Genomic DNA, 57,671 nt, shown 5'->3' on the forward strand with positions numbered 1-57,671 from the left:
CTCGATCCGCGCCCACGCCCTGTCGGTCAACTCACCGCGTCGCACCACGACAACCATTCAACCGTGCACGTAGATCATTTGTCAGACACTCTCTAAGGGCTGGAACCAACTCTGGCCGTCCCCGGACAACGCCATCAACCACACATCCTCTCCATCGCTCGCATGAAGGGCTTTCGTATGCTTCGGCCGTACGGGGATCAGCGCCATCAGCTCGCCGTCAGCGCCGAGCACGCTGTCGCAGAGGCGGGCGAAGTCGCGACTGGGGCTCTTCAAATCTCGTTCGACCTTGCTGAGCTGGGCCTTGCTGTAGTGGACCCGGTTGGAGAGAGCCGTGAGCGTGAGGCCAGCGGCCAGACGTCGCCTACGCAGCTCCTGACCGAAGCAAGTTGCTTTTTGGACCACCTGACCGCCCTCTCGGCCCGCTGAGCAGTTGAAGTCACTGCCTGCAAGGATGCGCCAGTTGAGCGGCATGGACAAGGGAGGCTGGTCGTTTCCCGTTTCCACTTGTTCCGCGGTCCTCGCGGCTCGTCGAGCGGCCATTCTGAGTCGGCCAGACGGTGGCCCACCTGCCCGCGAGCTCAATCATCAGCGCACTTCTTCTGCGACGAACCACGTCCCCACACCCGCAGCTGAAGAGCGGGAACGCCTTGCAAGATTCCGGCCGCGAGTATCATTTTGACCAGGCCAAACACCCGTCGAGCGATGGACAATGAGAGGTCGTTGCCGAGGCGCCATGCACGTTGGACAGAAACCGCATATCGCGCATCAGTAGATAAGTAGAACTCGAAATGACTCGAGCTCTCCTAAAGCGGGTGCCGCAGGTTCGAATCCTGCCGGGGGCACTCATCTCCACCAGGTATTTGGGCCTCTGACCTGCGGTTTCTCAACCGCAGGTCTTTTGCTTGTAAGCCCCAGTTAGGTCACCAAGGGCAGCCTTATGCAGCCGTAGGACAGAGCTTTGGGGACATACGGGGGATGATCTTGGAAGCGTTTTCCGAGGTCAACAGCGGAATCGGTGACGGTCTGTTGGGACGAACTCGTCGTATCTATGATCGGAATCGTGCAGCGCCTCGCCCTCTTCGATCTAGACAGGACGCTCATAGATCTCGGTGACGCGTTCACGCGGTGGGCGGAGGAGTTCGCCGAGCAGCATCACCTGAGCGGCGAGGACGTCGCCTGGCTCGTCTCCCTGGATCAGGGCGTGCATCCCCATCGAGAGGTGTTCTTCAACGAGGTCCGGCAGCACTTCGCGCTGAGGGAATCAGTCGAGGAGCTTTGGGCCGGCTACCGGCGGCGGATGCCGTACCTCGTGCAGTGCTATCCCGGCGTCCTGTCCGAGCTGGCTGACCTGCGGGCGGCAGGGTGGCGCGTCGGGATCGTCACCAACGGCACGGCGGACAACCAGCTTGGCAAGCTCCAACGAACGGGCCTGGCTGACGCGGTCGATGGCTATGCCGTGTCGGGAGTCGAGGGCGTCAGGAAGCCCGAGACCGGGCTGTTCGAGATCGCCGCGCAGCGGTGCGGAACCGGCCTGGCCCAGGGCGGCTGGATGGTCGGCGACAATCTCATCGCCGACGTCGAAGGAGGCCAGACAGCCGGCCTCCACACGATCTGGATCGATCGCGGGACGTGGCCAGGTCACAAGCATCGGGCCGACCACGTGGTGGCCGGTATCGCCGAGGCATTTGCCGTCATCCGCAACCAGCATCACTGATAGCTCGGCTGAGCGGGTCCGGGGTAGATGACGCCGTCGAGTCCATCCTGAGCTGACCGACGTTACGCTGCGTCCATTTCGAGGAATTGGGCAACTACAACCCTTCGTACATGTACGCAAGGAACCTGCCGTTTGGATCGATTTTTCGGCAAGGATCGCAAATCGGTTGGTTGCCGAGGCAATCGGCACGGGCCGGGTTATCGTCGGTTGGGGGTCCTTAAGGAGCCATACGAGGAGAGATCGGCATGCCTGGTCTTGATCGCGAGGCGATGCAGGCTGCGATGTCCCGCATCCAGAAGCTGTCCGATGACAACTGGTGGGTCCTGCACGCTTCCTGCACCTTGATGGAAGCCCAAGCATGGGTCGGGCCGAGCGGGACCCGTTTCAGCGACACCGTCCACAAGAGCCAGCAGGAGCTGCGCGCGATGCTGGCCAAGGCCGTCTCCTTAGCCCAGGACGAGCTGGCGAGGGCGAAATGAGCTTCAGCGGAGTGAAACTGCCGGAGTTCGACACCCTGGTCACCCGCCACACCGCGGCCGCCATGCAGATCGAAGAACTGGCCTCGTTGCTGTACGGCGAACTCAATGGCGCAGGATTGGATACCGCGCCGGCGGAACGGATCAGGCGACTAGCGACGCAGGTCGGCCAGGAAGCCGAGGACTTGCGCAAACGGCAGAGCATCGTCCGGGAGATGGAACGTGTGAAGGTCCCCCTCGGACCGGCCGCAGCAACGGGAGCCCTCATCGCGATGCCGGACTCTCTCCAACAGGCTCAGGGGCAACTCGACGGCACCTCCGCAGCCAGAGCGGCCAAGGCCGCGGCAGCAGGCGATAAGAACGCGTTGAAGCAACTGCAGGCGTACGTGTCGAAGACGCGCGACGCCACATTCGTCAAGGCGTTCCTCTCCCAACTCGGCGCCAAGGGAGTGACGGAACTGCCCGCCGCGATCGCCGGTCAGCTCAAGGCGGCAGCCTCAGCAGGTGGCACCGGGCAGGCGTCCAAGGAAGCCCGGGAGGCGATGCGACTGCTCGCTACCGCGCTCGCCAAGGGGACCAATCCCAGCGATCCCGCGTACATGGGCGACGCCTTCCTCACCGATCTGGTGAAGCACGGCCGCAGCGAGTTCAAGCTGAACGGCATCTCCTACTTTGGATACCAAGCACAGGCGATGATCTGGCAGGCAAGCGAGGGCAATCCGCCGTTCTCCGAGAAGTTCATGCAGGTTGTCGGACGAGATGCCATCGTCTTCGAGAAGGAGAAGTTCGAAGATCGCTGGAAGGCATCCAAGGACGCGATCGGGAGCGCCCTGGGCAGCCAACAGGTCCCGATGGCGGACCTCGCCACCACGCTCGGCGTGACCCAGTGGATGATTCCCAGGACCCCTACTATCGGCCCGGCAAAACAGCCCATCGACGAGTCGCGGAAGCATCCTGGCTCAGCGGTCATCGACGACCTGTTCCATGCGGCGGCCAGCGATGCGAAGGCTTCACAAGCCCTCCTCAATCACACGCCGGCCGGATGGAAGCAGTCGGTCCTGTCCTACATGCTGACCGACCGCCTCGCCGCATTCCAGTTCCACGGCAACACCGACCCGTTCGCGCAAGCAATGCGGAAGGCGATGACAGGCAAGGACGACACGTCACTGAAACTAACCGGAGAGGCGCTGAACACCCTCAAGGAGCACGCCAAAAGGGTATTCGGGCCAGACGACAACAACCGCCTCTCAATCACCTACCGAAAGCTGTTCGATCAGTTGACCTTCCTCAGGTATCCCGTAGGCAGTGCTTTAGCCGCACATATCGACCAGCTTTACGGCACGTTCGAAACCAAGACCCATGGCTTTTCAGGCATCGACAAGCCTGACATGGATCGACTACTCGTTCTAGTGAGCGGCGACAAGGACGCCGCAACGCAACTTCAAGCTGCCGAAGCTGGCAGGGTGGGCGATCGGGTCAACGATGCCTTCAAGGTAGACGGCGGAAAGCATGTAAAGGACCAGCTCATTCCAGAAGCGAGGGTATTCGGACACCTGGTGGAAGCCCGCAGGCAAGCCTTGCTCGCCAACGCCTGGAGCGACGAGCAGGCCAGAAAGGATCTGAAGGAAACGCTCAACTCCGCATTCTCCGAACTGACTGGGCCGACTGGGAGACTCGGCACCAAGGTGGCGGGAGAGATCGGCGGGAAGATTGGGGAAAAGGGCGCCGAATTGTCGCTGGACACACTCGCCTCATTCATCGCCAAACAGGTGATCGAGGTGGGCGTTACCTCAGGCGACGCGTTGAAGACCTCCGAAAACCAAACCGAGATGGTGGGGTGGCTGATGAAGAGGGCCATCATCAGCGCAAAGATTGCCGCAGGCGATTGGTCCAAGAACGCCATGGAAGCAGTCAAAGGCAAGGGCTTCGCCACCCGCGATCAGCCGCCCCAGATCAGACCCCTTGAGGAGATACTGGCAGAGCCGACGACTTTCGACGACTTCATTGAATGGGCACAACGTTTCACTAATACTGAGAGCACAGCGAACGACTTGCAAACCACCATGGGAAATACCGCCACGACCACTGTCCCCGGAAACCTCAATGTCAGCAGGTACTGACATGCCGCTTCGAGTCGTTCGCGTCCGCCGCAACATTACTGTTGGCCTGGCATTCCTCTTCGCTATGACTACCAGTTGCACCGGTACCCCCACGCAAGTGCCGCCGAGTCCCACCGGAAAGGCTCCCATTAGTCCGGTTACCGACTCTCCACCCTACTGGTGCGACTTTCTTCCACAACAGGCCATCCGTACAATCACCGGGCTCACCATTCCACTCGAGGAGCGCAAGAGCGGAGTACCGGCATCTCATGGGCAATGCTCGCTTCGCAATGAATATGACCGACTCTCGGTGGTGTGGGCCACATTCGGCGGCAAGGAGGCGACGGACCTCGCACAGGAGAACTTCGGAGCCCATCAACTGGCAGGCCTGCCGGCAAATCTCGGTAGCGGGCTCATTTCCTACACCGGTCGCCTGCCTCGCACCAACCCGTACTACACCCATATGCTGTTCCGGTGCGGTGACAAGCATCCGTGGATCAGCGTCGATCTTTCCGAGGTCGCCAAGGGCCGCGACCCAGTCAGCGACCTGACGCAGCTGCTCAGCATCGCCCGGAAGCGGTACGGCGAACTGCATAGATGCACCCCTAAGCCGAGCTGACATGCGTTGACGCTATCCGTAGATCAGATGGCATGCACGGTTACGGATGCGGAACTCGGGACGGGAAGGTGGGAACAGTCCGTCGCATGTTGCGGCGATCAAGGAATCCACTCTCCCCCTACCGCGGTTCTCAGGAACGACGGGCTTTGTCTTCCTTTGACGGCGGGGCGGCGTCGTAATCGTCGTGTGTGGCGTTTCAGGGGCATCGTCGTAACGTTGAAGGGACGCAGTCCCGCGTCGTGCTTCATGACGGTTCCTCTCTCGTCTCACCTTGTTCTTCGACTGCTCGTGATCTGTCTGCGGCACCGCCGAAGGTGAAGGCTTATGGGGAGCAGGCGTGTGCGTCGCCGGTGAGGTGAGCACAGTTGGGCGTGCGGTTGGGCTTTCGCGAGGCCTCGGCATCGAAACGGCTTTCACCTGAGGTGAGGCGTTGTCATTGCCCCACGCGCTTGACCAAATGCCGATGCTGGCGCAGGCCAGGAGGCTGGCGATGTGCACCGAACGGGTCAGACGATCCTGCATTCGCAGAGATGATCTCCCGGGTGGGGCGGGAGTTGAATACGTTCGCCAGTCGAGGGAGTCGGACGCGTTGAGAAGCCGAGGCCGGTTCCGGAGTGGGAGGCCGTAGGGCGGTCGCCGCAATGGGCGGTGCTCTTCTGGGGACGACGCGGAGTGGGCGTGATCGGGGTTCATGGTCCTCCTCTCGTTGCGTGCATGACAGGGTCGCGCAGCGTGACGGGCTTCGGCGGGAACGACGCGCATGGGTGACACCGTGAAACGAAATGGCCCCGGCAGATCCAGGGCCGAAGGTGGGCAAGGGAGGCTATGTGTCGAGGGCGTTGTTGATTTTGCTGTTGATGTGTTCTTGCTGGCCGTCGATGCATTTGGCGTAGACCCGAAGGAGCACGTCCACACTGTGACCAGCGCATTTGGCTACCTCGGGGGCCGGGACGCCCGCGTTCAGCCAGAGGGACACCGCCGCGTGGCGGAGGTCGTACGGTCGTGCTGCCAGTGAGGAGGCGGCCTGTTCTGGGGTGAGAGCCAGCTTGCGGGCTTCCTGCCAGACGTAGGAGTGCGCTGAACTGGAGTAGGTGCCGCCTGTGCCCGTGCTGAAGATCCTGCCGTCCTTGGCCGTGCCGTACTCGGCGACGTGGTCGCGGAGCAAGGTGACCAGGGTGGGCGGAATGGGGATCTCTCGTGTCTCCTTGTCCGCGCGGTGCTTCAGGCTGCGGGACTCGTGGGTCTCGCCGGAGTTGGTCCAGCGTTTTGTGCCTTGGGGACGGGCCTTCTCCAGGACGATCAGGCCCCAGCCTTCCTCAGGAAGGGTGCAGTTCCTCAGCCGGAGGTCGGCCGCCTCCTCTGGCCGGAGAGCGGCGTAATAGATGCAGGCGAACAAGGCTTGGAGTCGAGCGCCCCGCTTGCGGCCCACCTTGGGCAGGGCGTTGAGGAGTTGCCGTGCTTGGGCGGGATTGACCACCGTACGAGGGTCGATGACTGTGACGGCCCTCGGCGCCGTCCATTTGATTTCGTCCAGCGGGTTGGTGTTGAACACCTTCTGCTCTACTGCGTGTTCCAGCAGGTGATGCAGGGTGGCGCGCTTGCGCCGTACCGTGTTCGCCCCCGCTGGAGTGCCGGCGAAGGTGACCGAGATGGCATCGAGGGCCGTACGGAGAACGTGTGCCTCTCCCAGTGCCGAGAGCGGGAGGGACGCCCTCTCCAGCCAGGCCAATGCCGCTGCTTGGGCCGTCGTCAGAGGGGCACGTCTGCCCTCCGGGAGTAGTGCGTGAACCCTGAGTACCTCCCGCAGTTCCTCAGGGGCGGGCCGGCGGGGTGCATCGGACACGAGGGCCGGAATCAGGGTCAGGAGCGCGTACGCGTCCGTCTCGCGGGTCCGGGCCGCCGAGGTGTTCCAGCGCCGGAGAACGTACGCCTGAGCGAACTCCAGGATGGACGGCCCGGAGGATCCGGCGGCGAGCATCGACACCGGCAGGCCGGTGGCGATGTCGAACTCCTCCCCCGCCTTGGCAGCCTGGCGCAGGTCAGAGACGAAGGCGTTGGCCAGGCCCTTGGTCCTGAAGCTCTTGGACTTGGGCTTGCCCGCGACCCGCCAGCGGGCGATGAACGTAGGGGTCTCGCGGTCCGTACGGTGCTGGATTTCGCCGAGCTTCACGTCGTAAGTGGTGTTCATACGGCCCCCCGTCGCGAGTCGAGCCAGGCTGTGAGGTCGCTCCGCCAGACACGGAGTTCGAGGTTGGGCAGTTGGATGCAGACCGGCGCGCGGCCGAGCTCGCGCCAGCGGTAGAAGGTGCGCCGGGAGACGCCGCCCAGTTCGGCAAGAACCTGCGGGACGGTCAGCAGTTCGTCGCGCCTACTCATCTGCGGTCACCAACTGCGTTGCGAGTGGTGTGCCGGTGAGTGCAGCCGCAAGGAGTTGATCTCCGAGGGAGAGTCCTTGTCCGGCGTACTCCCAGTGGGCGACGACGAGGACGGTGTCCTCGTCGAAGAGCGGCAGCCGCCCGTGGCTGATCTCTTCTGTGCGCATGTGTTCTTCGCGGGCGGTGCGGAGTTCGCCGAGGGTGGTGGAGTAGTGGCGGCTCTTGGTGGAGAAGTGGCCGCGGAAGCCGAGCATGTGGGCCCAGTGGGTGAGCCGTAGGTCGGCCAGGTCGGCGTTCTCGCCAAGGCGCATGCAGGAGGCGATCAGCTGGCGGGCGTGGTCGCGGACGGGTAGGGCGTCGAGGTTGTCGAGGGGTTGGATGCGGCGGTCCAGGGTGCCGACGCATTCAGCGGCCTTGGTGGCGTACTTGGCGATGTAGGCGGCGACGGCTTGTTCGGTGAGGTCGCCGTTCATGGTGATGCGGCGGACGTTGAGCTGTGTGCCCCATCGGAACGTTCGGCCCAGCGGCTTGATCTCGGCGGTCACGACGGTTACCGCGTGCTGGACGGCGTCGGCCAGGGCGTCGGCGGTGGCCCAGGCCGGTGGTGGCGAGTTGGGGCCGTCGGGTCCGTCGAGGCGGATGACGGCGTGGAAGTGGACGACGCCGCGACGCTGGTATTCGGCGACTTTGGCGAAGGCGATGGTGACGTGCTGGCGGAGAGCCTTCACAGTGAGGCCGTTGAGGCGGGCGAAGCGGCGGCGTAGGGCGAGGGTGAAGCGGCGCCAGAGTTCGGGGCTGATGGCGTTGAACAGGACTGAGCCGTCGTAGTCGTAGCAGTCGGGGCAGAGCGGTTCGCCGAGACGCGGGTCGTCGGCGTGGTGCCGGTCGGTGCAGGACATGAGCTGTCCGTGCGGGCAGGTCTGGGCGTTGCGGCGGGCGTGGCAGGGCTGGACCTTGCCGTTCTTCTCCCGCCGGGTGTGGACGGCCCCGAAGGAGGGGGCGGTGAGGGTGATGAACAGGCACGGGTGCGAGCTGACGGTTTCGGGGACGCCTTTGCCGCCGATGAGGCCGGCGCGGACGAGTTGGTAGGTGTCGGCGCGGTAGACCTCGGCGCAGGCCGGGCAGCGGGAGGCGCGGCGGGTCTTGCACGGGACGCGCAGGACGCCGCCCGGTTCGCGGTTGGTGCTGTAGCGGTGGAGCAGTTGGCCGGTGGCCTGGTCGTAGTGCTCGACCTTGCCACGCAGGTGGATGGGCTGTCGGCAGCCGCCGGTGCGCTTGATCTGGCAGGCCCAGCGGTCGTAGTCGGGTTGGTGGAGCCGGTCGATCATCCCGGCCACCGCATGAGAGCGAGCAAGGTGGGGCAAGATGGGTTCCGTCCTATCCAGTGACGCTGGTGTGGATGGCCCCCGGCCTGGCGCGGATCTTGGTGGATGTGTGGCCAGGCGGGGGGCGCTACGCGTTATGCGCCGTGGTTGTCGATGCCGCTGCCGTGGCAGTCGGCGCAGGTCTGGTCGTCGGTGATGCCGGTGCCGTTGCAGGTGCAGCAGCAGTAGCGCGGGATCGGGATGGTCACCGGTTGTCCCGAGGGACGATGCGGACGTACACGCGGTACTTGCGCGGGTGAGCGCGGTCCGGGTACGCCCGGGACATCGCGGTGACCGTGAAGACCTCACGCAGGTGGATCAGACCGAGGGTGATCTCTGCGCGGTTACCTTCGAGGCGGATACGCATGTTAATGAGCTCCTAGGTCTCGTCGTGCTGGATGGAGTCGCGGTAGCTGTTCACCGCGTCGTGGCGGGCTTGTGCGGCGGCGAGGATGGCCACGGCCCGGTATTCGACCGGCCCGAAGTGCACGGAGGTCGCGTAGTGGCCATACGGCGAGTTGTCGAATTCGATGGGTGATCCGATCCGGGCGGCGATCTGGTCGATCTCAGCGCGCATGTCCTCGTCGGCTTCGTGGGCGGAGAAGTAGTGGAGGGTCGGGTCGGGCGGAGCCGGTACGTCGGGGTGGGTCTCCAGGAAGATGGCCAGGTTGAGCAGGCCGTTGATCAGTTCTCGGCGGTGGTCGCGCATGACGTTCCTCTCAAGGGATCTCTGGTGTGGTCTCGCAGGGCACGGAGCAGGGTTGAGGCGAGTTGGTCGGACACGCCCAGGCGGGCGCGCAGCAGGTCGCAGGTGATGGGCTTGCCGTGCTTGGTCTGGTGTTCGGCGGCCACGCGGCGGGCGTAGTCGACCAGGGCAGGTGCGGGAGCGGGACCGTCGTCGTCAGCAGGGACGAGCGCGGGACGGTCCTCGTACGCGACGGCTTGGGACGTCTCAGGGACGGACGAGGACGCTTCTGCCCAGGATGAGGACGGCTGTAGGACGTCCCGGGACGGTTCGGTACGGGCAGTGGTGGCACGGCGTTCGAGCATGGAGACCGCGACGAGGAAGGCGGCGGCCGGAGTGGCCGCGGTGATCCAGCCCCAGACGGTCGGGGTGGCTTGTTGCAGGTTCGCGGCCAGGGACAGAACGACGCCTCCGGATAGGACGAGGACGGGCCAGGAGACGAGACCGCGCCGAGCTTTGCCTGTCTTCTTGTCGCGCTGGCGTTCCCGGGCAGCCATGACGCAAGTCAGATCGACACAGACGGCGATGGCCCACGCCATCCAGCCCTGCTGGCCGTTCTCGGTGGCGGTGTCGCGGATGTGGGTGAAGGATCCAGCTCCGGCGATGAGGGCCAGGACGACGACAGGGCCGGTGTCGAGCAGCCAGGCGGCGAAGCGTCGCATCTTGCTCCTCCTCTCCGGCGAGTCAGGCGGTCTGGGAGTCGGGTGTCTGGTGAGGTTGTGCGGCCATGACATCCGCCCACTTCGGCGCTCTGTCGGCGTAGGTGTGGGCGGCGTGTTCGGCGACTTGCTCGCTGACGTAGAAGGATCGGGCCCGGTACCACTGGCCGTCCTGACCGGCGACGATGGCGACACCCGGCGTCTCTGCGGCGATGGCGCGAGCCGAGTCGAGCGCCGCCGGGTCGAGATCGCCGAGGGTCATAGTGGCGGTCTCGGGATCGTTCACCCGGTGGCAGATCCGTCCGGAGCACTGAGCCCGAAGGGCGGTGACACCGGGACCGAGGTCAGAGCCGATGCGCTGACCACAGCAGAACAGGTAGATGCCGAACGCGCGCCCGAGCTGCGCCACCCGAAGCAGCGCGGTCGAGGTTTTGGCGATCTCGTCCTTCTCCGACTTGTCGGCCATCAGATAGAGCTCGGCCAGCTCGTCGACCAGGACCACGACCGGGACCGGACGCATGCCCGGCGGGAGCTGCCAGATGTTGCGGGCCGAGGCCATCCGGCACAAGCCCATCCGATCGGCCATGAGCTCCACCAGGTCGTCGAGCAGTCCCCCGCACTCGGCGCGGCTCGTGGCCAGCGCGGACAACCGCGGCGCGTACGGCGTGAACTCGACTCCGCCCTTGAGGTCGAAGCCGACCAGGGCGACGGGTTGCGGGGCCAGGCCGACGATGAGCGCGTTGGCCAGGTTGGACTTGCCGGACTGGGTGGCGCCGGCGTTCAGCCAGTGCGGGACCGTCCGGAAGTCGACGGTCCAGGGCTTGCCGGTTTCCAGCCGACCGACGGTGACCTTGAGCAATTCCGTCGAGGGTGGCAGGTCATCGACCTGGACCAGCGGATCGCGCAGGGTGACGGCGATCCGTACCCGACCAGGCTTGTCAGAGGAGACACGCACGGCATGCACGCCCCAGGAGTGCGCCAGCCGTTCGGCGGCGTCGGAGTAGTCCGCGGGAATCTGACCTTCAAGGGTGTGCAGCGTGACCCGCCAGCCGTAACGGGTCGGCAGCGGCAGCCACATGAACGGCTTGGTGTCCACGGCGACGCGCTGGAACTTGCGCCGGACGCGGACGACGCCCGTCGAGGCCACCATGCCCGGAACGGTGGTGAACCAGAACCGCTGACGCTTCTTGGTCAGCCCACAGCCGAGGGCAACCTTGCGCCAGGACGCCCGCACGCTGATCGCAGTCAGTGGATAGCCGACGACGAGCCAGAACGACGGGTGATGCCAGCGGCGCCAGGCCCAGAGCCCGGCCGCGACAGCGGCCAGGACTCCGAGCAGGGTATAGAGCTGATCAGACACTGGCTGCCTCCTGCTGCGGGAGCAGGGCGGCGGCCCGGTAGGCGATCCCCCAACGGCCGGCGATCTCCCAGACGTAACCGAGAAGGCCGACCGCGTTGACGGCGTCGCCGGCCTTGATGGGCGGTTCTCCGCTGATACCGATCTTCACGAGCTCGATCCGGCCGAACTCGTCCTCTACCGACACCGTCACCTCGTAGACGGTGTTGCCGTTCTTGTCGGTCTTGATCTCTCCGGTGTCCTTGTTGAGCAACCGCGGGCGCGGCGCCTTCACGCAGGTGATCGCGAGCTTGCTGGTGTCCACAGGGATGGGGACGGTGCGCATGGCGTGAGTTCCTTACGTAGTGACGTTGTGACTCTTAGTACTCATGGAACACTTGGCATTCTAAGTTGTCAAGGGATTCCACGAAGACTTGGTTGGCATGTCGTGCGGGGTGTGCTGAAGTAGAGGCCAGACGACCTCACGGAAGGCGCGGCATGGTCGAGAAGAGCGGTCGCCCCGGCTACCTCCAGATAGCGGACGACCTTCGTACGCAGATCAGAACGGGCTCACTCGCACCCGGCGCTGCGCTGCCCTCGACCGCCCAGCTCGGCCAGCGCTATGACGTGTCCGCCAGCGTGGTCAAGGCCGCGATCAGCGTGCTCCGCACCGAGGGGCTGATCGTCGGCCAGCAGGGCAAGGGCGTGTTCGTACGGGAGGGCGCGGCGGAGTCGCTCCAAGAGCCGGCCTCGTCGGACGTCATGGACCAGCTCTCTCAGATGCGGAGCACTCTGGCGACTCTCGGCGAGCGGATCGCCGACCTGGAGAAGGCCGTGTTCCAAGAGCGGAAGCGATCTCGCTGACCCGACAGGTCAACTCTTCCATCTCCGACCGAATGGCCTGAAGTTCGGCCAGAATTCGCTCGTTTGCGGTCACTCTCGGCACCCCATTTCTGGTGGTTCGTAATCCCCTGCGGGATGCCGTTAGTTCATCGCGTATCGCCGCTGTTGAGTATCACGGAGCGTTAGCTAAGCTTCTGCATTGCTGCCTGCACGGCGGTTACACATGCGCTTACACACGCCCGCCCCTCCAAGCGCGCAAAAGGATGCGATGAAGACAATTCACCGCCCCGGATGGCAACCTCTGCTGCTGCGCCAGTACCGCGAAGCACACGGCCTCACCCTCGAAGCCGCAGGTGACCAGCTACGCCAGGTCGCCGCCCGGCACGGGCTCACCGCGCCGGCCGCGAATTTCCAGACACTCTGGGCACACGAACAGGGATCGGTATATCCCGGGCCTCACTACCGACGAGCCTATTGCCTCCTATACCAGGCAAACGAACCCACACTGGGTTTCCGGCTGCCGCTTCCCGGTGAAATATCCGAAGTGGAAAATTCCATCTCGGATTTGCCCAGCCCACCGACCCCGCCGTGGACAACGCCGCCGCCGAGGTGATCGAACAGGCCCTCGTCAAAGTCTCGGGCGCTCCCACCAACGGCGAGCAGAACGCCCTCCTCAACCGAGTCGTGGACGCCTGGCGACGCCGCCACGGCCAGGGCAGCCCCAAGCCCATCCTCACCCTCGTCGGCGGCTACGCCGGATCCGGCAAGACAGAGTTCTCCCGCTTCCTGTCCGACATCACCGGCTGGGCCTTCCTGGACAAGGACTCCCTGACCCGACCCATGGTCGAGCGCCTGCTGGTCTCCCTCGGCGGCGACCCCCACGACCGGCACACAGAGCTGTACCTGAGCGAGGTCCGCCCACTGGAGTACCGGTGCCTGATGGAGACCGCGTTCGACAACCTCAAGGTCGGCACTTCGGCCATCCTCGCGGCACCGTTCATCGCCGAACTCCAAGACCCCGACTGGATCTCCCGCCTCACCAACCGATGCGCAGCCAAGGGCATCGACGTGGCCGTGATCTGGGTACGCTGCGACGCCGACTCCATGCGCGAGTACATCGAGTTCCGCGGTGCTCCCCGAGACTCCTGGAAGCTCGCCAACTGGCAGACGTACGTCAGCGGCCTCAACTCCGAGACCAGCCCGCCCACCGCCCACATCACCGTCGACAACCGCCTCGGCGCCGCCATCAGCCTTGCCGACCAGACCCGCGAGACCCTGAAGCGGATCCTCACATGAGGGGCATCGTCCTGTACGGACCACCCGCCAGCGGCAAGAGCACCATCACCGCCGCCCTCAGCCGACTCGAACCGCGGTTCGTCCTGGTGCGCAAGCTCAAGGCCGGCAACCAGCGCGGCACCGAGTACGACTTCGTCACCGTCGAGGAACTGGCCAGGCTGCGAGCCGCCGGCCGCCTGCTCCTGGAGACGCGCCGCTACGGCAACACGTACGCCATCGACCGCCACCAGATCGACGAACTGGTCTCATCCGGCCAGGTACCGATCGTCCATCTGGGCACCATCGCCGACATCCGCCGGCTGACCGAGGCAACAGCCTGGCTGGTCATCCTGCTGTGGGTACCGCGGGCGGTCTGCGAGGAGCGCTCGCGACAGCGCCTCGACATAGACACCCCACACCGCTTGGCAGCATGGGACGAGGCATTCGCCGACCTGCACACCCATGGCGAGATCACGTTCCATCACCGATACCGAACGGACCTGATCGTGCCGGAAGAGATAGCGCAGCAAATCGCAAGCGCCTACTACGGCCGCGAAGTGGTGCCGATGGATCAACGCGCGTAGCCGGTGAGGATCTGCATCCATAGCTGCCGAGCAGCCCGAGCAGACATCCATTCGGTCTGAACGACGCGCGGACGGCCGTCCGATGACAAGCGTCGGATGAACGACAACCCGCCGGCCGCGCACAGCTCGTACATCGGAGGCATGCAGGAGCACGTGTGCTCATGGACCCTGATCCGATCGCATCGCCGTACAACGTCTTGCCAGGCCACCTGAAGCACATCCTCCTGAGGAACTGCCAAGTGATGGCTGTGATGGTCGAAGCGCCACGACGGTACGTTCATACCTCGGCCCCCAGCTGCGCCTGCGCGAGAAGCAGCCTGACGAAGGTCTCCAGGTCATCCGCGCTCACCGTCTGCTGCATCCCAGCGTCAACCTCTTTGTCGCTGAGCTGTACACCGCTCCGGCTCCCATAGAAGGCGCCTGCGTCACTCTGGAAGAAGGACCAGCCGGGAAGCAGGCGCGAAGCGCTACAAGACAGTGACTCTTGGTTGCCATGTCATGAGCGTAGAAGTTGCATGCGAAGCCTGTCTACCCCTAGGGATACCGAGGGATATCGATAGATCCCTATAGGCGAGTGACGACCCTTGAAGTCCCCTTTCTACGCTTGGGCCTCATGATCGAATTTGAGCCGGACCGCCCCCGCTGGCAGCAGGTCGCCGACGTCCTCCGCGGACGCATCAGCAGCGGCGAATACCCGCCAAAGTACCTCGTCTCGGAAGTCCGCCTCGTCCAGGAGTTCGGCGTAGCCCGCGACACCATCCGCAAGGCGATCCGCCAGCTGCGCGACGAAGGGCTGATCTACACCGTGCCGAACCTCGGCAGCTTCGTCAGCCCACCCGGCGAAGCCGAATCCACGAAAAGCTAAGCCCCGGCACATTGGCGGAGTACTCTCCCCGAGCATGAGCCGCCGGATCGACTACTACGACGCCCCAGACGCCCCTCTGCCGAACAGCCTCGTGCCCTCGGTCAATGTGGCCGTCACCAACGAGGCCGGCGCCCTGCTCCTGATCCGCCGTAGCGACAACGACAACTGGGCCCTTCCCGGAGGTGCCATCGACCTCGGCGAGTCCATCCCCGCCGCAGCCATCCGTGAGACCTTGGAAGAGACGGGAATCACCTGCGAGATCACCGGGATCGTCGGCACGTACAGCGACCCTAGGCACGTCATCCTCTACACCAGCAACGGGGAGGCGCGACAAGAGTTCTCCATCGTGCTCACGGCACGCCCGACCGGGGGCGAGCCAACTCCGAGCACAGAGTCTCGCGAGGTCCGATGGGTAGCGCGACAGGACATCGAGAGCCACCCGATGGATCGGTCAATGCGCATGCGCATCAACCACTACCTCGAAGCAGCAGACCCGTACATCGGCTGAGACCTGAGACAACCGGCATGGAGCCATAGCCGAGCACGATGGCGATCAGACAGACTCGTTGACAACTCGCAGGTCAGATGCGTGATCCACGATGTCAACCTTCAGTTGATGCTTGACGGTTTGGCATCGGTTGATGCTTCACACCGTGCCTAGATCTCGTAGTCGATATGGCCGCTGGCTCGCAGCCGGTTGACCTCCTTGACGATGGTGCGCGGGTGGACCGACAGCAGCTGGCCCTCGAACAGCACCCGCAACTGCGTCTCCTCCAGGACCACGGTGACGACCTTGCCCCGGTGCACCTGGCCGACCTGGATCTTGCAGCCAGCCACCTTCAGGCTGCCGTTGCTGGACACCACCCGCTCCACCCGCGGGAAGCGGCCAGGGGCGGCTGGAGGTGTGCTGGCCAGCCGTACGCCGTGCAAGCGTCCGCGCTGCGCCGGGGCCAGCGGGGACGGCTTGGTGCGCACCAGCACCCCATCGGCGATCACCTGAACGGTTCGCGCATCGATCCGCAAGGTCACCCGCTTGCCGGCCAACGGCAGGCCGACGCTCAGCAACTGGCCGGCCAGGCCCACGCACCCGGCGTTGTTGACCTGCCGGTCGACCTCCACCACCACATCGGCCGGCAACGGGCCCACAGGCAGCGCGTTCGCCGGCAAGGCCCGCCCCGCCCGTCCGCCGCCGGCCATCAACCCGCCCAGGTCGGCGCTGGTCAGCGTCACCGGATGCGTCTTGAGCCGCTCATCGCCGGCAAAGACATGCATGGTGGTGCTGCTGGCCCAGATGGTGACCTGCTGCCCTGCCCGCGCCCGGCCCAGCCAGATCTGGCGCCCGCACGCGCCCAGGTTGCCGCTCGGCGGCACCGTGCGCTCGAACTCCACCGCCACCGGCACCGCTGACGGCACCGCTGCCGTCACCATGTCGCGACCGGCGGGCGCGTCCGGCCCAGCAGCGGGGCGGTCAACCCTGGCCGGCGCGCTGGGCAGTACCGCCAGGTCGGTCGGCAGGCGCAAGGAAGGCTCTTCGTCGCTGCGTTTGTCGGCTTGTGCTGTCGGGCCGGTGAAGCAACTGGCCGGGGTGGCCATGTCGAGCGCCTGATGCGGCCGCACCGTGTTGTAGTCGGCCACCCAGGCATCCAGCGCCAGCTGCGCCTGCTCCAGACTGTCGAACGGCCCGCACGCGGCCAGAAACTCCTCCCGCACGGTCCGGTGCCAGCGCTCCACCTTGCCCGTCGTGGTCGGCGAGCGCGGCCGGGTCGTGCGCGCCGTGATGCCGTTCTCCCGGCAGATCCGCTCGAACAACACCTCGCTCGGCCGCGGCTGAGTGAACCGGCCGGTGAACTGCTTGCCGTTGTCGGTGAGCACCTCCTCCGGCACCCCGAAGGCCCGCATCGCCTCGGCGAAGGCCCGGCACACCGCCCGCGCAGAAGGGCGCGCCACCAACCGCGCGATCACCACGAACCGGGAATGGTCGTCGATCCCGGAGATCAGCTTCAGCTCCCGGCCGTCGAGGAGCATCACCCCGCCCATGATGTCCAGCTGCCATAACTCCATCGGCCGCTCACGCTGCCAGCGCACATACGACGACCGCGGCCGCCGCCGCGCGCCAGGCACGACCAGCCCGTTCCGCACCAGAATCCGATACAGGGTGACCAGCGACGGCACCGGCACCACATCGCGCCGCTCCAGCTCGTAAGCCAGCCGCTGCGGACCCCACCGAGGATGCGAACGTCGCAGCTCACACACCAAAGCCTCCACCGAAACGGCCGTCTGATGCGGACACTGCTCTGGCCGATGGGATCGATCGGCCAGCCCTGCCAGCCCGCCGGCACGATAGCGACGCAGCCACGCGTGCACCGACTGCCGCGACACCCCATGCCGTTCGGCGACCTCGACCACCGGACAGCCCGCCTCTACTTCCAACACAGCGCGATACCGCTGCTCCATGACGCTCAACTCCACCAGCGCCAACCCGACCTCCCAGATGATCGTCACCGATCACCAGGAACGCAGGTCAGCCGAAGGGGTGTAAAGCATCAACCGAAGCTCAGGTGTCAAGCATCAACCGGAGCAGGACAATGCGTGATCCACGATTGGATGAGGACTTTCTCCACGGCTTCAAGGCAGCCCGCCTGCGGCGGGCTGCCGCGCGCTCGGGCGGTCGCTGGCCGCGCTGCGGCTCTCCGGCCGATCACGGCCAGCGCCGCCAGCGCGCACAGCCGAGCCGATGAAGGAAGCAGATCCAGCTGCTATCAATGAGCCGTTTTCATCCCCGTGCGGCGGGCTGCTGATCACAGCATGATCGCAAGGTCGATATTCGCCTGATGACATGGCGAAACCCCTGGTAGACGGGGTGATCACCACAATCACATCCGTCACAACCAGGGGCCTCGGATGCTGTTCTATCGTGCTGCCGTCGATTTGTCGCGCTCAACCCTGAACTACGTCGCCGGCCTCATCCGCCGGCACCGCAAGGCCATCGGCTCCACCTGGCGGCTGCTCAACCCAGGACAGCAGGCCCTGCTCGTGCTGGTCTACCTGCGCAAGGGAGAGACGTTCCCCGAACTCGGAGGCGGATTCGGGATCTCCACGACGACGGCGTGGCGGTATGTCGAAGAGACGATCAAGCTGCTGTCGGCGCGCTCACCCAAACTCGGACAAGCACTGCGCCGGGCCAAGCGCGATGGCCCGCACTACCTGGTGCTGGACGGCACGCTGATCCCCATTGACCGGGTCGCCGCCGACCGGCCGTACTTCTCCGGCAAGCATCGCGTGCACGGCATGAACATCCAGGTCATCGCCACACCGGACGGCACCATCCTGTGGGCCTCGGGTGCGCTGCCGGGCAAGACCCACGACCTCAGCGCCGCCCGCATCTGGGGCATCCTGCGCGCCCTGGAACAGGCCGGGATCATCACCCTGGCCGACAAGGCCCATCAGGGGGCCGAAGGGCCGGTCCGCACCCCGTACAAGGGCAAGAACAAACCCGAGTCCCAGAAGCGAGCCAACCGCTCCCACGCCAGGCTCCGCGGCCCCGGCGAGCGCGCGAACGCCCAGCTGAAGAGCTGGAAGATTCTGCGGAAGCTACGGTGCTGTCCTTCCAAGGCCGGGCACCTGTGCAAGGCCATCGCCGTCCTCAGAACCACCGCGTTGCGCAGGCGGCATGAGGATGAAAAGCGTTCACTGTAGAGGTGGGCTTGCTGCCGCGCCGCTTCCGGTGCTCGGGCCTGGCGGCCCTGCGCTCCGGGTCGGCTTGCCACCGGATACGAGGGTTGCTGTGGTCTGCTGTACAGCAGAGGGGTACAGCAACACCGCCTCACGCAGCCTGATGGTCCCGTACGCCGTCGCACGGTTGAACAGCAGCGTCGGTCCTCGACCACGGTCCTCCGCTTCACTCGCAATGAAGTGTTCCGCCGAGGCCCCAACGATCGCCGGCTCCGGTCCTCACCGTAGGTGGTGGGGTGATCGTCTTGATAAGAGATGATAAGTGGGCAGCCCATGGAAGGGCTGTCGCCTCTCGGCCCGGCGAGTGCATGGCCTGCGATCGGATCACCGCTCGATGGGGCGCTTGCAGCGGCGCCGGCTCTGCCGGGACGAGGGCGTCAAAATGGGCAGCAGGACATCGCCAATCCCGAGAGCCGCCGCACCGGCGACGAGCATCCCCCAACGCGGGTCGATCGAGTTAGCGGATACGCCTCCTTCGACGAGGTGCTCGCCCACGAAGACCCCATAGCCGTAGGCCGAACCTCAGCAAGGACCGGCCCGACCTGCTCAAGAGCTCCGCATCATCTACCCAAGCGAAGAAGGAACGTCTTGTACCTTCGCTATCGGCATCGAGATGACGGGGCGACTGCTGACTGCTTCCCACGTCATCGATCAGATTTTCCATCAATGGCAACTAGAATAGTCGCCGCAATCATTTCCAGAGTCTCCACAGCGTCCATCGCCTCCTGCGCGGTGATAGGGCGCCTACGGTTACCCACCGGGTCACGATCGGTTTCGTGAGCGATCTTGTTGCGCCGCCAGACGATGGCGCCGATCAGTCGCCGCACCGCCTTGACGGTCACCTTCCCATCATGCGAGGAACGCTCACTGTTTATGATATTAACGACCCTGTCCCACAAAGATATGTCGCTGACGATCGCGAAGCCGTCCCTGATGTCGTCGGGCCCCTGGTAGGTCTTGCGGCCGACGACCCGCCTGAGATGGCGACGGAGAGCTTCGTCAAGCGGCACGGAGCCGTGGTGGACGCCCTCGAAGAGCTCCATAGGGATGGCGAATTCGCGGAATTTGCGTGGCTTGTGAACCCCCGGCTGCTGGGCGAGCAGGATGGCGCGGTGGTAGACCTCTTGGTGGACCCAGTGGTCCAGGGCAGCGACCGCCTGCACCCAAGCCGCCCGGTAGAGGTCTCCTACGTCGAAGCTAGATACGCCGACTCCGGTCAGATCTCTGCCAGCTTGAACGAGTTGCTTGGCGTAGTCCAGGTTCCGTTCGAAGTCGAGGAACGCCTGAGTCTTTGGCGGGTAGTCCGGCACGCACGCTCCTTGCGAGGGGTGACTTCGAAAGCCATAGGGTACGCCGCGGAGGCGACAATTCTGTGATCAAATCGTTCCAGAAATCATGGGCCTGAGATGTCCCAATAGTCCTGAAACCGGCCCTGATGATCGTGCACACTGAGTCGTGGAGCGTGCAAGAGAACAGTGACGGAGGGGCAAAGGGTGGCCATAGACCCTCAGCTGCGCGATCTGGCAGCCCGTTCTCCCAACTTCGGCCGACTTCTCAGCTACGAGAAGCTGCTGCTGATCTACGGCGCCGGTGCCGAGTCGGTCGTCTTCACCGATCCCAACATGGCGCTGATCAAGTGCCGACAATTCATCGAAGTGCTGGTCGTTGTGATGCTCCGTAGGGCCGGCATCGCGGTGAGCAGCGACAAGCTCATCGACCGGATCAAGGCACTGCGCTACAACGACGTGATCACTTCGAGTGTCGAGGACGTCTTTCACCAGGTCCGCCTAGCGGGCAACCGCGCGGTGCATGGTCATGCCGACGATGTCGGTACGGCACTGCTCTCGGTGGAAAAGTGTTTCCAGCTTGGACTGCGGCTGCATCGAGCGGCTAGCGGCGAACGTGAGCTCATCGCGTTCGTCGCACCAGCGCCATCTGGAGCGCTAGCGGGAATAGGTATCGCAGCCGAGCTGGCGCGATTCAAGAAGGAGCTATCCGAGGCCAAGCTTGTACTCGACGGCACCCGTACTCGCGAGCAGGCAGAGGCCGAAGCGCGCCTTGCCGCCGAGCAGGAACTACAGCAGGCGCAGGCCGAGAGGGACACGGTCGCGGCCCAAGTCCAGGCCTTGGAGACGCAACTGGCGGTACTGAACGCCGACTTCGAGCGCCGCATCGCCGTGCCTGCGAGGGTTCGCGCGAGCGAGCGGGAAGTGTTCGCACAGCGAGCCCGCCAGGCCGCTCCGCTCACCGAAGCGCAGACCCGTCGCCACATCGACGAGATGCTGAAGGAAGCAGGCTGGATCGTCCAGGACGAAGCTCAGCTCAATGTGGGCGCTGGACGGGGCGTTGTGGTCCGCGAGTTCTCCATCGGTCGCAAGCGCGCAGATTACGTGCTGTACGTGGATGGGAAGATCATCGGTGTCATCGAGGCCAAGCGAGAAGGCACACCTTTGACCGGCGTTGAGTGGCAGTCGGCCGACTATGCCACCGAATTGCCGAGAGAGTTCCGGATGGCGGTCTGGCGGCGGCGCGAGCCGCTCCCCTTCCGGTATGAAAGCACCGGCATCGAGACCCGGTTTACATGCACACTTGACCCCGAGCCCAAATCCCGTCCCATCTTCTCCTTTCACCGCCCAGAGACGATCGCCCGATGGATGGCCGAGGCTGACGCTACTCCTAGCGCACCCACCTTCCGGGCCAGAGTCAGGGCCATGCCCGCGCTAGATGAGGAAGGCCTTCGTACTGCGCAGGCGGACGCGATCAAGGCGGTGGAAACACGTCTAGGCGAAAGCCACCAGCGCGCCCTCGTTCAGATGGCCACTGGCGCCGGAAAGACCTACACAGCGGTAACGCTGTCATACCGACTTCTGAGGTACAGCCGGGCAGCGCGGGTCCTATTTCTGGTCGATCGCAACCACTTGGGGGATCAGGCCAAGGGCGAGTTCGATCGTTACATCTCCACCGATGGCAACCAGACCCTCAGCGAGGACTACAACGTGCAGCGTCTCTCCGGCGGCACAGTGTGGGATTCAGCGAGCGTAGTGGTCACCACCATCCAGAGACTGTATCGGGTGCTCAGTGGTCAGCCGCTTCCACCTGGAGACGCTGACGACAGCGAAATCGACGACTTCGAGCCCCCCAAGCCGATGGACGCGGTTTACAACGCGAAACTGCCCCCGGAGTCCTTCGACTTGATCATCGTGGACGAGTGCCACCGGTCGATCTTTGGTCGATGGCGGGCTGTGCTGGAGTACTTCGACGCTCCGGTCGTGGGTCTAACAGCGACTCCCAGCGCGCAGGCTCTGGCCTTTTTTGGCCATCCGGCCAGCGAGTACACCTACGATCAGTCGGTCGCCGACGCAGTCAACGTCGACTTCGCGGTCTTTCGCGTCAAGACCAAGATTAGCGAGGAAGGATCGACCATCGCCGCTTTGGATGAGGAGGGGACCAAGACGGTCGTGCCCAAACGCGACCGACGCACTCGGATCCAGTGGTACGAGGAATTGGAGGAGGACTACAGCTACGGGGCGCGTGAGATCGGACGTTCGGTGGTTGCTAAGGACCAGATCCATACGGTGATCGCCGCGTACAAGGACTTGGTCGTCCCGCAAATGTTCCCGCTCTATACCCAGACGATTCCCAAAACGCTGATTTTCGCTCAGGACGACACGCACGCCGACGACATCGTGCAGATCGCCCGGGATGTGTTCGGCAAGGGCAACGACTTCTGCGCGAAGATCACTTACAAGTCGAAGCTCGCAGGTGAGGATCCCAAGGACCTTTTGGCCCGGCTGCGCACCAGCCCCGAGCTGCGCATCGCGGTCACGGTTGACATGGTCGCAACGGGCACAGATGTCAAGCCACTGGAATGCGTGTTCTTCATGCGCAGCGTCAAGAGTGCTATCTACTTCGAGCAGATGAAGGGACGCGGCTGCAGAACGATTGACGCCGATGAACTCCAGGCGGTAACTCCCGACCCGAAGGTCCTGTCCAAGGACCGCTTCGTCATCGTGGACGCCGTCGGTGTCACCGACCACCCACTCTGCGATGCCACCCCGCTAAATCGCGACCCGAACCGCAACCTTAGCCTCAAACAGCTCCTCTCCCGGGCGGCCCGACTCTCGCTTGATGAACAGCAGACTGCGACCCTGGCCTCCCGCCTGGACGCGTTGGAGCGTCAGATCGGCGACGCCGAGCGAGAGGAGCTGACACAGGTCGGGCTAGGTACCAGTCTTCGCGACCTCGTACGGCGACTCGCCACCGCAGTCGACGCCCAGGGTTTGGAGGAGACCTTCATCGCCGGCGGAGAGGATGCCGTGGCCGTTCGACTACGCGAGGCCGCGAGTCCGCTGGCCAACAACCCCGAGCTCCGCAACCGGATCACCGAGATCCGTGACCGGCGCGACCAGACGATCGACGAGATCAGTCAGGATCGGGTCACATACGCTGGCGCCGTACCCCGAGAGCAGGTGGCCCGTAACACGGTGGCGTCATTTCGCGCCTACCTGAACGAGCACAAGGACTCGATCGCATTGATCCAGGCCGTCCGCGGTGAGGGTGGGGCGCACCTGTCATGGGCCGAGGTGCGCGAGCTTGCCAACCGTATCAACCGGGTGTCTCTGGTCGGCAACGTCGTTCACCTCTGGGAGTCCTACGTGGACTGCGGCGTGCAGGTGCAGCAGCCCGGGCACAGAGCCAAACTCACCGACCTGGTGGCGATCCTCCGGTTCGAACTCGGGCTCGATACGGAACTGCGCCCGTTCCGCAGCCTCATCGAGGAACGCTATGCCGCCTGGATCGCCCGCAACGAAGCGGCGCAGGGGCCGTTCTCCCCGATGCAGCGGTGGTTCCTCGACAAGCTCTGCGACACCGTCGTGCACAGCGCCGAAATTCCCGATGACGCCCTTGAGTTGGCGCCGTTCGATGTGCACGGCGGGGAGAGCGGCTTCTATGCTGCCTTCGGCGACCGTGCCCAGACCGTTCTCGACGACCTCGCAAGGGATCTCACTGCATGAAGCCTCTGCTTCTGACACCTCCTTCGTGGACATGGGCAACGTTGGGAGAGATCGCTGATGTGGTCGGTGGGGTGACCAAGGACGCGAAGAAGCAGTCTGACCCCGCACTGCCGCTGGTGCCGTATCTGCGCGTCGCCAACGTACAGCGCGGCCACCTCAACGTGACATCGGTAGCCCAGATTCGCGTCCCGCAAGCAACAGCTGAGCGGCTCCGACTCCAACACGGCGACGTACTCCTGAACGAGGGAGGAGATCGTGACAAGCTCGGCAGAGGCTGGGTGTGGGAAAACCAGATCCCTAACTGCATCCATCAGAACCATGTCTTCCGCGCTCGAATCCTAGAAGGAATCCTTCATCCCAAACTTCTTGCCTGGTTCGCCAACGAGTGCGCACAAAGTTGGTTTGAGACGAACGGTACGCAGACGACCAACCTCGCCTCCATCAGCTTGTCCAAGATCAAACAGCTACCCGTTCCTGTCCCGCCTCTGGCCGAACAGGCTCAACTGGTGTCGGCGTTGGAACGTCACTTCTCCTGGCTGGATATCGCTGATGGAGCGATCGACTCTGGGGCACGGAAGCTGAAGCTTCTCATCAAGAAGATCCTCATCGAGGCGGTACCCATCCCCAGCCCACAGCACTGGAGGACGGCCACTGTGAACGAAGTCGGTGCAGTGGACCTCGGCCGTCAGCGACACCCGAACTGGCACGAGGGCCCCAACATGCGGCCGTACCTACGCGTCGCCAACGTTTTCGAGGATCGCATAGACATCTCAGATCTCATGGAGATGGACTTCCCTCCCGAGATCTTCGAACGCTTCCGCCTGTCCGAGGGAGATATTCTGCTCAATGAAGGGCAGAGTCCAGAGTATCTGGGGCGCCCGGCAATGTATCGAGGGATCCCTGAAGAGGTCGCCTTCACCAACAGCCTCTTGCGATTCCGGGCCGGACCTGAGGTCGACCCCGAATGGGCGCTGCTCGTCTTCCGGCGTCATATGCACGCGGGCCGGTTCATGCAGGAGACCCGCATCACGACGAACATTGCCCACCTGTCAGCCAGCCGATTCAAAGGCGTCGAATTCCCCATCCCCCCGCTTGAGGAACAACGCCAAATTGTGGCCAGGGTGACAAACACGCTAATAGAGCTGGGCCGCCTCTCAACCCAGATCAATCAGGCACAGGCTCAGTCGGCTGTGCTTCGCAGAGCGTTGCTCTCAGACGCCTTCGCCGGCGACTTGGTCCCGCAGGATCCGTCGGAGGAGTCTGTAAAAGTGTTGCTCGAACGAATCTGTGCTGACCGGAAGGCTTCGGACGCGAGATCGCCTCGTCATGCGGCTCGCACCAGCCGTACGACGACAGACGCTCGTGTCAAACCAATCGAACTGATGCCAAGCGGCAGCTATACCGGCACTCAGGAGACGCTGTTCAAGCAGGAGGAGTTGCAGCAGTGAGCACGACCACCGGCGACTCGGCGAAGATGCCGGAAGCCCAGGCCAGCGAGGCAAGACTCACCACCAGGGCGCTGGTCGACAAGCTGTGGAGCTATTGCGATGTGCTCCGCGACGCGGGTGTACCGGCCATCGACTATGTCGAGCAGCTCACTTACCTCTTGTTCCTGAAGATGATGGATGAGCAGGAGAAGCGACGGCAGAGGCGTAAGGACAAGCCCAAGCCAATCCTGCCGACCGGGATCGATTGGGATACCTTGGCCAGCAAGAAGGGCGCCCAGCTCAAGAGCTACTACGAGAACGTCCTGGAAGAACTCGGAAAAAAGAAGGGCACATTCGGCCTGATCTTCTCGGGCGCCCAGAACAAGATCCACGAGACAGCGCTGTTGGAGCGGCTGATCCGTGACCTGATCGGCAAAATCGAGTGGTCCCGGGAGGGCGTGGACGTCAAGGGCGACGCCTACGAGGCGCTACTTGCCCGAAGCGTCAGCGACGGTAAATCAGGGGCCGGGCAGTACTTCACTCCTCGTGACCTGATCCAGGTCATGGTCAAGTGCATGCGCCCTACCCTCCAGGACAGCATCGTGGACCCGGCCTGCGGCACAGGTGGATTCCTCCTCGCTGCCCATGACTATCTGCTGGAGCACTATCCGGCCGAGACGCTCGATCCAGACGAGAAGAACCGCATCGTCAAGGGCCGTGCCTTCCGCGGTGTCGAAATCGTCCGCGGCACCGCCCGGCTCGCGGCTATGAACATGTTCACTCACGGCGTCGCGGCCGACGAAACCCACGAGATTATCAAGGTCGGTGATGCGCTCGCAGAGGAACCCGATATGCGCGCCACCCTAGTCCTCGCCAATCCACCGTTCGGCCAGAAGTCGGCGATCAGCACCATCGGTGAGGACGGCAAGGCAGTCCGGGAGAAAGACACCACCTACTCAGGGCGCAGCTTCTGGGTGACTACGAAGAACAAGCAGCTCAACTTCGTCCAGCACATCGCCAAGCTACTGAAGACCGGTGGCCGGGCTGCCGTCGTACTGCCGGACAACGTGCTGTTCGAGGGAGGGGCCGGCGAAAAGATCCGTCGTAGGCTACTCAAGGAGTACGACGTCCACACGCTGCTTCGTCTACCGCCGGGTATCTTCTACGCTGGTGGAGTAAAGGCCAACGTCCTCTTCTTCGAACATCCACGCCCTACCACAGAGCCAGCCACAACTACCCTATGGGTGTACGACTTCCGCACCGGCCTTCCCAACGGCAGGCGCTTCACGCTTAAGCAAAATCGGCTCGAAGAAAAGCATCTGCAGGACTTCCTGGACTGCTATTTGCCCGACAAAAAACGCACTGAGCGCGTCGAGACCGAACGATTCAAGAAGTTCACCTACAAGGAGTTGCTCGAACGCGACAAGGTCAACCTTGATATCACCTGGTCCCGAGAAAGCGATAACGACAGCGAACATCTATCCTCTGGAAATATCGCCCAATCAATTGTCCAAGATCTCAAGATCGCCCTCACTCAACTTGAGAGTATTTCCAATGCTCTCAACGGCACAGCAGATTGACGACTGGAAGCGTTGATCACAGTGACTACGCCAGATAAAACCGGCATGACTCCGGCTCGGAGGACGAGCGGCATCAGCGACGCACAAGCTCCACGATCAGTAGCACAGGTCGCCGCAGCGATTAGACGAGAATTCGACGGTTTAATCTCGTTGGACGACGTGAAAAATCGTGACGCGCGGAGCATAGATCAAGTGTTCCTGTCCCGAGGGTTGGCTGCCCTGTTCGCCCGAAGCCTCACAGGATGTGACTCAGTAACAGCGAGTTCATTTGTAGTAGATGGATGGGATGACTTCGGAATCGACGCGGTGGCCATCTTGGATGGCGCACCGCGTATCTGGCTGATTCAGTCGAAGTGGAGCGATCAGGCGAAGGCTTCAGCCGATATGAACGCCGCGCTGAAATTGGTTGACGGATTCAAGGCCATCAGTCACCGCGAGTATGACTGGCTGAACGACCGCTACCGACCACTCGCAGACCGGATCAACGAGATACTCAACCATCCTCGGGCACATGTCACACTTCTTCCAGTACTCATGGGCCCTACACGCCTAAACGAGCATGTAGAAAAGGTCTTCAAGGACGCTAAGCGCGATTTCAACGTTCCTGATCCAAATCTCCCGTTGGGTTACACAGTGCTCGGGGAAATGGAGGCCCTTCAGATCATCCAGCGCGACTTCGTCGAACAAATCACGTTGTCAATGCCGATGGAGAAGTGGCATCACATCGCCGATCCCTACGAGGCATTCCACGGAATGGTATCCGCCGGAGAGATTGGCCAGTGGTACGCGGAGCATGGAGGGCGACTGTTCGCCAAGAATGTCCGACAGTCCCTCGGATTAACGCCGGTGAACAGCCAGATTATTTCGACGCTTGTCGAACGTCCCGAGGTGTTCTGGTATTTCAATAACGGCATAACCATCCTGTGCGACGAAGTCGCTTCTGTCCCGCTGAGCAGGGGCGCACCGAACGGACCGCGGACGCTAACCCTGACCAACGCCAGTGTGGTCAATGGGGCACAGACGGTGTCGGCTTGCTATGAGGCCATGACCCGCTACCCGGACGCCGGCCTCGGAGCTCAAGTTGCAGTAAAGATCATTTCGACCCTGGGCGGGTTCGAGGACTTCGGTACATCGATCACTAAGGCCGCGAACACACAGAACAACTTTGAGCCCCGCGACTACGCTGCGCTCGATCCGACTCAGGCGCGCATTCGGGACGACTTTCTGCTGACGATCGAGAAGACCTACGCCTTCCAGCGCAGCGAGCTAGACCCTCCACCCGAGTCAGGTTGCTCAATGGTTGAGGCGGGGATGGCCCTACTATGCGCCCACCGTGATCCCGCACTGGCCGTCTGGGCTAGAGCTGACCAGGATGAGGTGTGGCGCCCTGACGGCAAAATTTATCCGCGGTTGTTCGGCAGGCCTCCGGCGGCGGAGAGTATTTGGCGTTCGGTCCAACTTCACCGGGTAGTCCGTGAGGCACTCCACGAGACCAGAAAGAGCCGCCGCGGCAGAGGGGCTTCTGTCGCTGAGCATGGTGATTTGCTGGTGGCCCACATCATATTCCAGCATGTAGGTCTGGGCCATATGGAGGACGAGAGCGACGAGTGGTCAGATGTCCTGCATGAGGTACCGAGGCTAATCGAAGACGTCGTCGATCGTTTGATCTTCCATATCGATGACTTGTTCACAGAGACGTCTTACATTCGCAGTACGTTTGCGAACGTTGAGCGTGGCAAGCAGCTGGTGAAGTTGACTCTCGACGGACTGGCAAGTGGTACTCCAACACCTGCGGTTAAGATCGACTACACAAGTGCCAAGAAGCCGCAGCCGCCCAAGCCCAAGGCCGTCAGCACCCTAGTACAGGCGGGGCGGATTGCCGAAGGAACAACGCTGTCCTTCGCTGTCATCGGGGAGGCTGAGGAACAAGCAATGAGGGGCTGGCTGAATGCCGACCCCAAGAGAAGCCTTGCGACCTGGGTGAATCATCGCTCCAAGCCGCTCCTTTGGGCTGCAGATGGACGGCGCTACTCTCCGACAGGGCTGGTCCAGCACATGTGGAAGCTTGCCGGATGGGAATCAGCACCTGTGACGGTCCGCGGTACCGCCCGATGGTCCGTTCCGGAAGCGGGAAGCCTCGTCTGGTTGGCTGAGCAGATACTCGCTGCCGCGAAGTCAGAGGACGGTGAGGAGGAGTAGTAGTAGCCATAAATGCTGCCGCTTCCGGTGCTCGGCTTGGCGGCCCTGTGCTCCGGGTCGGTCGGTCTGCCACCAGATAACGTGGCCGCTCTCGCCTCGAGATTGGGGACATCTACGGGATGATCTTGCGCAGACTGCTCGCCGCGCAGGCTATTTGCCCAGCTCAAACAGCCAAAGCAAGCGGAGTAGCTCTCGCACTCCTACCGCGGGTGCCGCAGGTTCTTACCCCCGCCGGGCGGTACCTGAGATGTCTCAGCCCCCGAGGGTCCTCGGACCTACGAGTTCAGGTCTTCTCTTGTTTGAGGCTGACAGCCGCGGAGTCGGAGATCAGTAGCGGGGAAGCTATCCAGTGAAGGCATTGCCGCTCCCTACGTACGGTCGTCGACAACAGGATGACATGGGTCTATGGACGTGAGTACGTCCGATGCAGATGTGGAGCGGCGGCGTCCCACGCCTAAGGTGACCACGCCGGAAGGATCGATCCGGTCGCGCGGCATACGTGTGGGCATCGCGCTCACTCCCGCCAGCATGCAGGGCCAGGTAGACGGCCACGGAGATTGCGCAGTATGGAAGAGATTGGTGGCGGTGGTGGTTGTAGGCGCCCCAAATGAACACCTGTAGTTGGGCGAGAGTGGCTGGCTGGGCTGATGGCGAGCCAGCTCCTGGATCAGGTCGATCAGTCAGGCGTGCCGGATCGTTTCTGGCGAGAGTGACTGGTCGCGCGGGACGCCGCCAGGCATCGAGAGTCTAGGACATGGCATGCGATCTCGGCCAAGATTACTTCGGTGACCATCACGACGATGACTTCGACCTTCTCCTCCCGAACAAGCTTGATCGCTCGTCTGGTGTCCTGTGACATGGTCTTCAGCTCGGAGATGCAGCGCTTGGCGCGGCCAGGCCGCCTTCTCTACTAGTCAGGCCTGGTCCAGACTGCGGTCGATGCAGCCTTTCCCGCGCCATAGGTGGGCCATCTGGGCACCGAAGTCCAGGTCCCCAACCAGGCCAGAGACCGCATTGCCCGCTTCGAGCAGGTCCAGCACCTCGCGCCGAACTCCCGCAGAAAGCCCGTCGTCCCATACCGCTTTCCTCTCATCAGACGGAAAAGAAAGTAGTAATGCCACCTCCAGGCCCGAAGCGTTCTCATGTGACGAGACCGAGTAGCTGAAGAGAGTCGGCAGGATCACTGCGGGTAGTGGACGGGCCAGCCCGACGGCCAGGTTGCGCACGGTAGCTACGAGTCGGGGAGCTGTTCCAGTCCGCGCGCGGCACGCGCCCTCGCGACAGGTGACTTCGCGGATATGGTGTAGGGCCTCGATATCCCATTTGGTCGCGGATCAGCGCGGCGAGGCCCGGCACCGAACGTCCGAATAGGCAGCTTAAGAACCGACGCATTCTGCGCGCGAGCACCGTTACAGCACCATCGGTAGCGTCTTTGTGAGGCATTTGCGTCTTTGGGCACAGCGATGTCACGCAGGCATGAAAGGCTCCGCCACATCAAGGCTCCAGTGACCGAGACTCTACCCGCAAACCCCCACTGACGCTTCTCGATGGCTCGCTCATCACCAAGGAAGTTCTGAAGACAGGCGGCCCATAGGACCCAAACAGCTAACTCGGGACATCTCGGCACATATAGTGCACATCGGGAGTAGTTGCTTGGACAGCTTGACCTCGCGCCAATAGGGTCATGACGCTAACATGACGAGGACCAACGTCTACTTGCAGGAGAGCCATGCACTTCCGCTATCCCGCATGCCTGATGCGGCAAACGCCTGAGGCAAAACCGCTAATCCTCTTCTCAGCTCCAGCAACAGAGATCGAGCAATGGGCAGGCGTACCCCAGCGGCAGCGGCTCCATGGCGAAGAAACGGTCGGCTTCCAGCGCGAAGAGAGTCCATCCAGAGTCACCGAAATATCTGCTTTCTTCGACAATCCACACAACATCGTCCAGAATCCGCTACTTGGCGCCCTCCAAAACGCGCAGTCGGTGACTTTCGAGCAAGTTGACGAAGAGCCGAGTATCGGTCACGTCGTCATCGAGTACGACAGTCTCGATGAGCTTAAGCTCTTGGATCTCCTTAGACGACTCCGCCACCGACTAGAGCAACGTCTACCAGGGCTCCTAAACGCGACGATCCCCCAGGATCGTTATCAGCGGACCCTGGCAGAGGCAGCTAAAGAGCATGGGATGCCTCACGATCCAGACACCGATCTGGATGACCTCGATAGTGACGACGATTTCGATCCATCGACAGATGATTCAGACGACATCTCAGGCATCTTGCTCGCCGAAGAAACCAGGATCGTCGACTTCTATATCGAGATTCGGACTCGCATTGCCGCACTCGAAAAATTCCCCCCGGAAGAAGACCCCGATTCAATAGTAGGGTTTACCAAAGAAGCCGTAAAATCCTATCTCCTTCCGGTGGTCCTAGTCGACGGGCAGCATCGCCTTCGTGGAGCAGTCAGGGCGGCCCGAGCGTCGCTCGAGACACCTGATGGAAAGACGCGGCTGATGGAGGCCCTCTTCGGCGAAGATAGCCCTGATCCTGATGAGATTGATCCCGACTCGCTCGCCAGCAACCTCATCCAACACAACGATCGATGGCTTCCCATGTCGCTTCTTATGGATGAAAGCCCCAGCGAACATGTGTTCCAGTTCGTCGTAGTTAATCAGAAGGCTACCCCAATGGGAAAAGCCCTTCTCGGCACCATCGTCTCAACGAGTTTGAGCAAGGAGGAGCTCGAGCCAGTTGCCCAACGACTTAGGAATGCTAAGATCCAGCTAGACGACTCGCGCGCGGTCGCCTACTTGACTCGCGCCGAGGAAAGCCCTTTTGCGAAGCTGGTCCAGACCGGAATCGCTGGCGACAATCCAGAGCATCTTCAATGGACGGTACTTAAGGGTCTCGTTCAAATTTTCCGTGAACTTACAGGCGGAAAGCTGTATGGCCAGAAGAACGATTATGCCAGAAAATGGCGACGCGAATTGCTTCCTCAAAGCGAGCTGGTATCCGAAGGGGATACAGACGAGGCCAAATTCGAGATATGGAGCAGGGCAGATGGCCCCTGGCGCCCAGTCTTCATACGGTTCTTCTCTCTCGTAAGAGATAAATTCGGTGTGATCGATGACATGCGAGCCCCTAATGCATGGGGAAGCAGTAGAGGAAACCTCTTCAACATGGTCAGCCTCACGATCTTGGCGGCTGATTACTTCGAGTATCTCTGCATGCGCAAAAGGACGCTTAATCACATGGCCGACGTGGATGCAACATTCGAGGACTGGCTCGACGGGGCCAAAGACTCCTATTTTGCGCGCGAATGGCCACTACCCACAGGTATGAAAAAGGATCAGCGGCCCGTGAAGGTGAAGTGGGCATCCCTATGGTCGGAATATAGGCGCGATCCATCCGCTGGCCTTCCCAAGGTCAACGAGTACGTCCCCAAGTAGAAGCCATGCAGTCGAATCAAGTGCGGGGCTTCCTCCGTTCTCTGGAGGAGCTTGATAGGAATCGCTGGGACCGTAAGGCACTTCAAGAACTCGCGAGACTTAAGGTGCCAAACCAGATGCTTGGGCCGAAACAGTTACTCCTAGAAGCTGATGTAACTGTACTTCACGCCTGGTGGTTCATCGAGAGCGTAGCCGATCTGGCTATTTATGTGAACGATGAGAGTAAGCATATCCTTCATCTAGGAATTGAGATCCTCCGCGAGATCCGACGCCGCTATCCAACCCTTCCACTCAACGAGGTCAAGCAGCTCGCCGCAACAATCACTGAGATAGCTTGGGGAGAAATCCTACAGCGCCGTGCGAGGAAGAGACACAGCATCACGCTCGCCGACAGGAGGTTTCTCTGGTCCAATGCGCAACCAGACCCTCGATGCTATCTTTGTGGCTACCGATTCTCTCCCCAGGCTGGTGCGCGTCTTACAAGATCAGGCCTTAACGCCCCCATCGCTGATCCCCTGTTCGTGGACTTCACACGACCGCGTGGCCTGAATCAACGGGACCTTAGGATAGAGGTAGACCATGTACGGCCGGTCACAGCCGGGGGTTTGACTGACATCAGCAATCTGCGGCTAGCTTGCGGCTGGTGCAATCGCGTTAAGAGCAAATATGGCAGCTTGTACGATGTGGGCTCTTGGGCTCTAGGAAAGATCCTAAACCCACACCTGGGATGGGTGACAGTTCCTCAGCCCTTCTGGGTCTTACGCCTGGTTAGCATGACAGGCTATTGCGAAGAACCATCTGGCTGTAGCGCGACCTTGGATACACACGAACTGTTCGCGGGACCACACAATGCTCGTGGCGCCCTAAACCCAGCAAACTTTGCCGTCTACTGTTCCGACCACGATCCATGGGCTTATGAGAGATACGTATCACTTTCAGTTGCAAGGTCACGCACCTGAAGGAAGGTTGACAATAGTGCTCTACTCGCTAACGCAATAGCGCCGTCAATCTACGACTTGCCGTCTCATTTTCCGACACTAGTGATCTCGCTTCCACCAAGTGGTAGGCAACCATGAGCTTGCAGCTAACTTCGAAGAGACTCGGATGGTTATTGGGACTCAGCGATCGAAGGCACAGCTAGAGTTGGCCGGAACTGGTCCCTCACTTTGTGAAGTCACTCTTTCGAGCCGCGAGCGAGACCAAGCTGCATCAGTAGCGGCTTGCCCGGCTACTTCGAGCGGGTCCCGGTGGCGATGCAGGCGCGCAGGGACGTGGGTGACGAGATCGGTAAGACGGCGAGCGCGCCCCCTCGGGCGCACCGGAATAGGACAGGTGTGCGCCGGCCCGACCATGCGCAGAAGGGGCCCACCCGGTGGGCGCAGGGTGCCTCGGTTAACCATGGGTTGGAGATTCCTGCAGCAAGTTGACCACACCAAGACTCATTTAGGTTGTGAACAGGGCAGTAAGCCGCTGATGACGGGTGATAACCGGTCGAAGAGCAGGACAGAATCGCGCTCTGCCGCCTGAGGCTGGATCGGAACCGAGTAGCTCGTCTCGGTAGTGCCGCCCCGACCCGGTGCTGGCCAACGCAGCGGCCACCAACAAGACCAGCCAAGGTTACCTGCGCCGAGCCGGAACAGGATCTTCCAGGTCTTCAAGGTGGCGACGGCGCGTTCCCCGCAGGCGCGGATGCGGGCGTGGGTACGGTTGACCGAGCGCTGGTGGCGTAAAAGTGGCGGACGCAGCCGATGGCCTTTGAACGGGGTACGGATGCTGCCGCCCGCGCCTTGATGGCCCTTGTCGGCGAAGGTCTTCACCCCTGCCGTGGTCAGCGCGTCGATCAGGCCGGTGGCGCGGGCCGCGGTCAGGTCGTGCGTGGCACCGGGCAGCGCGGGCGAGGCCCAGATGAGCCGGCCGGTGGGATCGGCCAGGACCTGCACGTTGACGCCGTGGCGGCGGTGTTTCCCGGAGTAGTACGGGCGCTCGTCGGCCAAGCGGTCGATGGGAATCAAGGTGCCGTCCAGGATGACGTAGGCCAGTCGACCGGCGCGTAAGACGGCGGTATGGACGTCGTCGGCGAGCGTGGCGAGCAGAGCAGATCGGCTGTTTCGCGGACGTAGCGCCAGGCGGTGGTTGGGCCGACACTAAGCCGGCGGCCAGGCGGGCGTAGGTGTCGCGGTTGCGCAGGTGGGCAAGTACGAGCAGAGCCTGCCGGGATGGGTCCAGTCGTCGCCACCGGCAGCGCCGCTCGCCCCGCTGAGCGCGGATCAGTGTCGCCAGGCGGGTCAGGGTGTGATTGGACAGCGGGATCGCGGCACGGAACGAGGCTCTCCGGTAGAGGCATCGGATCTTGGTCGACTGCTGTCTTACCGGGAGCCTCTTCTCATGCCAACCGCCTCAGTGCTGTACCTGCCGACCGGTGCGATCAGGTTGGAGATGCCTCAATGTTGCTGCTCTCAACAAGGAGGCTTTTTCATCCCCTGGCGGCAGGGCGCTGGTCACAGCCTGATCGCGAGCTTGGCGATCGCCTGACGACGTAAGAAACCCCTGGTAGATGGATTGATCACCACAACCAGATCCGTCACAACCAGGGGCCTCGGATGCTGTTTTATCGTGCCGCCGTCGATTTGTCGCGTTCAACGCTGAACTACGTCGCCGGAGTGATCCGCCGGCATCGTAAGGCGATCAAGTCGGCCTGGCGGCTGCTCAACCCGGGGACAGCAGGCCCTGCTGGTGCTGGTTCACCTGCGCAAGGGGGAGACGTTCACCGAGCTGGGGCCGGGTTCGGCGTCTCCACCGCGACCGCCTGGCGGTATGTGGAGGAGACCGTGATGCTGCTGTCGGCGCGTTCGCCCAAGATCGGGCAGGCGCTGCGCAAGGCCCGCCGCGATGGGGTGCACTACCTGGTGCTGGACGGCACGCTGATCCGCACCGACCGGGTCGCCGCCGACCGCCCGTACTTCTCCGGCAAGCACCGCGTGCACGGGATGAACATCCAGGTGATCGCCGCACCGGACGGGGCGATCCTGTGGACCTCAGGGGCACTGCCGGGCAAGGCGCACGATCTCAGCGCTGCCCGGATCTGGGGCATCCTGAGGGAGCTGGAACGGGCCGGGATCGTTGTCTTGGCGGACAAGGGCTACCAGGGTGCCGGTGGTCCGGTTATCACGCCCTACAAGGGCAGAGATAAGCCCGCCTCTCAGAAGCGTGCCAACCGATCACACGCCCGCCTTCGCGGTCCAGGCGAACGTGCCAACGCCCAGCTCAAGACCTGGCGCATCCTGCGGAAGCTCCGCTGCTGCCCACTCAAAGCTGGGCACCTCTGCAAGGCCATCGCTCTTCTGCAGAACTACGAAGTCGCCCGAGGATGAAAAGAGGTCAAGGAATCCTCAGCCAAGCAGCCCTGTTCAGATTGAACGAGAGCTCTGTTACTCAAGCTCTCGGCTCGCCTTCAGCATGGAATCTGAACGCAGTACGGCTCTCCGTTCGCCAGCCTACTCGCAGACGCTGGCAAGGTCTTCGTAGTTTAGGCGAGGTTAAGTCCCGCTTGGTGGGTAGATCAGGCGATGCTTGATCTACCACCATGCCGACCGAAGCGCGTCTATCTAATGACGGTAGCAACGAGGTCTTCGATGGACTTCATATCCGTTCGTCCGGATAGATATCCGATCCCCCGATGCAGATGAATACTCAGCAGCCGGGCAATCACTTCATCACTCGGCTGCTCCCCTTCCGCAACACAGCGCTGCCGCAGCAGCGCCAGGTACAGATCCCTCTGATCTCCCGCGAATGTACGCCACGACATCTCGAGATTTGAATCAGCCACGATATCTCGAACCAGCGGGGTACTCTCATCAGCGAGCGAGGTAGCCAGCGCCCACCGGCATAGCACATTCCACGTCTTGATACCTGTGACCCGCTTCAGCTTGATGAGCTGGTCCTTGGCCGGCTGCGACAACCGGATTGTGTCAAGCGACATAGCGTGTCTTCCCCCACCCGTAACCACGCTCGACGGTGGTAGTGAACGTTGTGTCGTCATGCACAAGCGTGTATGTCTGTGCGATCGACGGGATGAGGCTCTTCAAGAGATCGTCAGTGATCTCTTCATCGGTTGAAAGCAACAAGACTTGGTGGCTTGCTTGCGGGAAGTATCGGGTGACCAAGTTCTGGCGATGGCGACTGTCCAGGCGGCCCAGCGGAGTGTCGATTACACTCGGTAGACGGTTTCCGGCGACTCGTGCCAGTCCCCAGAGCAGAGATACTGCGAGAAGTTGCCGCTCACCCGCGCTCAGGCGTGTGGGATTGAGTTCCTCGCCGTCTTCGTTGATCAGTACCAGCGTGAACTTACTTGTGTCGATGCGGAGGTCCTTGACTAGCCCGTCTTTCCGCATGAGACGGGTGAAGCTATCCAGTACGGCGACCTCAAGACGGTTGATGTGTCTCTTGAGGAGAAGCTCGCCGAACTTCTCGAGCGTGTTGCGTGCGCGCTCGGAATAGGAGACGACGCGCGAGCGATGCTCTATCTTCGCGATGTCGATGGCTCGTTTGCTATATGCGCGATCACGAGCTGTCACGAGCTGTTCATGCTCACGAGTGTGGGCGGCATGTGCCTCTTCTACTGCCCGCAGCTCGCGCTCTAGGTCAGTGACCTTCTGCCGCGCCTTCTCCTGCTGGGCGATCAGGTCCGCGATGGCGTCCTCGGCGGGGACGCCGGCGAGCTGTCGGTCAAGGGTGTCCAGCTGGCGGCGAAGGTCCGCAGACTCGGCCAGCAGTTCGCGCCCTCGGTGCGTCTCGGCCGCGAGAACTGAATCAAGGAGCTGGAGCTGCTTGATTCCGGTGGAGGACATCTGGATCGGCTTAGGAGTCTCGGCCTTAGAGCTCCACGTGGACCTGTCCTTCTCCAGGAACTCCGCCACCTGCTTGAGCGCGGTCGTGTCCTGCGCCTCGCCGAGTAGGGCGAGGAGCTTTGTATCCCTCTCCTGCAAGGCACCGAGCATCTGCTCTGCACGAGTTGCTTCCTGCTCCCTTTCGACCTGCGACTTAAGCGCAGCGAATCGAGACTGAAGGAGAAGGAGAGGCAGTGGGCCTGCGGCCACGGCGCTGGCCAGAGTTTCCCTTACGGCAGCAAGTCGTCTTTCAGCCTGGTCCCTGTGGGCCTGCAGCTCAGCACGACGCTGGAAAAGGTCTCCTCCCTGCTTCGCGAACTTGGTCTCAATGTCCTTGAGCTCCTTCTTCGCATGCAGGAGATCTGCCCTGACCGCCGCTACATGCTGTAGGGCATCAGCTTTGGCCAGCTCGGTCTCTTCTAGCTGAGCTTCGATGGCAGCGATCTGTCCGAGGACCGCCTCGTCCTGCTCGGTGACCTTCTGACGGCGCTGAAGGGCCAGCAGGTCCGTCCGTAGCTGCTCGACCGTGCTCACTCCAAGAAGAGACTGCACAGCTGACTCGATGACGGGGGCCGCGCGCTCCGGATCCGCGAGTGACTCGATCTTTTCACCGTCAAAGAAGAACAGCGACGCGACTTCGAGAGGGAGGAGATCCTCTACGTAGTTCGCCCATGTTTCGCTGATGGCCCTGTCGTATTCGCCGTTCACGAATACTTCGAGTGACTCTGGGACGGTTTTTCCGGAGATTTTCCAGTATCGCTCGATCCGGTAGTGCCGCTGTTCTCCCTCAATGGTTGTCGAGAACCAGAGCTTCACACCAGCTTGCTTAGGGGTTGCCTGGCGGTTCACGCTGTCGCGCAGAAATGCCTCGTAGGAGCGGTTACCTCGCCCACTGCATCGTGCGCGGGCGCCATAGAGCGCCAGCTGGATGGCATCAAGCAGTGTTGTCTTACCGCATCCGTTGAGTCCGCCGATCAGAATGATAGGCCGGCCTGGCTTAGGAGACAGCGACAGGCTTTGCTTACCCTTGTATGCGCCGAAGTTCTCTAGCGTGATTTCATGCAAGAGCATCGGGGCTCACTTCATCCAGTCCGGGCAGTCGTGGGGCGATCTTGTTTTGGTGGTTACGGCGAGCGAGCTCTAGCGCATCTTCTGCATCCACGTAGTATCCGCGCTTGATAGTACTTTCGAGCGCGTCGAAAAGCCCAGAACGGCGGGTCATCGTCCGGAAGTTTCGTTCAACCGACAGCAGCTCGCGCATTGTCTTGAAGTGGAGATCGTCTCCATCGCAGACCTCTAGCAGCAGTTCAACCTCATCGGCCGCCACTGCCAGGTGCTGGTCTAGCGGTTCACCAGGGAAGTCTTCTCCGATCTCCTCTTTGTAGATGCGGGGAAGCGAATCTTCGATCTCGTGCTTCTCGAAGACCCAGATACGCCGGATCTCATGGAGCTCGTCCATGGTGATCAGCTCGATCCCTTGGACGTACTCTGGCGCGTTTTCCCTGATCCAAGCCTGAGCGTTCAGGAGCTTCCGCAGCCAGTCTTCGCGCGCCTTTTGTGTGTAAGGTCCGGGAATATTGCGATCGCCCACCAGCTGGATGGTGCCATTCATCTTGCGGAAGTCGCGCAAGTGACTGTTTTCGGGCACGTCAAGCTCGTCACGAAGCTCCAGGAGCGGGAGCATCCACCCCTTCTCTTCGTCATTCTGGATCATGGCTGACATGGACTTGTCTTTGTCCACGAGAGTGCAGGTCCAGCAACCGAAACGACTATCCCCGCAGGAGGGCGTGGTGTTATCGACCACTAGCGGGCATTCGCCGTCACTTGATGCACCTTGGTACATCGTAAGGAGATCCTTGTTGGGATGACCCCAAGGGTTAGGTTGCTGCATCAGGAAGGTCCACACCTCGTCGTTGCTCCAGGCTTCGACCGGGCTATAGACGAGTGAGTTCGGTAGATTTCCGTTGGGCGAGAGACGCTCACGAACCCGCCGCTTCTCATGGCGTTCCATCACGCGTGCACGTGCTTGACTTTCCGCCTTCCTGATGCCCAAGACCAGAATGGCCTCGCCGTGGTCATGAACCACTCTTCTGATAAAGGAGTTCGAAGGGCGAATCTTTAGGCGTTCGGTGCACCAACGGAACTTTGGGCTAGGAGCTGGGTAGCCCTTTCCGATGAGCCCTACCCAGAACGTGTCCTTAACCTCAGGCGTCAGCCTATTAGGCTGAATGGGCAGTTGCTGCGCTTCCGCAGCTTTGCGCATGGTTTCGAGCGATTGGGTAACCCATGCAGCAACGACAGGGTTTTCCACCAAGGTGTCGGTGCTGATGACATAGACCGGCTTGGTGCGTTGCTCCAGCTCGAGCCCTTGCAAGGCCATCCATACGAGCTGAAGGACGGCTGTGGAGTCTTTGCCTCCGCTGTAACCCACGACCCAGGGAACCTGGTCAGCTAGGTAGAGTTCTCGAATTTCTGCGGTGAGCTCGCTCACAACGGTGGCAAGACCGCCCTGGCCTTCGAACGGAACGGTCCGCCGGGTCGGTGTGTTCAGCATGACGACACTAGGTGTCGGGGTGCTCATCGCTCTCCTCGTTGGTAAGCGGCTTCGGCCTGCTGCTCCTCGATGCTCAGTTCGAGACCAAGTTGCTGTCGAAGATAATTCACTGTGAGTACGACATTTTGGTGATTCTTCGAGACCCGGCCGCCGATGATCGCGCGCCCTTCCCAGTCAGGGTTGGTACGCGACCAGTCGACGTCCTGCAGCGGCGCGAGCCGAGGCTTCCACTCTTCTGGATCAAGCGATTCTCGTAGCAGTGTGTTCCCGAGGAGGCCTAGTGCGTGGAGCGCGATGCCGTGTGTGTGGAGGTACTGCTTGCGCATCTCAGCAGCTGACAGGGCGCGTCCGCGGACCTCGCGCCAGTCTGGAATCAGCTCGTCGACGGCTTCCCAGAAGCTCCATGCAAGGCTCTCCCCCTGCTTACCTTCCACTTCGAGCCCCTGGAGCAGGGCGCTGGTGGCCGAGTACAGTGCGCTCAAGGTGAAGAGCCTGCGCGATCGTGCCGAGAGAGTGCTGCTCTCCATCTCGACATAGTTTCTAAACACTGGGCATTTCAGTGCCAGCAGCCGTGTGAGCTGGGAGAGCTCGTCCCTGTGGTCATAAAGCACGCCGATGGATCGTGCAGGGCGTACCGCATGGCGGTTGAGATCGGCGAACATCTGCTGGCTGCGCTCAAGGCCGGCGTCGTGGAAGAAGACGACAGCGATTGTCTCGTCACCTAGCGGCGGATTTTCTCTGAGTGCGGCTTCGATGGCGGCTCGACGATGCTGTCCGTCGTTGATCAGAAAGCGCGATGCCATGGGGATGTGGAGCTGCCCCACCCTCATCCCAGGGCCTTGATCGGAAACCCCAATAAACCGCATCGATCCATCGACTGATGCGGTAAGCGCGCTAAACACGTAATCGTCTGGATTTTCCAGGATATAGCGTGCAAGTGCTGGGACACGACCTTTATTCAGGACCCGTTGCGCCCTGACCTCGGGCGCGAGCTCGTCCTCATCGAACAGAAAGATCTTGGGGATGAGACGCAGAGGACACATGGAGACGTAGTACTCACGCCCTGCCTGCACGCCCCGGATCGCTGGGAAGATGTACTCGAAGCCCGCAGTCGTCGCGTCTCCATCTTGTCGCCCCAGCCCGTGTGTTCCCACCCGACACAGGCTATCGTACGTTAGCGTTTTAACGTACACACGTTGTCGGAACTCGCAAGATGAGAGCTGGTGAAGACCGTGGTCGCCTACCTCGATGCCGCGGCAACAACGAGGGTACTGCCACAAGTGGCAGAGGTCGTCCTGCACTGGATGTCCGAAGATTTCGGCAATGCCGGCTCGCGCACGCACGAGTACGGTACACGTGCTAAGAAGGCTGTCGCGCGTGCCCGCGAAGGCATCGCCACCCACCTCGGAGTCCGCCCAGATGAGCTGATTTTCACCAGCGGCGCCACCGAGAGCAACAACATCGCCCTGCTTGGTCTGGCTCCCTACGGGGCCGAACATGGCCGCCGGCACATTGTCAGTACTGCCATTGAGCACAAGGCTGTCCTCGAGCCTCTCGAGCACCTGGAGGCTCAAGGGTTCGAGATCGATCTGATCGAGCCCGGCCCGTCTGGACGGGTGAGTGTAGGGGCGGTCCTTGACCGGGTACGGCCCGACACCCTGCTTGTCTCCGTCATGCAGGTCAACAACGAGACCGGCGTGATCCAACCCGTCGCTGAGCTAGCTGAGCATCTTCGCGCCACTGAGACGTACTTCCACGTGGATGCTGCACAGGGCTTCGGCAAACTGCCGGAGAGTCTGCGTGCACCCATCGATCTCATCAGCTTTAGCGGCCACAAGATCGGCGCCCCCAAGGGGATTGGCGGGCTCGTCGTGCGGCGCAGAGGTCGGGTGGCAGCGCCCTTGAAGCCATTGATGTTCGGGGGCGGGCAAGAGCGCGGTCTGCGACCAGGGACGCTTCCCGTCCCGCTCATCGCGGGTCTCTCGACTGCGCTCGAGACCTTCGAAATTGAACGCACAAAGTGGCTGGCCGCTGCTGAGGAGTTCCGTTCACGGCTCCTCGCCGCGCTGCGCAAGACCCGCTTCCATCTGCACGGCGACCAAGAACACGTGATGCCGCATATCCTCAACCTCTCCTTCGAGGGCGTGGATGCTGAAGCATTGATCTTGCAATTGAAGAGCTACGCTGCGGTTGCAACCGGCTCTGCCTGCACGAGTGCCTCCTACACCCCGAGCCATGTGTTGGCCGCGATGCAGTTGCCTCAAGAGCAGATCAGCAACGGTCTTCGGTTGTCCTGGTTCCCCGACCAAGCGAACGAGCTCGATGTCGACGAGTTCGTAGACGTGATCGCCGGCTACCAAGCCGGCGTGCAGACCTCTACGCTCGCTTGATCAAGCGGTGGCCACGAAGCTGGCGCCCGCACCGGGCGAGCTCGGCTTCCCAACCTTGCTCTGTGCCGATGAGATGCGGCTGAGCATAAAGGCCTGCCCGAAGCTCGCTGTCGGTGAGGCGACGGTACTTGGGTACGTCCGGATCATCGGGATGCAGGAACTCATGCTTGCGGTGCAAAAGTGGCCGGTTCGTCGACTGCTCGTATGACATGAACGAGGTTTTCAGCGTGGTGAGATCCACCATGTATGAAGACCTCAGTCTGGGATGCGGGTCGTCGTCGAACTCTGGGTAGTCGAGCCAGCTCACTCCCCTGCCTTGGTGCCGCAGCTTGGCCACCGTCCACTCTGGAGGGCGGCCTGCCGCAAGAGAGGCGCAGTGTTCGTACAGGCGAAGCACGACAGGCATGTGCTCGACAGCCCGACCATGCACATACAGAGCTGTAGGAGTGAGCTTGCCGACCTTTGATCCGTTCATTGCGCCACGGACATAGGCATCGTCGCGGAGCTTGAGCAGCAGCCGATCGGCTCGAAGGCATGCCTCCTTATAGGAGTTGAAGAAGGCTCTGACGTCGAGCTGCACCGATAGCGGAAGGCAGCCGAAGGGCCCACGACCGTTGAAGAGCTCGACTCCGAGGAAGAGAAGCGTGGTGAGCGTCGACTGCCTAGCGGCTTCGGCAATCTTGTCGGCATCAGCCGACGCACGTACGAGTCTGTGGAGCTCGCCTGGACTCAAGTGTGCAAGGAGCTCCACCATGGGGGCCGGCATCTCTTCCACCCGTGGCACGCGGCCGCGCTGTTCGGTGTAATCGATCACCGCGGCGATCGCTGATGCTGCGTCGTCAGACGCTAGCCACGTTGCCGCTGGCGCAATACGACGAGCCAGATAGCTGAGACGCGCCTCGTCTCGCTTGAAGGCGTAGACGACTCCTGGCGTGGCTGAGACACTTCGCACGCCCGTGACGTCTTCGACGTAGCTTCGCAGCTCGTTGGCCCCGAATAGGTGCTGGAAAGTGCGGCGACTCGTGAGAACCCCGTCACCAAAACCCGTTCCTTTGACCTTTGACTTCTCCCAGGTGAGCCGGGTGGAGACGATCAGCGTTTCCTCTGCGAGATCCCATGCTCGCAGGAGGGTTTGGCGTCGTTCTTCGGGGTCCTCAATGATGTTGAGCACGTAGGTCAGGAGCACGACATCTGCGGGGGCGAGGTGACCGTCTGGATGGTAGTGCGGATCCCAACCAGTGACCTGATCGGCCAGATTGTGCAGGGCACGAACGTCGTCACCCCGTCCACATCCGTAATCCAGGACAGAGCGTTCGGGCGTGATCTGTTGATCGACCACGGCCTGACGGGCCGGTACTGAGAGACCGGTTCTGCCGATGGCGGTGAGGCGGCGCTCGGTCTCCCAGGCGCCGCCTGGCTGCTGTGCGAGGCTCACGTGCCCATCATGGGGTTTAGAACTCTGGCGGGCTGAAGAATTGGCCTAGCTCGGGAGGGAGATCTCCGGATGGTTGGTTGCGGCTGGCTTGGCGCACCATCTCTAGGAGCACGTCCATGACGCGTGATTTGCTGGCGTTGATCTCCCCTTGAATGTAGTTGAGGCCGCCGTTGGCGTACTCTTCGAAGATCGTCACCCGCTCTCCAAGTCGTTCCTCGCTCAGGATGGATGGGTCGCCCGGATGCTCGAGCACTCCGAGTGAGTCGATGAATGCTTCGGCGGTTGGGGATCGGCGGAAGACTTCGTACCTGATGGGCTCGTTAGTGTCGCTAAATTCCTTCCGCCGCCCGTGGGCGTATCCGACGGAAGCTGCGAACAGCAGTGTTGAGGCCATGCTGGTGAACGGTCCATCGCCGTCCTTGCTCAGCTGCTGGATCAGCGTCTCGTGGCCCTTGGGTCGGCGGACTCTCTGCTCGATGGGGCTCGTCATGAGTCCGTCACCTCGGTGAACTCTGCGCCGTCAAAGGAAGAACCCAGCACTTGGTAGGGGTAGTCCTTTCCGTTCACACTGATCTTCTCTGTGACGTCGACCAGGTCACTCTTGGTGGTGTGGGTGGTGATGACGTATTGCTGGCCGACGCGCGGGCGCAGGGAGTCTTCCGCGACGCCGTCGGCCTGGGCCTTGCTTGACAGCACGACCACCTGCGAGGTCATTTCGGGGAGGAACTTGGCGATCTGCCGGCGGTAGTCGTCGTCCAGGTTGCCGAAGACGGCGTCCATGACGATGGGGTACTCGCCTCCCACTCCTCCGAAGAAGGGGTTGGGATTATTGGCCGCGTCTCGGCACTCTTGGGCGATGGCACCGACGAAGGACAGGGAGAGCAGCATGTTTTCGCCCGTGGACTTGGGAGCTGGCATCCTCTCACTGCCGGCGGCCTCCCAATACTCGAGCTGGAAGCCAGCCGTCAGTTCCGGTTCGTAGTTCTTCAGCGATGCCTGCCTGAACAAGGAACGAATGCGAGCGTCCAGCCGACGGCGAATGCTGTCGGAGAGTAGCTCCAGGATCTTCCCTAGGGCGGCTTCGGTCTCTCGCACCACGGCGATCCGGCGCTGGATGCGCTGGTTGTTCTCGTCCTTGACCTGGAGCTTGTCGGCCTGTTCTTCCTTCTGCTTTTTCTGGCTCGCCAGGTGATCGAGGTCTTGGTCAATCGTGCCGAGCCGCCTGCTGGTCTCGCTCAGCTTGTCGATCATCTTCCCGCGTCGGACTTCGATCGCGTTGATGTCCTCCCGGGGCAGCTTCTGGAGCTCAAGCGAGACCTCATTGAGCTGCTCCACGAGTACGCGCTCTTTGTCAGATGCTTCTCCGATCAGCCGATCGGTATCGAGCAGACGATCCATCGTGCTGGCGCGTCTCTCCTCCAGCCCTGATACCGCACCCCGTAGTTGGTTCCAGGCTGCTTCGACTTCGGCCAGTCCTGCCCTCGCTCGCCACGTCTCGAGGGCGGCGCGCTCGCTTGATCCGTTGGGCAAGTGAGTGCCACAGATGCACTCGCCTGTCTCCAACAGGTCTTCGATGAACGTCAACTTCAGCGGCGCTGGGAGTTCGCCTCGTTCGCGAAGCGCATCGCAAGCGGCGATGACCTTTTCGGGAAGCTCTGGTAGGAAGGCGAGGTAACCGGTGTCCGCGAGCACGCGAGCTCGATCGTCTTCGAGCTTGCGCAATGACTCGTGAGCGGCCTCACGCTCACGTTCCAGTCGTTCACGCTCGATCTGGAGTTGCTTTGCTCCATCGAGCGACTTCAGCCGTGCAGACAGCAGGTCGATCTCATCCTTGAGGTGCTGAACCTCCGTGTTGAGAGTCTCCTTCTCCTGCTTCTTCTCCTCCATCTCCTTGTAGGTTAAGTCAATCTCAGCAGCCAGCCGCTCGGCTAGTTCGCTATCAGCACCTTCGGATTTCATCTGGTGCCGCAGTTTATTGGCGGCAGTTGGAAGGTGTTTAAGAGCCCGCTCTAGCTGCTCCAGCCCGAGGAGTGTCTTGATCGCATGCTGGATCTCGGCATAGGCCTCTTTGCGGACGAGTTGCTCGATCCGCTCGCCGTTGACGAAGAAGAACTTGCTTAGGCGCTCGGGAAGTATCTTGTCGATGTGCCCTTGAGCGCTCTTCAGTTCCCTGGTGATGCCTCTGTCGTCGCGTTCCAAGAGCGCAAGCTGGGGCTTTGGCAGGCGTTGCTCCGAGCTGTGCTTCTCCGCGGTGAGGGAGCGACGCACCGTGTAGGTACGGCCTTCGTGCTCGAAGACGACGGTCACTGACACCTCGACCTGGGAACCAACCCGGGCTTCGTGCCAGATCCGATTGTTGATCAATCGGTCCTGCTGTTCGACGTCCGCGCTGAGATGTCCGTATAGGGCCCAGGTGAAGGCGTTGAGCAGGGTGGTTTTGCCGCCGCCGTTGGTCCCGTAGACCAGCGTGACATTGTGTCCCGGCTCTCCTGCGAAGGAAAGCCGGTGGCGCCCGCCGTAGGGGCGGAAGTTCTCCAGCTCGATCGACAGCAGCTTCACTTGACGATGCCCTCGACCTTCCGGATGATCTGGTCACTCACGTTCCGGGTTACCGCGGCCGTATCGCCTAGATGCAGGTTCTCCTTTTCCAAGGTCAGAACGTCGACGACGAGCCGCTTGGCCTCGTCGCTCAGCTCGGCATAGATACGACCGACGATCTCGCGTTCGCTCTGGTCGCTCACTGTCTGTTCTCCGTCCTTCACACATCAAGAAGCTGGTAATAGTCGCGCAAGTCCCTCAGTTTGGCCAGTGCCTCGCCGCAGTTCTCTGCGTAGCCGGCGAACTCTACGCATCTGGCCAGCTCTCGTTTGAAGAGGCGGCGTTCGATGTCGAACAGGGCTGGGTCCTGGGGAGGCATCACGACGAAGTCGATCACCTCCGCGAGGTCCTTACCTGGGGCCCGGCGCAGGATTCGACCTCGTCGTTGGATGAATTGCCGCGGGTTGGTGCTGCTGGCCAGCATGTACGCCACGCGAGCATCCGGTAGGTCCACACCCTCGTCCAGGCAGCGCATCGATACGAGAACCTGCAGGTCGCGTCCTGTCGCGAAGGAGCGAAGCAGGTCGATCCGCTGCCGCTTGTTCTCCCTTGCTGTGAAGGTGTGCGCCCTCAAGCCCAGCTCGTTACCTACCAGTTCCAGAACTTGGTCCACCTGCCGGGGACCAGTTCCGCCCTCGGCCAACGGAGCACCACCCTCAGCACAGTAGACGAGCTGGAATGCGCTCTGCCGGTGCTGCTCCACCGCTTGTCTCAGAGCCGGCATCTTGGCTCGCGCGTGGCCTAGCACCTTGGCCCTTTTATTGAGCAGCATCCCCAGGGGGGAGGTGTCATCTTCCCCTCGTGACTCCGGCTCCTTCGACCTGAGGAGAGCACCGATCTTAACGGTCAGCTCGGTGTACTGCTCAGCTTCATCGTCGCTCAACGGGACCAGGACAGGGTGGTATCGATATCTCGTCAACGCTCCGAGATCGATGGCTTCCTTGAGACCAAGCTCAATGAGCGTGTCTCCGAAGTAGTCCTTCAGCGCGTCCGTGCCCTCGGGATCGAACCACCGCTCTGGAGTAGCAGAAAGTGCCAGCCGGAACTGTGCACTGTCTGGCAAGGACGCTCGAAGGTGCTCGGCTCCAAGGTGGTGCGCCTCATCAGCGATGACCAGCAAGGGTGAGTCAATCGTTGCTAGCAGGCGTTGGAAGGTCGCGCCTCGGAAGGTGGCATTGGTGACGACCAGCGTCACGCTGCCCTGGCGACGTGCCTGCAGTGCGGCAATGGCGTTACGGGCGGCCGGTTGCCATGAGGTGGCCGTATCACGGCACTTGATCGGGACAACCCCGAAGCTGCGCAGCTCTCCCGACCACTGCTCAACTAGGTCCAGAAGCGGAACGACGACGACCGTGACCAGGGGCACTTGTCGGGCGTGGAGCTGCCTGCCGACCTGATCGAGCGCCGCCAGGGCGGTGATGGTCTTGCCGGTTCCGGTCGCCATCTGAAAGATGCCGCGCCCGTTGGCACTTAGCCACTGCGCGATGGCAGCTTTTTGATAATCCCGCAGTTCCAGGTCGCGTGGAAGCCGCGCCCATCCAAGGGTCGTAAGATCCGTTGACACAGTCAAGAGTTCGGGAACGTCGGCCGAAGCTGGCGCCTGCGCCGCACGTTTACCGAGGGCGATGAAGTGTTCCCTGGCGACTTTCGGGAACTCGAGGATTTCAACGCGAGGTGTTCGTCCGGCCCATAGTTCCTCGAAGTCGGCTCGAATGCCGTCCACTCGACTGCGATCGTTAGGATTCCATGATTTGAATACGTGGATAGATTCGAAGTTCTCCAGGAACGCCGAGCCGGTCTCGTTCATCGACCCGGTAAAGGCAGCCGTGTCTCCATATTTGTCGGCAATGAGGCCGATCTTTTCGTGATAAAGAGCCAGCCCGTCTCTTCCGTGCACGATCGCGATTTTGACGTCCAGTGTGCCTTGCGCGATCAGTCTGCCCAGGATGCCGAGTCCGGCGAGCTCTTTGGGAGAGCGTTCGGTGTCTGGATTAAGTTCACGGGCCACCGCTTTAGCGATCACGTCGCGATAGGCGTATCCCGCCCGCATCTCTTCGATGTCGCGGTCCGTCAGATGAGGACTCGCGATGAGGCGCAGACGACCACCATTGCGTTCGAAGCTCTCCAATCCACGAGCCACGAGAGCCAACGACGCACTGGTGAAGTATCCGACGGCGCGGTCGTAGCGGTTAGCGGCGGACAAGCAGGGGATATAGAACTCCGCGACCACATTGCTTCTGTCGCTCCTGTAGCTGTCCTCGATGGAGAGATCGCGCAGCATCTCGGACATCACTGTCCACCCAAGGCAGCGAAGAAGTCACCAAGATCGGGAACCGGCTCCAGCTCCCTGTAGGCGTCACTCAAGGTGTAGCCCTCGACGAGCTCAGCCAGGTCAAGGTCTCCTCGAGCACGCAGCGCCATCGTGAGCCCATCCCACGAGGCTTCACCCGGAACGTCCAGAGCACCGGCAAGAGCCGATCGCAATTCATCTCCTTTGAGGCCGCGCTGAACGCCTGCGCGCAGAGCGATCTCGTCGCTGTCGCTCTTGCTCCAAGCGCGAACCAGACGTGCACGAATGGCGCCGTTACCTGCGGGGGCAAGCCAGAGCACGTCTCCGACGTGGGCCTGCAGTTGCATAATAAGCGGTCTGATGCTTCCGATTTGGGGTTGTGGGGCGACCCACGACACGCGAATCTCTTGGGCTAAGGCAGCGAAGCTTCGCTCGGTCCCTTCCGCGACCTGGAACAGTGCCATCGCACCTCGAGGCGCGGTGAATCCAGAGCCGCGGAGCGTTTCCTTGTTGACGTCCACGCGGAACCACCACTGCCTCTTGTGGAAGAAGCATCGGCGGGTTTCTTGGGGGGACGGCATTCTGCGGGAAGTACGGCTCAGTCCATCGTCCCCGCTTCCGGCGAGGCTGATCCAGCCGTCTCTGCGGGCAAACTCTCGGCGTGCTGCGTAGGCGCGGACGCTCGCTGGAGAGACTCCAAACTGCTCGACGAGCTCATCGACAACAGCTGACAACCATGCCTGCCCACCACCGCGTTCGATTCTCTGAACGATCTCCTCGCGGATGCCCTCGTAGGTCTCCAGCTGCCACTCGGGGAGCCCATAGGAGTTGGGGCCTACACGCGCAATACGGTCGTCAGCCTGCAGGCGACCGCGAAGGGCGCGACTGGCCACGACGTCGAGCCGCTCTGCGATCTCCTCTCCACTCAAGGGGTGGCCGACGGCACGCAAAACGGCCACCGCGAGCTCTGGCTGCGAGGCGGACTTGCGGACGACCACGCCGCCGATCTCGCGCAACCCACAGTAGTCGAGCCAGGCATCCCAGATCCGATTATCCAGGTCGAGCTTGCTGCGCAGTCGCCCCAACGCGTTTTCGTCGCCCTCGCCGATACCCCCATGGATGGCTGCATGGAACGTTGCATCCCGAAGATCTGGGAGCGGCCGAATCGCCAGCCAAGGCTCTTTGATATCAAGATCCGGGATAAGGACTTCCAAGAAGCTGTGCAGCAGACAATCAGCTGTCCGGATTTCCTCGCTCAGCTCAGGAATACGCTGGGCGACGGACTCAATGGTCGTCAACATGGGGGTCTCAGCGCGTAGCTGCCGGTAAAGATCTGCAACCCGCTCGGCAACCTGAGAGTTCTCACGCCATTCAGCGAAGTTCTCGAGCAGTCTTTTTTCTAGTTGACGAACGCGCTCTCGGCTAACACCCAGCTCTTTACCCAGGTCGTCCAGGTTGCGGTCACGCCAGAGAACACGATGACGGAGGATGAGCCGCTCCCGATCGCTGAGAGAAGCAGTCCAGCCCTCCAAAAGGTCACACAAAGTTGCATCGACATCTGACACTGGATCTTCGACCGACTCGTTGAAATGATTCTCACTCAACGAGACAAGCAGGGCATTCAGGATGTCCACCAGCGTTCGCTGACCACAGTTCTTCAGGCCTCGGAAGTCGGGAACTGCGACCTGCAACACCTGATGAACGTCACTGAGCGTGTTAGCCAGTAGGACGTTCCGCGCTCGCCGGGTCTCGCAGTGCCGGCTGATATCCACTGGCTCCGGACTCTGGACTTCCAGTAGCTGGCCAAGTGATTCGTCGCCGTCATGATCCGCTAGGCGAACAGCGTAGGCCTCTGCGAGTGCGGCACGCGCCTCACCGGAGGCAGCCCTAAGTGCAGGCAGCACATCGCTGAAGGCCACGGGCCTACCTCCTCGATGAGGATCCGGACAACCTCTCAGGGTCTAGCAGAAGGCACCGACAAACGCCAGGAGTAGGAAGCGCGAAGCAAGCACCGCCCTACAGCCCACACCTGCCCGCTCACCCTACGTCATTGCTTGTAGCCGCGAAGGAGTAGTCCACGTGTTGCAGCGCTACGACCCGCTCGGCCCCTAACGTGATCGCGCAAATGGATGCCGAGAAGATACGTCCTGGTATAGGGAATTGCCGGGTTCCTCATGTATGTCTTACGTATCAATCTGCGACCCGCGACCCAGGAGACTCAGTGGCAGGCGAAGTGGAGACGCGACAGCGAGTAACACGGCTGTACGACTACCTCAGCGCTTTGACACAAGAGGCCCACGCGAAACCCACGAGACACGTCGGGGATCACGAGATCGTGGCAGCCCCCCAGGACATCCCTAGCCATCCAGCCGTCCGGCTAGGAGGCAGTGGCGGTGACGGCTGGTTACGCGTTCGGAAAATCGCCATGCCAGCGGCTCCGGCCCTGCCCGCAGCCCTGGCTTGGGCAGCCAGCAGAGTGGACCGTGACAATCCTTACCGGCGCCCCAGCTTGAGCCTCCGCTCTGGGGAGTTTGGACAGGCGGACAAAGATGCGCTCGAGCAGTGGATCGTCCAGGTTTGGGAGCCGTGGTCTGGTCAGGCCAAGCTTGCCGCCCAAGCACGCAAGCTCTACGAGGCCTTGTTCCGTCTGCGCCAACGCCTTCGCACTGACGAAGCCACTCACGAGCTCGTCTGGGGGCATGTCTTCCTCGGCTGGAAACACAACAGCCACAACATCTGTCACCCCCTCCTGCTCACCCGCGCCCGGATAGATTTCGACGAGGCAAGTGGCGACCTCACCGTTATACCTGAGGGGCTCCCTCGCTTGGAGCTGGAGTGTCTGCAAGGTGTTGGGACGCCCAACATGGCAGAGCTGGCCAAGATCGGAGAAGACCTCCAGCAAGATGCGCTCGAAGTCTGGCCACGCGGCGAGCTTCATGGGATCAGCCAGAAGCTCGTAGCCCCTCTGGGACTCGATGCGCATGTGACGCTCAGTGATAACCTTCCAGACGCGCGCCGAGCACCTGCCATTGCGCCAACCTGGCGGTTGCTCATCCGCAAGCGGCGAGTCATGTTCCTGCAGTTCTTCGAGCGACTGAAGCAGGTCGCTGCATCCGCTGACCATCTTCCGGCGCCCATTGTTGCGCTCGCTGCCGGCGAAGCCGAGGCCAGGCGGGTTCTGCAGCATCATGCCCAAGATTGGGAAGCCGTCGCCGAGCACCTCCTCTTGCCTCTAGCAACTAATGAGCAGCAAGAGCAGATCGCCAGAAAGCTCGCGACGCATAGCGGCGTCACCGTGCAAGGCCCTCCCGGCACAGGTAAGAGCCACACCATCGCGAACCTGATCTCGCATCTCGTGGCACACGGCAAGCGTGTCCTCGTCACCGCACACAAGGACCAAGCTCTGGCCGTGCTTCGTGACAAGATACCCGCTGAGCTACGCGATCTATCGCTTGCCATACTCGGTTCTTCGGCCGCAGACATAGCCGCCCTGCAACGGTCGGTCAATGCGATTACCGAGGCAGCAGACCTAGTCGACGAGCAACGGGAAAGCTTGCTTATCACCTCGTTGCAGGAACAGCTGCACTCCGCGGAAAAGGAAGTCCTACATCTACGCAAACGCCTGCGCGACTCCCTCTCGCAAGAAAGCGCTGAACTGACACTCGGCCCTCATCGTCGCCGTGCAGCAGAGCTCGCCGAGTGGCTGGCGCATCACCAGGCAGAGAAGGCCCGCATCCCTGATGCGATTGAGGCGGATGTCCCCTGCCCTCTTAGCGCTCAGGAGGCCAGTGAGCTGTTCGCCCTGTCACGCCGTGTCGAAGCCGAGGATGCGCTCGCCGCAGCTCAAGTCTTGCCGCATCCTGAGCAGCTCCCCACCGGACAGGAACTCGCCGAGCGTGACCGGGCTCTGGCAGCTACGGGCAAGAAGCTCGCCGACCACAATCGCCACATCACCGCCTGGGCAGCGGTCGACGCCCTAACCGATGAACAGTTGTCGATGCTTATCGACGCCACACTTCAGGCGCGTGACCATCTCGCGCCCCTTGAATCCGGCTGGCTCACGCGCCTGCGTTTCCAGATCACGCAAGCTCATCAATGGCGAGACCTCTGGGCCGGCCATGCCCACCGACTCCAAGCGGACGCGATCCAGTGTGCCCGGCTGCGCAGTGCAGTTGCTGGGGCGCAGGTGAGGATGCCGGACGGCTATTCACCTCGGGAGGCCGTCGAACTTCTCGGCCAGCTACGTCAACGCTTCCAGGAGGGCAAGCGCGTCTCCTCGCTCCTGCAGCGACGCCTGGCTCAGTTCCTGAAGGGCCTTGCGATCGATGGCCATGAACCGGACACCGTGCAGGACGTTGATCGCATTCTCGCGTTCCTTGAGCTGAGCCGTATTCGCAGCTCTGCAGCGCAACTGTGGATGGGCGACATCGTGCCGACCAGCGAGGCACCAGCTCTGCCTGTTGATGCAGCTGCTGTGGAAATGTGGCTGGACGCACGCGCTCAAGAGATCCTGCAGGTGCTGGACTGGGAAGCCCAGTACTGGCCAGCCCTCCGCGCCAAGCTCGGTACGATCATCGCCCCCGACCTGATCCCACCTCGCTGTAGCTCTACGCACCTCCATCAGGTCATCGAGGTGCTTTCTGGCCTGCGTGTGCGCGCTCAACAGCGTCAGCTCGTCGCCGGGCTCGAAGGGCTGGCGGCAACCCTGACGGCTGGCCGGCAGCAACAGGGCGCTTCTCCGCTGTGGGCAGAGCTGGCAACCGCTCTAGCGGGAGCGGACTGGCGGCGCTGGGATGCTGCGCTTGCCACCGCTGCACGCCTGCACACCATCTACCCCGAAGCTATTCGGCTCGCCGACCTTCACCACCGCCTCGCCACCCTCGCTCCACTCTGGGCTCAGCAGATCAAAGAGAACCGCGGCGACGTCGAGCAGTGCGGCAAACCTTCTGAAGTCGACGAGCTTTGGCAGTGGCGACAGGCCGATACCTGGCTATCGAAGCTGCTGAAGGCCAACGACGCGGAAGAGACGCAGCGCCGGCTAACCCACGCGCAGGAGGAACTGCGTCGCATCACCCTGGAACTCACCAGACGCTCGGCATGGCTGGGCGCCAAACGTAACCTCGGAGACAGCCAGCGTCAGGCGCTGATCGGCTGGTTGCAGACGCTACGCAGAATCGGCCGCGGTACCTCCGAGCGTGCGAACAAGTGGCGAGCGGAAGCACAACGTCTCATGCCACAAGCCATGGGAGCCGTTCCTGTATGGATCATGCCCTACTACCGGGTGGCCGAATCCTTCGATCCTTCCGTCGCTCCAGCCTTCGACGTCGTCATCGTCGACGAGAGCAGCCAGTGCGATGTCTTCGCACTTGGCCTCCTGGGACTCGGGCACAGAGTGATCGTGGTTGGCGACGACAAACAGATCAGCCCATCTGCAGTAGGTGTCAACCGAGAACGAGTCGATGAGCTCGTGCATACACACCTAAGAGACTTCCCGAACGCGCTCCTGCTCGACCTCGAGTCCAGTCTCTATGATGCGTCCACCCGCCTCTTTCCAGGTGTGGTACGACTGCGAGAGCACTTCCGCTCCCTGCCGAGCATCATCGAGTTCTCCTCCCAGAGGTACTACGGCGGCGAGATCCAACCTCTACGCGAAGAATCCTCCCATCGCCTCCCAGGCCCCACCGTACGAGCGATCTACGTACCTGGCGGGGTACGACGAAGCACCGACATAGGCGAGGCCAATGAGGCCGAAGCCACGGCAATCGTCGATCAAATAATTCATTGTTGTAACGACCCCGCCTACGCCGGTCGCACCTTTGGCGTGATCTCACTGCTCGGAAGCAGCAAGCAGGCCGAGTACATCGACCAGCGCCTTCTACGCAAGCTTGGCCCTGAAGAGTACGAGAAGCGGCAGCTTCGCTGCGGCGATTCGTACAGCTTCCAGGGAGACGAACGCGACGTCATCTTCATCAGTGTGGTCGCCGACGACAACAGGTCGGCCTTCACAAGCAAACCGTACGAGCAGCGCGTCAACGTAGCCGCGAGCCGAGCCAAGGATCAACTGTGGGTCTTCCACAGTGTCCAACCCGAGCAACTTCACCCTGACGATCAGCGAGCCGCACTCATCAGGTACTGCGCCGAGCAGCAGCCATCGCGCGACGTCGCCGAAGGTCTGGAGGAGCTCTGCGAGTCAGATCTCGAGCGACGTGTGCTTCGCCAGCTCACAGACCGGGGATATCGCGTTTCACCCCAGTATCGCGTCGGAAGCCTCTGCATTGACCTGGTGGTGCACGGTGGTGGGCGCAAGCTAGCCATTGAATGCGACGGGGATAAGTACCACGGCCCCGATCAATGGGAAAGCGACCTGCGCCGGCAAACCATCTTGGAACGATTGGGGTGGCGGTTCTGGCGAGTCCGCGGGAGCGCGTTCTATCGCGACCCCGAAGCAGCGATGGCGCCTCTATGGACGCTTCTGATCGACCTGGGCATCGATCCTGATAGGAGCATCAGCGAACTCAAGCCAGCTTCGATCGCCACACCTGCTGCTGAGCTCGCCCCTGTCGTTCCCCCCCCTCAGCGTCAGGAGTTCGAGCCCAAACTCGACGAGGTCACTGTTGCTGGGCCCCTTCCTCCTTCCAAGGCAGTCAAGGATCCGGAACAGCCGGCACCGCAAGCAAGCCCTGCGGCTGCAGCCTCCAGCGACGAAGTTGCCGCCGGGTATGACACCTCCGAGGAGGCAGACGGCCAGGGCGATACATCTCCTTCATCGCTCGCACTAACGGCCCCTTCCATTCAGCAGGCCAGCGTCGGCCATAGCCAGACGAGCTCAACCGGCCAGCTGGCCGTACAGAGCCAGGAGTCCTCGCCTTCAGAAGCCACCTCGCCGAATGACGCCGAAGACGAACTGGACTGGCACGACGAGCATGGCAAGGCGCGGCTCGATCCAGAGGCTCCAGACCCGACGGACGCCATTGGTCGGACGGCAACCCCATCAAGCCTTGCCATGCTCGAGCCTAGCGAGCCGGCTCCCCGTGATCTTCCCCTGAGCGCCCCAGCGAAGGACGTTCATACCGACCAGCACGCACAGGTGGATGCTGTTCAGGTCCTCGCCAACAGAGCCGCCGAGGAAGAGGACACGGCCCCCAGAGAGTCTCACCACGAACAGAGCCAGGGCCATCGAGCAGATGGACGGCTCGAGAGCACGAGCAGGAACACTCCTGGCTCCGCCCCGTCCTTGGACGATCTCTTCAACGCTCTCTCACGACCCGATGAGACCGCCACCGCCGCCACTTCGCAGTCTGAAGACGGAGACCTTCATACCGCAGCGATCCGCCAGTGGGCACTTGCACAAGGCCACAGCGTGGCTGATCGAGGGCGCCTGCCGGCACACATCGTCGACGCCTACCGCCGCGCCATATCTGCAGCAGCCGATACGAAGACCTCCCCTACCACGGCGAAGGCGCTGTCTGAAGCTCAGGCGTTCAGACATCTACGCGTTCTGCGCGGCATACTCGTCGCCAAGGGTGTCCAGTGCATACTGAGTGCGAAGGCTCCCGAGCTGCTTATCTTGGGTCCACCACATGTCGTGACTGAGACAGCAGGCAAGGTCGCGGTGTCCAGGCCAGACGGTCAATTTATCTGGGGACCGGAGCACTCTCGGGTCACTCACGCAGTCGAGGACCACGAGGACGTAGCGAACAGAATCGTCACCAACCGAACTGCACCGCAGCCGAAAAGCAGTATCCGTCTAGCAGTTACGGAGGCAGACCCCTTCCCTCTTCGGACACAACAGCCCGTATCCGCGTTCGATGACGAGCAGCTGACGACTGCGGCCAAGTGGGCAATACGTCAGGGCGTTGAGCTCAATCCAGAAAAAATCGTTCGCCGGATCATCACGAATCTGGCTCCGCCCCACAAGCCGTCAGTTTGGGATCTCCAACGCCTCTATTCTGCGGCGACTCAGAGCCAGCCCATGGTACGAAAGAAGGCTCCTGCCACAGCCACACCGTCCGCCAGGCAGGCTGATCGGCCCCGGACAGGAAGTGTGCTGCCACCGCTTCAAACGTTGCGTCGCGCCCTGGCACGCCACGGCATAGCTGTGGACCTCATGGCAGACGATTACGCATTGATCGTGAAATCTCCTCCAGATGCGGTCACTCGTACGGCAGGCCAGATCCGACTTTCCGCACCCTACGTCAACTTCACCTGGGGCAGCGGAACGCTTATATCCAGGCACTCAGCCCGAGACCCCGAGGGTGCTGCAAGAAGAATCCTTGGAAGCTCACCACAGGCCTCCATGCCTGCCAGACCGCGGCGCAAGGAACCCCCCGCAGCTTCATCTACAACCCAGCCATCCGACGCCCAGATCCGTAGCCATCTCGGCGAACTTCGAGATGCCCTGACCCGTTATCGCGTCGAAGCAGACCTGCCGCCCACTCTGCCCATCCTGGTCGTGCAATCTCCCGAAGATGTCGCCCAACGAACGAGCGGCCGCGTTAGCGCCTCGCTCAGCACCCGCAATTTCGTTTGGGGCAAGGGCCTACTGCGGGCCACCCACCCACTCAACGACGTTGAAGGCGCGGCGCGGAACATCGCCGGTCGTCTACGCCCCGCTCCTTCCATCTCCGACTCGACCTCTCCGGCGCCTCCCCTAGGCAGCTCACCGGCAAACCCAAGCCGGCCGCCGAGGCTCGGCGGGCGGGCCATCACCACATATCGGCCCGATGAGTTGGTGGCTCTCATTCGGTGGTTGGTGAGTGAAGGCCGAGCGGCAACCTACGACTCACTCATTGACGAGGCTCTCGCGGAGCTTCGATTGCCTGGCAGGTCCCCTCGAAGGGTGGAGGCCATCGAGGAGGCTGCGGTGCTGGCCAGATGGAAGGCCACGCCGACGGAAACACTGCCGTCAGCCCACAACGATCCTCGCTACCTAAATGTCATCACCTGGGCTCGCAAGCACCGCTTCGAGATCGGAACCGACAGGGAGATCCCAGCTCACGTCATAAGCCAGTACAACCTCGCTCATCCAGAGCAACCCTACATACCCCGCTCTAGGAGGTAGCTGAGTGTGCCCATATCCACCTAGTGAGCCGGTTTTGAGATTCGGTCGCAGTAGTGGCAGATGCGGTCGAGGATCTGGTCCGCAGTCTTGGTCCATCGAAAC

General features: G+C 62.1%; 40 protein-coding genes and 2 pseudogenes. 19 read left to right on the forward strand and 23 right to left on the reverse strand.

Annotation, left to right across the window (positions count from 1 at the left end):
• Window positions 1–81: 81 nt before the first annotated feature.
• Window positions 82–471 (reverse strand): helix-turn-helix domain-containing protein, encoded by a 390-nt coding sequence (locus tag ACFYYW_RS47535; RefSeq protein WP_387660788.1) that lies wholly within the window; start codon window positions 469–471, stop codon window positions 82–84.
• 589 nt (window positions 472–1,060) lie between these two features.
• Here ACFYYW_RS47535 and ACFYYW_RS47540 point away from each other — a divergent pair.
• The 4 genes from ACFYYW_RS47540 to ACFYYW_RS47555 all read left to right on the forward strand — a co-directional run bounded on the left by ACFYYW_RS47540 (window position 1,061) and on the right by ACFYYW_RS47555 (window position 4,908).
• Window positions 1,061–1,714, forward strand: a complete 654-nt coding sequence (locus ACFYYW_RS47540; RefSeq protein WP_387660794.1) for an HAD family hydrolase — start codon at window positions 1,061–1,063, stop codon at window positions 1,712–1,714.
• 245 nt (window positions 1,715–1,959) lie between these two features.
• Complete coding sequence (locus ACFYYW_RS47545; protein WP_387660798.1) at window positions 1,960–2,193, forward strand: hypothetical protein; 234 nt, start codon at window positions 1,960–1,962, stop codon at window positions 2,191–2,193.
• Window positions 2,190–4,310 (forward strand): hypothetical protein, encoded by a 2,121-nt coding sequence (locus ACFYYW_RS47550; protein WP_387660800.1) that lies wholly within the window; start codon window positions 2,190–2,192, stop codon window positions 4,308–4,310. The genes ACFYYW_RS47545 and ACFYYW_RS47550 overlap by 4 nt, the downstream gene beginning before the upstream one ends.
• A 292-nt stretch (window positions 4,311–4,602) precedes the next feature.
• A complete protein-coding gene (locus ACFYYW_RS47555) occupies window positions 4,603–4,908 on the forward strand; it encodes a hypothetical protein (RefSeq protein WP_387660803.1) in 306 nt (101 codons plus the stop codon).
• Between the two features lie 823 nt (window positions 4,909–5,731).
• On the opposite strand, the gene ACFYYW_RS47560 is transcribed toward ACFYYW_RS47555, so the two are convergent.
• The 8 genes from ACFYYW_RS47560 to ACFYYW_RS47595 all read right to left on the reverse strand — a co-directional run bounded on the left by ACFYYW_RS47560 (window position 5,732) and on the right by ACFYYW_RS47595 (window position 11,733).
• A complete protein-coding gene (locus ACFYYW_RS47560; protein ID WP_387660806.1) occupies window positions 5,732–7,096 on the reverse strand; it encodes a tyrosine-type recombinase/integrase in 1,365 nt (454 codons plus the stop codon).
• Complete coding sequence (locus tag ACFYYW_RS47565; protein ID WP_387660809.1) at window positions 7,093–7,284, reverse strand: helix-turn-helix transcriptional regulator; 192 nt, start codon at window positions 7,282–7,284, stop codon at window positions 7,093–7,095. The genes ACFYYW_RS47560 and ACFYYW_RS47565 overlap by 4 nt, the downstream gene beginning before the upstream one ends.
• Window positions 7,277–8,611 (reverse strand): replication initiator, encoded by a 1,335-nt coding sequence (locus tag ACFYYW_RS47570; protein WP_387660812.1) that lies wholly within the window; start codon window positions 8,609–8,611, stop codon window positions 7,277–7,279. The genes ACFYYW_RS47565 and ACFYYW_RS47570 overlap by 8 nt, the downstream gene beginning before the upstream one ends.
• Before the next feature lie 241 nt (window positions 8,612–8,852).
• On the reverse strand, window positions 8,853–9,014 hold the full coding sequence (locus ACFYYW_RS47575) for a hypothetical protein (RefSeq protein WP_357696279.1): 162 nt from the start codon (window positions 9,012–9,014) through the stop codon (window positions 8,853–8,855).
• A gap of 12 nt (window positions 9,015–9,026) precedes the next feature.
• Entirely contained in the window at window positions 9,027–9,356 is a 330-nt protein-coding gene (locus ACFYYW_RS47580) for a hypothetical protein (protein WP_357696281.1), read from the reverse strand.
• Window positions 9,332–10,054, reverse strand: coding sequence for a DUF2637 domain-containing protein (locus ACFYYW_RS47585; RefSeq protein ID WP_387660816.1), 723 nt, complete (start codon window positions 10,052–10,054; stop codon window positions 9,332–9,334). The genes ACFYYW_RS47580 and ACFYYW_RS47585 overlap by 25 nt, the downstream gene beginning before the upstream one ends.
• Before the next feature lie 22 nt (window positions 10,055–10,076).
• Window positions 10,077–11,411, reverse strand: a complete 1,335-nt coding sequence (locus tag ACFYYW_RS47590) for an FtsK/SpoIIIE domain-containing protein (protein WP_387660819.1) — start codon at window positions 11,409–11,411, stop codon at window positions 10,077–10,079.
• Window positions 11,404–11,733 carry a hypothetical protein gene (locus ACFYYW_RS47595; protein ID WP_357696286.1) on the reverse strand — a complete coding sequence of 110 codons (330 nt, stop codon included), beginning with the start codon at window positions 11,731–11,733 and terminating at the stop codon, window positions 11,404–11,406. The genes ACFYYW_RS47590 and ACFYYW_RS47595 overlap by 8 nt, the downstream gene beginning before the upstream one ends.
• A gap of 152 nt (window positions 11,734–11,885) precedes the next feature.
• Here ACFYYW_RS47595 and ACFYYW_RS47600 point away from each other — a divergent pair, with 152 nt between their 5' ends.
• The 5 genes from ACFYYW_RS47600 to ACFYYW_RS47620 all read left to right on the forward strand — a co-directional run bounded on the left by ACFYYW_RS47600 (window position 11,886) and on the right by ACFYYW_RS47620 (window position 15,462).
• Window positions 11,886–12,251 carry a winged helix-turn-helix domain-containing protein gene (locus ACFYYW_RS47600; RefSeq protein ID WP_357999276.1) on the forward strand — a complete coding sequence of 122 codons (366 nt, stop codon included), beginning with the start codon at window positions 11,886–11,888 and terminating at the stop codon, window positions 12,249–12,251.
• A gap of 567 nt (window positions 12,252–12,818) precedes the next feature.
• Window positions 12,819–13,526: an AAA family ATPase gene (locus ACFYYW_RS47605; RefSeq protein WP_387660823.1), complete on the forward strand. Its 708-nt coding sequence runs from the start codon at window positions 12,819–12,821 to the stop codon at window positions 13,524–13,526.
• Entirely contained in the window at window positions 13,523–14,089 is a 567-nt protein-coding gene (locus ACFYYW_RS47610) for a guanylate kinase (protein ID WP_387660826.1), read from the forward strand. Before ACFYYW_RS47605 ends, ACFYYW_RS47610 begins: the two co-directional genes overlap by 4 nt.
• A gap of 613 nt (window positions 14,090–14,702) precedes the next feature.
• Window positions 14,703–14,954, forward strand: coding sequence for a winged helix-turn-helix domain-containing protein (locus ACFYYW_RS47615; RefSeq protein WP_357696295.1), 252 nt, complete (start codon window positions 14,703–14,705; stop codon window positions 14,952–14,954).
• Between the two features lie 34 nt (window positions 14,955–14,988).
• Window positions 14,989–15,462: an NUDIX hydrolase gene (locus ACFYYW_RS47620; protein WP_387660829.1), complete on the forward strand. Its 474-nt coding sequence runs from the start codon at window positions 14,989–14,991 to the stop codon at window positions 15,460–15,462.
• A gap of 149 nt (window positions 15,463–15,611) precedes the next feature.
• Here the strand turns inward: ACFYYW_RS47620 and ACFYYW_RS47625 are convergent, their stop codons facing one another.
• A complete protein-coding gene (locus ACFYYW_RS47625) occupies window positions 15,612–17,417 on the reverse strand; it encodes an IS481 family transposase (protein ID WP_387660889.1) in 1,806 nt (601 codons plus the stop codon).
• A 438-nt stretch (window positions 17,418–17,855) separates the two neighbouring features.
• On the opposite strand from ACFYYW_RS47625, the gene ACFYYW_RS47630 reads away from it, so the two are divergent.
• Window positions 17,856–18,650 (forward strand): transposase family protein, encoded by a 795-nt coding sequence (locus ACFYYW_RS47630; RefSeq protein WP_387660832.1) that lies wholly within the window; start codon window positions 17,856–17,858, stop codon window positions 18,648–18,650.
• Window positions 18,651–19,330: 680 nt separating this feature from the next.
• On the opposite strand, the gene ACFYYW_RS47635 is transcribed toward ACFYYW_RS47630, so the two are convergent.
• The gene (locus ACFYYW_RS47635) at window positions 19,331–19,996 is read right to left on the reverse strand and encodes a hypothetical protein (protein WP_387660834.1); all 666 of its coding nucleotides are present in this window, start codon (window positions 19,994–19,996) and stop codon (window positions 19,331–19,333) included.
• Between the two features lie 183 nt (window positions 19,997–20,179).
• Between ACFYYW_RS47635 and ACFYYW_RS47640 the strand changes: the two genes are divergently transcribed.
• The 4 genes from ACFYYW_RS47640 (at window position 20,180) to ACFYYW_RS47655 (ending at window position 28,907) form a co-directional block, all read left to right on the forward strand.
• Window positions 20,180–23,701, forward strand: coding sequence for a DEAD/DEAH box helicase family protein (locus tag ACFYYW_RS47640; RefSeq protein WP_387660837.1), 3,522 nt, complete (start codon window positions 20,180–20,182; stop codon window positions 23,699–23,701).
• A complete protein-coding gene (locus ACFYYW_RS47645) occupies window positions 23,698–25,149 on the forward strand; it encodes a restriction endonuclease subunit S (protein WP_387660840.1) in 1,452 nt (483 codons plus the stop codon). Before ACFYYW_RS47640 ends, ACFYYW_RS47645 begins: the two co-directional genes overlap by 4 nt.
• Window positions 25,146–26,708 carry an N-6 DNA methylase gene (locus ACFYYW_RS47650; RefSeq protein ID WP_387660843.1) on the forward strand — a complete coding sequence of 521 codons (1,563 nt, stop codon included), beginning with the start codon at window positions 25,146–25,148 and terminating at the stop codon, window positions 26,706–26,708. Before ACFYYW_RS47645 ends, ACFYYW_RS47650 begins: the two co-directional genes overlap by 4 nt.
• 306 nt (window positions 26,709–27,014) lie before the next feature.
• On the forward strand, window positions 27,015–28,907 hold the full coding sequence (locus tag ACFYYW_RS47655; protein ID WP_387660846.1) for an AIPR family protein: 1,893 nt from the start codon (window positions 27,015–27,017) through the stop codon (window positions 28,905–28,907).
• Between the two features lie 914 nt (window positions 28,908–29,821).
• Here the strand turns inward: ACFYYW_RS47655 and ACFYYW_RS47660 are convergent.
• Window positions 29,822–30,133, reverse strand: a complete 312-nt coding sequence (locus tag ACFYYW_RS47660) for a hypothetical protein (RefSeq protein WP_387660849.1) — start codon at window positions 30,131–30,133, stop codon at window positions 29,822–29,824.
• A gap of 503 nt (window positions 30,134–30,636) precedes the next feature.
• On the opposite strand from ACFYYW_RS47660, the gene ACFYYW_RS47665 reads away from it, so the two are divergent.
• Window positions 30,637–32,355, forward strand: coding sequence for a hypothetical protein (locus ACFYYW_RS47665; RefSeq protein ID WP_387660852.1), 1,719 nt, complete (start codon window positions 30,637–30,639; stop codon window positions 32,353–32,355).
• 116 nt (window positions 32,356–32,471) lie between these two features.
• Window positions 32,472–33,314 (forward strand): HNH endonuclease, encoded by an 843-nt coding sequence (locus tag ACFYYW_RS47670; RefSeq protein WP_387660892.1) that lies wholly within the window; start codon window positions 32,472–32,474, stop codon window positions 33,312–33,314.
• Window positions 33,315–33,983: 669 nt separating this feature from the next.
• Here ACFYYW_RS47670 and ACFYYW_RS47675 read toward each other — a convergent pair.
• Window positions 33,984–34,704: pseudogene (locus ACFYYW_RS47675) on the reverse strand (transposase family protein); the annotation flags it as partial.
• Between the two features lie 251 nt (window positions 34,705–34,955).
• Here ACFYYW_RS47675 and ACFYYW_RS47680 point away from each other — a divergent pair.
• Window positions 34,956–35,726 (forward strand): annotated as a pseudogene (locus tag ACFYYW_RS47680) (transposase family protein).
• Between the two features lie 230 nt (window positions 35,727–35,956).
• Here ACFYYW_RS47680 and dndE read toward each other — a convergent pair.
• Genes dndE through dndB form a run of 4 tightly spaced genes read right to left on the reverse strand, consistent with a single transcriptional unit; the run spans window position 35,957 to window position 40,949 of the window.
• Window positions 35,957–36,334, reverse strand: coding sequence for a DNA sulfur modification protein DndE (gene dndE, locus ACFYYW_RS47685; protein ID WP_387660855.1), 378 nt, complete (start codon window positions 36,332–36,334; stop codon window positions 35,957–35,959).
• Window positions 36,324–38,312 carry a DNA sulfur modification protein DndD gene (dndD, locus tag ACFYYW_RS47690; RefSeq protein WP_387660858.1) on the reverse strand — a complete coding sequence of 663 codons (1,989 nt, stop codon included), beginning with the start codon at window positions 38,310–38,312 and terminating at the stop codon, window positions 36,324–36,326. The genes dndE and dndD overlap by 11 nt, the downstream gene beginning before the upstream one ends.
• Window positions 38,299–39,822, reverse strand: coding sequence for a DNA phosphorothioation system sulfurtransferase DndC (gene dndC / locus ACFYYW_RS47695; protein ID WP_387660861.1), 1,524 nt, complete (start codon window positions 39,820–39,822; stop codon window positions 38,299–38,301). Before dndC ends, dndD begins: the two co-directional genes overlap by 14 nt.
• Window positions 39,819–40,949 (reverse strand): DNA sulfur modification protein DndB, encoded by a 1,131-nt coding sequence (gene dndB, locus ACFYYW_RS47700; RefSeq protein ID WP_387660864.1) that lies wholly within the window; start codon window positions 40,947–40,949, stop codon window positions 39,819–39,821. The genes dndC and dndB overlap by 4 nt, the downstream gene beginning before the upstream one ends.
• Window positions 40,950–41,018: 69 nt before the next feature.
• Between dndB and dndA the strand changes: the two genes are divergently transcribed.
• Complete coding sequence (gene dndA / locus ACFYYW_RS47705; protein WP_387660867.1) at window positions 41,019–42,185, forward strand: cysteine desulfurase DndA; 1,167 nt, start codon at window positions 41,019–41,021, stop codon at window positions 42,183–42,185.
• Here the strand turns inward: dndA and ACFYYW_RS47710 are convergent.
• From ACFYYW_RS47710 to ACFYYW_RS47735, 6 genes are read right to left on the reverse strand one after another with little or no spacing between them, the layout of a single operon-like run.
• Window positions 42,172–43,620 (reverse strand): DNA phosphorothioation-associated putative methyltransferase, encoded by a 1,449-nt coding sequence (locus tag ACFYYW_RS47710; RefSeq protein ID WP_387660869.1) that lies wholly within the window; start codon window positions 43,618–43,620, stop codon window positions 42,172–42,174. The genes dndA and ACFYYW_RS47710 overlap by 14 nt on opposite strands.
• 16 nt (window positions 43,621–43,636) lie before the next feature.
• Window positions 43,637–44,110: a DNA phosphorothioation-associated protein 4 gene (locus ACFYYW_RS47715; RefSeq protein WP_387660872.1), complete on the reverse strand. Its 474-nt coding sequence runs from the start codon at window positions 44,108–44,110 to the stop codon at window positions 43,637–43,639.
• Window positions 44,107–46,179 (reverse strand): AAA family ATPase, encoded by a 2,073-nt coding sequence (locus ACFYYW_RS47720; protein ID WP_387660875.1) that lies wholly within the window; start codon window positions 46,177–46,179, stop codon window positions 44,107–44,109. Before ACFYYW_RS47720 ends, ACFYYW_RS47715 begins: the two co-directional genes overlap by 4 nt.
• Entirely contained in the window at window positions 46,176–46,361 is a 186-nt protein-coding gene (locus tag ACFYYW_RS47725) for a hypothetical protein (protein ID WP_387660878.1), read from the reverse strand. Before ACFYYW_RS47725 ends, ACFYYW_RS47720 begins: the two co-directional genes overlap by 4 nt.
• A 17-nt stretch (window positions 46,362–46,378) precedes the next feature.
• On the reverse strand, window positions 46,379–48,508 hold the full coding sequence (locus ACFYYW_RS47730) for a DEAD/DEAH box helicase family protein (protein ID WP_387660880.1): 2,130 nt from the start codon (window positions 48,506–48,508) through the stop codon (window positions 46,379–46,381).
• The gene (locus ACFYYW_RS47735; RefSeq protein ID WP_387660883.1) at window positions 48,508–50,427 is read right to left on the reverse strand and encodes a sigma factor-like helix-turn-helix DNA-binding protein; all 1,920 of its coding nucleotides are present in this window, start codon (window positions 50,425–50,427) and stop codon (window positions 48,508–48,510) included. Before ACFYYW_RS47735 ends, ACFYYW_RS47730 begins: the two co-directional genes overlap by 1 nt.
• Before the next feature lie 557 nt (window positions 50,428–50,984).
• Between ACFYYW_RS47735 and ACFYYW_RS47740 the strand changes: the two genes are divergently transcribed.
• Entirely contained in the window at window positions 50,985–57,569 is a 6,585-nt protein-coding gene (locus ACFYYW_RS47740) for a histone-like nucleoid-structuring protein Lsr2 (protein ID WP_387660886.1), read from the forward strand.
• Window positions 57,570–57,671 lie beyond the last annotated feature (102 nt).

Origin of the sequence: Nonomuraea sp. NPDC001831 (assembly GCF_042892035.1) — a bacterium.
Lineage (GTDB): Bacteria > Actinomycetota > Actinomycetes > Streptosporangiales > Streptosporangiaceae > Nonomuraea.

Bases quoted from the DNA above. Each gene is read 5' to 3' on its own strand.
- ACFYYW_RS47535 (WP_387660788.1), bottom strand. From the start codon at position 471: ATGCCGCTCAACTGGCGCATCCTTGCAGGCAGTGACTTCAACTGCTCA.
- ACFYYW_RS47545 (WP_387660798.1), top strand. From the start codon at position 1,960: ATGCCTGGTCTTGATCGCGAGGCGATGCAGGCTGCGATGTCCCGCATC.
- ACFYYW_RS47550 (WP_387660800.1), top strand. From the start codon at position 2,190: ATGAGCTTCAGCGGAGTGAAACTGCCGGAGTTCGACACCCTGGTCACC.
- ACFYYW_RS47560 (WP_387660806.1), bottom strand. From the start codon at position 7,096: ATGAACACCACTTACGACGTGAAGCTCGGCGAAATCCAGCACCGTACG.
- ACFYYW_RS47565 (WP_387660809.1), bottom strand. From the start codon at position 7,284: ATGAGTAGGCGCGACGAACTGCTGACCGTCCCGCAGGTTCTTGCCGAA.
- ACFYYW_RS47570 (WP_387660812.1), bottom strand. From the start codon at position 8,611: ATGATCGACCGGCTCCACCAACCCGACTACGACCGCTGGGCCTGCCAG.
- ACFYYW_RS47575 (WP_357696279.1), bottom strand. From the start codon at position 9,014: ATGCGTATCCGCCTCGAAGGTAACCGCGCAGAGATCACCCTCGGTCTG.
- ACFYYW_RS47580 (WP_357696281.1), bottom strand. From the start codon at position 9,356: ATGCGCGACCACCGCCGAGAACTGATCAACGGCCTGCTCAACCTGGCC.
- ACFYYW_RS47585 (WP_387660816.1), bottom strand. From the start codon at position 10,054: ATGCGACGCTTCGCCGCCTGGCTGCTCGACACCGGCCCTGTCGTCGTC.
- ACFYYW_RS47595 (WP_357696286.1), bottom strand. From the start codon at position 11,733: ATGCGCACCGTCCCCATCCCTGTGGACACCAGCAAGCTCGCGATCACC.
- ACFYYW_RS47600 (WP_357999276.1), top strand. From the start codon at position 11,886: ATGGTCGAGAAGAGCGGTCGCCCCGGCTACCTCCAGATAGCGGACGAC.
- ACFYYW_RS47610 (WP_387660826.1), top strand. From the start codon at position 13,523: ATGAGGGGCATCGTCCTGTACGGACCACCCGCCAGCGGCAAGAGCACC.
- ACFYYW_RS47615 (WP_357696295.1), top strand. From the start codon at position 14,703: ATGATCGAATTTGAGCCGGACCGCCCCCGCTGGCAGCAGGTCGCCGAC.
- ACFYYW_RS47620 (WP_387660829.1), top strand. From the start codon at position 14,989: ATGAGCCGCCGGATCGACTACTACGACGCCCCAGACGCCCCTCTGCCG.
- ACFYYW_RS47630 (WP_387660832.1), top strand. From the start codon at position 17,856: ATGCTGTTCTATCGTGCTGCCGTCGATTTGTCGCGCTCAACCCTGAAC.
- ACFYYW_RS47645 (WP_387660840.1), top strand. From the start codon at position 23,698: ATGAAGCCTCTGCTTCTGACACCTCCTTCGTGGACATGGGCAACGTTG.
- ACFYYW_RS47665 (WP_387660852.1), top strand. From the start codon at position 30,637: ATGCACTTCCGCTATCCCGCATGCCTGATGCGGCAAACGCCTGAGGCA.
- ACFYYW_RS47670 (WP_387660892.1), top strand. From the start codon at position 32,472: ATGCTTGGGCCGAAACAGTTACTCCTAGAAGCTGATGTAACTGTACTT.
- dndE (WP_387660855.1), bottom strand. From the start codon at position 36,334: ATGTCGCTTGACACAATCCGGTTGTCGCAGCCGGCCAAGGACCAGCTC.
- dndD (WP_387660858.1), bottom strand. From the start codon at position 38,312: ATGCTCTTGCATGAAATCACGCTAGAGAACTTCGGCGCATACAAGGGT.
- dndC (WP_387660861.1), bottom strand. From the start codon at position 39,822: ATGAGCACCCCGACACCTAGTGTCGTCATGCTGAACACACCGACCCGG.
- ACFYYW_RS47715 (WP_387660872.1), bottom strand. From the start codon at position 44,110: ATGACGAGCCCCATCGAGCAGAGAGTCCGCCGACCCAAGGGCCACGAG.
- ACFYYW_RS47730 (WP_387660880.1), bottom strand. From the start codon at position 48,508: ATGTCCGAGATGCTGCGCGATCTCTCCATCGAGGACAGCTACAGGAGC.